This is a genomic window from Sphingobacterium sp. NGMCC 1.201703, from assembly GCF_047784615.1.
GTDB lineage: Bacteria > Bacteroidota > Bacteroidia > Sphingobacteriales > Sphingobacteriaceae > Sphingobacterium.
Map to the genome: position 1 here is coordinate 346,028 of NZ_JBLOHD010000004.1, position 57,671 is coordinate 403,698.

General features: G+C 41.8%; 45 protein-coding genes (2 of these 45 running past the window's edge). 23 read left to right on the plus strand and 22 right to left on the minus strand.

The window, feature by feature from the left end; all coding sequences use genetic code 11:
- Positions 1-627, plus strand: the 3' end of a protein-coding gene (locus tag ACK8HY_RS09855; RefSeq protein ID WP_416133526.1) for a hypothetical protein. The gene continues 1,878 nt to the left of window position 1, outside the view; only the last 627 of its 2,505 coding nucleotides appear in the window; the start codon falls outside the window, past its left edge; its stop codon occupies positions 625-627.
- A gap of 9 nt (positions 628-636) precedes the next feature.
- Here the strand turns inward: ACK8HY_RS09855 and ACK8HY_RS09860 are convergent, their stop codons facing one another.
- A complete protein-coding gene (locus ACK8HY_RS09860) occupies positions 637-1,062 on the minus strand; it encodes a hypothetical protein (RefSeq protein ID WP_077438633.1) in 426 nt (141 codons plus the stop codon).
- Positions 1,063-1,342: 280 nt separating this feature from the next.
- On the opposite strand from ACK8HY_RS09860, the gene ACK8HY_RS09865 reads away from it, so the two are divergent.
- The 6 genes from ACK8HY_RS09865 to ACK8HY_RS09890 all read left to right on the plus strand — a co-directional run bounded on the left by ACK8HY_RS09865 (position 1,343) and on the right by ACK8HY_RS09890 (position 9,505).
- A complete protein-coding gene (locus ACK8HY_RS09865) occupies positions 1,343-3,457 on the plus strand; it encodes a hypothetical protein (RefSeq protein ID WP_077438632.1) in 2,115 nt (704 codons plus the stop codon).
- The gene (locus ACK8HY_RS09870; RefSeq protein ID WP_416133527.1) at positions 3,454-6,855 is read left to right on the plus strand and encodes a hypothetical protein; all 3,402 of its coding nucleotides are present in this window, start codon (positions 3,454-3,456) and stop codon (positions 6,853-6,855) included. The genes ACK8HY_RS09865 and ACK8HY_RS09870 overlap by 4 nt, the downstream gene beginning before the upstream one ends.
- Positions 6,856-6,957: 102 nt before the next feature.
- Entirely contained in the window at positions 6,958-7,356 is a 399-nt protein-coding gene (locus ACK8HY_RS09875) for an SMI1/KNR4 family protein (protein ID WP_139351254.1), read from the plus strand.
- 236 nt (positions 7,357-7,592) lie between these two features.
- Entirely contained in the window at positions 7,593-8,078 is a 486-nt protein-coding gene (locus ACK8HY_RS09880; RefSeq protein ID WP_416133528.1) for an SMI1/KNR4 family protein, read from the plus strand.
- Between the two features lie 325 nt (positions 8,079-8,403).
- Positions 8,404-8,802 (plus strand): SMI1/KNR4 family protein, encoded by a 399-nt coding sequence (locus tag ACK8HY_RS09885; RefSeq protein WP_139351253.1) that lies wholly within the window; start codon positions 8,404-8,406, stop codon positions 8,800-8,802.
- A gap of 223 nt (positions 8,803-9,025) precedes the next feature.
- Positions 9,026-9,505, plus strand: coding sequence for an SMI1/KNR4 family protein (locus ACK8HY_RS09890; protein WP_416133529.1), 480 nt, complete (start codon positions 9,026-9,028; stop codon positions 9,503-9,505).
- A gap of 293 nt (positions 9,506-9,798) precedes the next feature.
- Here ACK8HY_RS09890 and ACK8HY_RS09895 read toward each other — a convergent pair whose 3' ends face one another.
- The 15 genes from ACK8HY_RS09895 to ACK8HY_RS09965 all read right to left on the minus strand — a co-directional run bounded on the left by ACK8HY_RS09895 (position 9,799) and on the right by ACK8HY_RS09965 (position 37,387).
- On the minus strand, positions 9,799-10,686 hold the full coding sequence (locus ACK8HY_RS09895) for a hypothetical protein (RefSeq protein ID WP_077438626.1): 888 nt from the start codon (positions 10,684-10,686) through the stop codon (positions 9,799-9,801).
- Positions 10,687-10,719: 33 nt separating this feature from the next.
- Positions 10,720-15,735: a hypothetical protein gene (locus ACK8HY_RS09900; protein WP_077438625.1), complete on the minus strand. Its 5,016-nt coding sequence runs from the start codon at positions 15,733-15,735 to the stop codon at positions 10,720-10,722.
- 11 nt (positions 15,736-15,746) lie between these two features.
- Positions 15,747-22,055, minus strand: a complete 6,309-nt coding sequence (locus ACK8HY_RS09905; protein ID WP_416133530.1) for a hypothetical protein — start codon at positions 22,053-22,055, stop codon at positions 15,747-15,749.
- A gap of 24 nt (positions 22,056-22,079) precedes the next feature.
- Complete coding sequence (locus tag ACK8HY_RS09910) at positions 22,080-23,261, minus strand: hypothetical protein (RefSeq protein WP_077438623.1); 1,182 nt, start codon at positions 23,259-23,261, stop codon at positions 22,080-22,082.
- Positions 23,262-23,286: 25 nt separating this feature from the next.
- Positions 23,287-23,472: a hypothetical protein gene (locus ACK8HY_RS09915; protein WP_077438622.1), complete on the minus strand. Its 186-nt coding sequence runs from the start codon at positions 23,470-23,472 to the stop codon at positions 23,287-23,289.
- Between the two features lie 422 nt (positions 23,473-23,894).
- A complete protein-coding gene (locus ACK8HY_RS09920) occupies positions 23,895-24,257 on the minus strand; it encodes a hypothetical protein (RefSeq protein WP_077438621.1) in 363 nt (120 codons plus the stop codon).
- Between the two features lie 420 nt (positions 24,258-24,677).
- Positions 24,678-25,604, minus strand: a complete 927-nt coding sequence (locus tag ACK8HY_RS09925) for a 2-hydroxyacid dehydrogenase (RefSeq protein WP_416133531.1) — start codon at positions 25,602-25,604, stop codon at positions 24,678-24,680.
- Positions 25,605-25,871: 267 nt separating this feature from the next.
- Positions 25,872-26,432: a dihydrofolate reductase family protein gene (locus tag ACK8HY_RS09930; RefSeq protein WP_416133532.1), complete on the minus strand. Its 561-nt coding sequence runs from the start codon at positions 26,430-26,432 to the stop codon at positions 25,872-25,874.
- Between the two features lie 167 nt (positions 26,433-26,599).
- Positions 26,600-27,784: a glycoside hydrolase family 76 protein gene (locus ACK8HY_RS09935; protein ID WP_416133533.1), complete on the minus strand. Its 1,185-nt coding sequence runs from the start codon at positions 27,782-27,784 to the stop codon at positions 26,600-26,602.
- A gap of 71 nt (positions 27,785-27,855) precedes the next feature.
- On the minus strand, positions 27,856-28,980 hold the full coding sequence (locus ACK8HY_RS09940) for a glycoside hydrolase family 76 protein (RefSeq protein WP_416133534.1): 1,125 nt from the start codon (positions 28,978-28,980) through the stop codon (positions 27,856-27,858).
- A 12-nt stretch (positions 28,981-28,992) separates the two neighbouring features.
- Positions 28,993-30,135, minus strand: coding sequence for a SusE domain-containing protein (locus tag ACK8HY_RS09945; protein WP_175992129.1), 1,143 nt, complete (start codon positions 30,133-30,135; stop codon positions 28,993-28,995).
- A 77-nt stretch (positions 30,136-30,212) separates the two neighbouring features.
- Complete coding sequence (locus ACK8HY_RS09950) at positions 30,213-31,838, minus strand: RagB/SusD family nutrient uptake outer membrane protein (RefSeq protein ID WP_416133535.1); 1,626 nt, start codon at positions 31,836-31,838, stop codon at positions 30,213-30,215.
- A gap of 11 nt (positions 31,839-31,849) precedes the next feature.
- A complete protein-coding gene (locus ACK8HY_RS09955; RefSeq protein ID WP_416133536.1) occupies positions 31,850-35,287 on the minus strand; it encodes a TonB-dependent receptor in 3,438 nt (1,145 codons plus the stop codon).
- A 214-nt stretch (positions 35,288-35,501) separates the two neighbouring features.
- Positions 35,502-36,677 carry a FecR family protein gene (locus ACK8HY_RS09960; RefSeq protein ID WP_416133537.1) on the minus strand — a complete coding sequence of 392 codons (1,176 nt, stop codon included), beginning with the start codon at positions 36,675-36,677 and terminating at the stop codon, positions 35,502-35,504.
- A 104-nt stretch (positions 36,678-36,781) separates the two neighbouring features.
- The gene (locus ACK8HY_RS09965; protein ID WP_077438614.1) at positions 36,782-37,387 is read right to left on the minus strand and encodes an RNA polymerase sigma factor; all 606 of its coding nucleotides are present in this window, start codon (positions 37,385-37,387) and stop codon (positions 36,782-36,784) included.
- A gap of 823 nt (positions 37,388-38,210) precedes the next feature.
- Here ACK8HY_RS09965 and ACK8HY_RS09970 point away from each other — a divergent pair.
- The 5 genes from ACK8HY_RS09970 (at position 38,211) to ACK8HY_RS09990 (ending at position 41,898) form a co-directional block, all read left to right on the plus strand.
- Complete coding sequence (locus tag ACK8HY_RS09970; RefSeq protein WP_077438613.1) at positions 38,211-39,002, plus strand: SDR family oxidoreductase; 792 nt, start codon at positions 38,211-38,213, stop codon at positions 39,000-39,002.
- 61 nt (positions 39,003-39,063) lie between these two features.
- Entirely contained in the window at positions 39,064-39,465 is a 402-nt protein-coding gene (locus ACK8HY_RS09975; RefSeq protein WP_077438612.1) for a GlcG/HbpS family heme-binding protein, read from the plus strand.
- Between the two features lie 18 nt (positions 39,466-39,483).
- A complete protein-coding gene (locus tag ACK8HY_RS09980; protein WP_077438611.1) occupies positions 39,484-40,287 on the plus strand; it encodes a helix-turn-helix domain-containing protein in 804 nt (267 codons plus the stop codon).
- A 279-nt stretch (positions 40,288-40,566) separates the two neighbouring features.
- The gene (locus tag ACK8HY_RS09985) at positions 40,567-41,082 is read left to right on the plus strand and encodes a GNAT family N-acetyltransferase (protein ID WP_416133538.1); all 516 of its coding nucleotides are present in this window, start codon (positions 40,567-40,569) and stop codon (positions 41,080-41,082) included.
- Positions 41,083-41,136: 54 nt separating this feature from the next.
- Positions 41,137-41,898, plus strand: coding sequence for a hypothetical protein (locus ACK8HY_RS09990; RefSeq protein ID WP_416133539.1), 762 nt, complete (start codon positions 41,137-41,139; stop codon positions 41,896-41,898).
- Between the two features lie 222 nt (positions 41,899-42,120).
- Here the strand turns inward: ACK8HY_RS09990 and ACK8HY_RS09995 are convergent, their stop codons facing one another.
- A complete protein-coding gene (locus ACK8HY_RS09995) occupies positions 42,121-42,567 on the minus strand; it encodes a nuclear transport factor 2 family protein (RefSeq protein ID WP_416133540.1) in 447 nt (148 codons plus the stop codon).
- Between the two features lie 150 nt (positions 42,568-42,717).
- Entirely contained in the window at positions 42,718-43,326 is a 609-nt protein-coding gene (locus tag ACK8HY_RS10000; protein ID WP_416133541.1) for a hypothetical protein, read from the minus strand.
- Between the two features lie 109 nt (positions 43,327-43,435).
- Here ACK8HY_RS10000 and ACK8HY_RS10005 point away from each other — a divergent pair, with 109 nt between their 5' ends.
- The 3 genes from ACK8HY_RS10005 to ACK8HY_RS10015 all read left to right on the plus strand — a co-directional run bounded on the left by ACK8HY_RS10005 (position 43,436) and on the right by ACK8HY_RS10015 (position 47,013).
- Positions 43,436-44,338 (plus strand): DUF6528 family protein, encoded by a 903-nt coding sequence (locus ACK8HY_RS10005; RefSeq protein WP_416133542.1) that lies wholly within the window; start codon positions 43,436-43,438, stop codon positions 44,336-44,338.
- A gap of 198 nt (positions 44,339-44,536) precedes the next feature.
- Positions 44,537-45,769, plus strand: coding sequence for a hypothetical protein (locus ACK8HY_RS10010; RefSeq protein ID WP_416133543.1), 1,233 nt, complete (start codon positions 44,537-44,539; stop codon positions 45,767-45,769).
- A gap of 476 nt (positions 45,770-46,245) precedes the next feature.
- A complete protein-coding gene (locus ACK8HY_RS10015; RefSeq protein ID WP_416133544.1) occupies positions 46,246-47,013 on the plus strand; it encodes a hypothetical protein in 768 nt (255 codons plus the stop codon).
- 4 nt (positions 47,014-47,017) lie between these two features.
- Here the strand turns inward: ACK8HY_RS10015 and ACK8HY_RS10020 are convergent, their stop codons facing one another.
- Complete coding sequence (locus ACK8HY_RS10020) at positions 47,018-47,584, minus strand: hypothetical protein (protein ID WP_416133545.1); 567 nt, start codon at positions 47,582-47,584, stop codon at positions 47,018-47,020.
- Positions 47,585-48,196: 612 nt separating this feature from the next.
- On the opposite strand from ACK8HY_RS10020, the gene ACK8HY_RS10025 reads away from it, so the two are divergent.
- The 3 genes from ACK8HY_RS10025 to ACK8HY_RS10035 all read left to right on the plus strand — a co-directional run bounded on the left by ACK8HY_RS10025 (position 48,197) and on the right by ACK8HY_RS10035 (position 51,711).
- On the plus strand, positions 48,197-49,363 hold the full coding sequence (locus ACK8HY_RS10025) for a metallophosphoesterase (protein ID WP_416133546.1): 1,167 nt from the start codon (positions 48,197-48,199) through the stop codon (positions 49,361-49,363).
- Between the two features lie 134 nt (positions 49,364-49,497).
- Positions 49,498-50,415, plus strand: coding sequence for a helix-turn-helix domain-containing protein (locus ACK8HY_RS10030; RefSeq protein ID WP_077438602.1), 918 nt, complete (start codon positions 49,498-49,500; stop codon positions 50,413-50,415).
- Between the two features lie 87 nt (positions 50,416-50,502).
- Complete coding sequence (locus tag ACK8HY_RS10035; RefSeq protein WP_416133547.1) at positions 50,503-51,711, plus strand: MFS transporter; 1,209 nt, start codon at positions 50,503-50,505, stop codon at positions 51,709-51,711.
- A gap of 44 nt (positions 51,712-51,755) precedes the next feature.
- Here ACK8HY_RS10035 and ACK8HY_RS10040 read toward each other — a convergent pair whose 3' ends face one another.
- Positions 51,756-51,977 carry a methyltransferase type 11 gene (locus ACK8HY_RS10040; RefSeq protein WP_416133548.1) on the minus strand — a complete coding sequence of 74 codons (222 nt, stop codon included), beginning with the start codon at positions 51,975-51,977 and terminating at the stop codon, positions 51,756-51,758.
- A gap of 62 nt (positions 51,978-52,039) precedes the next feature.
- Positions 52,040-52,255: a hypothetical protein gene (locus ACK8HY_RS10045; protein ID WP_416133549.1), complete on the minus strand. Its 216-nt coding sequence runs from the start codon at positions 52,253-52,255 to the stop codon at positions 52,040-52,042.
- Positions 52,256-52,508: 253 nt separating this feature from the next.
- Between ACK8HY_RS10045 and ACK8HY_RS10050 the strand changes: the two genes are divergently transcribed.
- Entirely contained in the window at positions 52,509-53,180 is a 672-nt protein-coding gene (locus tag ACK8HY_RS10050) for a hypothetical protein (protein WP_416133550.1), read from the plus strand.
- Between the two features lie 264 nt (positions 53,181-53,444).
- Here the strand turns inward: ACK8HY_RS10050 and ACK8HY_RS10055 are convergent, their stop codons facing one another.
- Positions 53,445-54,038, minus strand: a complete 594-nt coding sequence (locus ACK8HY_RS10055; RefSeq protein WP_416133551.1) for an HD domain-containing protein — start codon at positions 54,036-54,038, stop codon at positions 53,445-53,447.
- Positions 54,039-54,223: 185 nt separating this feature from the next.
- Between ACK8HY_RS10055 and ACK8HY_RS10060 the strand changes: the two genes are divergently transcribed.
- From ACK8HY_RS10060 to ACK8HY_RS10075, 4 genes are all read left to right on the plus strand, one after another.
- Positions 54,224-55,246 carry an LLM class flavin-dependent oxidoreductase gene (locus tag ACK8HY_RS10060; protein WP_416133552.1) on the plus strand — a complete coding sequence of 341 codons (1,023 nt, stop codon included), beginning with the start codon at positions 54,224-54,226 and terminating at the stop codon, positions 55,244-55,246.
- Between the two features lie 13 nt (positions 55,247-55,259).
- Positions 55,260-56,345, plus strand: coding sequence for an NAD(P)-binding domain-containing protein (locus tag ACK8HY_RS10065; protein ID WP_416133553.1), 1,086 nt, complete (start codon positions 55,260-55,262; stop codon positions 56,343-56,345).
- Between the two features lie 39 nt (positions 56,346-56,384).
- Complete coding sequence (locus ACK8HY_RS10070) at positions 56,385-57,194, plus strand: helix-turn-helix domain-containing protein (protein WP_416133554.1); 810 nt, start codon at positions 56,385-56,387, stop codon at positions 57,192-57,194.
- Between the two features lie 91 nt (positions 57,195-57,285).
- A protein-coding gene (locus tag ACK8HY_RS10075) for a DUF1772 domain-containing protein (protein ID WP_416133555.1) crosses the window boundary here: on the plus strand, positions 57,286-57,671 show its 5' portion. Its footprint extends 112 nt past the window's final position; the window shows 386 of its 498 coding nt (coding positions 1-386); the start codon lies at positions 57,286-57,288; its stop codon lies off the right edge, out of view.

The window sequence follows — 57,671 nt, forward strand, 5'->3', positions numbered from 1 at the left end:
CCAAAAGCTATGGATACCAAGTTTCACATCGCAGTGCAAGCTGGAGCTACTGCCGATGACATAGGCCTTTTTAGGCTGATCGATCCGAGTCTGCCAAATCAAAGAAGTTCGTGGGTAAAGGTATCCGATGATTGGGAGCCGAATGATCAACCCTCCTATTCGAACCTGAAGTTTAACAACTGGATCGGTGAAAAAGATTCGGGTAAGGGTTTCTCTTCAGACAAGTCGTCTTACGATGTCTATGAGGAATACCTGGCTTTACTAACCAAGACGGAGCACAATTATGCCGATGAGCAGTTTCATAAATGGACCATTAAATGGTTTAAGGATAAAACACAACTCTGGATTGACGATGTGCTGGTGAGGGAAAACCAGACCTTTGTACCTTATATTCCCGGCCGGCTAACCTTTGGAGCCTGGTTTCCGTCGGCATTTGCGCGGTCATCAGAAACACCATGGTTATACGATCCTAACCGAGCTTGGGCAGGGCATCCTGCAGATTTCTCCACCTTAAACCTGGAGATCTCAAGAATCAGTTACAGACCCTACACGACGGCGGAAGCAGGAGGTGACAATGAATATTATTCAGAAACAACACCTGAAGCAAACCTGAGGGAATTGCTATAACAGTCCTGCTCAAAAGCAGTTTATAAACCCGCAGCGATCCAAATTGGATCGCTGCTTTTTTATCTTTTCCTGATCATATTGCGAACTGGTCACATCACAGACCTCTTCCACTTGTTTCGCATAATTGTAACAGATAGATGCCAATCCGGCTGTGATCTCGACTGCCGAAACGACTCCCTGCGCCAACTCAAGCCGTAACAAAACCTCTCCCGGTCCCTCAACAATTGTTTTTCCTGCTATTGCACGCCCAAACTTTGTCAATCTGCTTATATGTTTCAATTTACTAAGATTGCCTATCGGCGCTAACGTCAGAGCAATATCGACACCGATCTGTATACCGGTCACCAGATTATCGGTCGCCTTTTTATCATCTATGTATTTTAGATAAAACAAGGGTATCGCCATTTCCTGCTGACCATTGATATTGACCTCCATAATCTGCTGGTTGCCCTAACAAATAGCACATATTAAACTGATATTCTCAAAATAATATAACCTAGGTAATCACGACTTTTCGGTAATTCTCAACTACCGAGAGAAAAGAACAATTTCCTTCCCTAGCCAGGTAGCACACTTGGGTACTTTTGTATATCCCAATTGACTTTGCACATCTGTCAAGCTATAATGAGATCTCTAGACAGTATCGCGCCGGATCAATTGAAAAATATCCATGGATTACAAATAGTAAAACAACGCGCACAAAAATTTTAGTATTATGTTTACACCAATATCACATTTTTTCACTGAGCCTCAAAGCATCGCTCAGTCTCCGGGACAGTCATTTGGTGCAATTGATGAAAACCGTTTTGCGGTAACTTCACGATTTACCAGTACAGGTGCCATGGCCTATGCTTTATGCAAAAGCATAGTTTTTATACAACCGCAATCTGGTAATGACCAGCTGGTCAATATCATTCTCCGACCCTATCAACAGCCTATCACAGGCTTCAATATCCGCTATATTGTCTATCGCGGATTACGGAAACAGGACTTTTTCCTAGGTGATCAGGTTCTGCCAGAAACGTCGGCACAAACCGATTTTATCCGTAAAATAAATCAGTCATTTAATAACTTTTATGATCAAAATCAAAGCAATAAACCTCCCTTTTCTGCAAAATTCATCGGATTCGATCCGATAAATCAGCCTGAAAACACCACAATCGATAATTACTTTTTCAAAGTAAGTGAGCTATCGGAAAATGATCTCGAAAAAAATGCCTTTGAACTTCCTTTAGTTCAGGCAGGTGACAGCTTAGGTTTCTTCAATGCAGGTTCCTGTGGAATTGACATCGTATTAGGAAATGGAGATTTTGCATCGGACAATATAACAGATCAGTTTGCCTTTGACCTGGCCTATGCAAGAAAAAATTATGCAACAATAGAACTAGACGCAGTGACAGACCAGGCGCAGCGGAAAAGAATCAAAGAACAGGCATCGCAGTTTCTGGATGTCGCAGCATTTTATGGATTCCACGTAACTAGCGGGCAAGTGAACACCAAAATTAATACCGTAAAGAGTAAATTAACCGGAACTAGCATCTACGATCAACTTGTTTCTAAGTTCGACTCCAAAAATAAGCTATATCTCTATATTCAATCTGATCGTGGCAGATCCTATAATTACTATGGGCACTACAATCTACAGTCACAGAATACCAATAATATCAAAATTGATGGTATAGAAACAAATTACGGTACCCTAGGGTGGCCAATACATATCATTACCTCAGGTCAGCAGCACAATCAGCTCAACAGCCAAACTAAAATACAACTCGTCACTGACAATAACCCGCAAGCAATGCTCTATGTAAGGTGCGGTCATCTGGTAAATGCCGTTAAAAACAATTTCATGGACGCAAAGGCGCTACAGGCTCTGCCGACAAACGACAGTCAAACCGGGACAACCTATTCGGCTGATTTATTACTGGAGAATCCCGCTACGGGAAACAATAATAAGCAATTGATAGCCTCATTCAACATACTTGTTTATCAGGGGATCTCTTTTAATTATATGGTGAAAGATAGTTCCAACCCTCAATTGATCGTCGATAAATTTTACTTTAGGGATTTTTTTGATGACACATTTGACCAGCTGCAAGCAAAGTCACTGTTTGCTGATCAAACGCAATCTGAATTTGAAATCTTATCATCACAACAGATCAAGTTGTTTAGATACGAGATCAACAGCAGCAAAAATGGAATCCTTGCCGTACAGACATTGCGGGTGAAAGACAGCATTAATGATGATATAAGTGGGGAGACACAACGCCGTGTTACCTATTTGACCGAGCAGGTCGACCTCTTGCATAGTGTAGTTGAATACGCTGACAATTTAACTGTTGAAGGTGTAGGTAGCTCCGCGTCAGCAACCAGTACACAGTCATCAACGGTATATCAATTACCTGACCCATATTTTTATTCTATCGATAATTTTACCGATGGAATTGAAAAAATCAAGGGCTTGAGACTGCACGCTACAAATGACAGTCTGCCCCTAAAAATTATTCTGGGTATATCGGACGAAGAAAATCAGCGCTTATTGGCAACTATAAACCAGTACCAGCTCATTCAGCCAAGGATTTTCATGACAGAATTCAATCCACTCAACAATACGGTTGTATCGCCACAAAATGTCAGTTATCGAAAATATAAATTGGCTATAACAGGCGAAGATGCCGCCGGCAATTTACAGCTAATCTTTCCGGAGCAGGATATCATTATGTATTCATTGGACAATAATTATCATTTTTCACAGGCCTATAGCCAACATATGACTGAGCCGAAGCGAACATTTATTGATCAGATTCAAACCACTAAAAATTTATTATGAAACTAGCAATATTATACAATGGCATTCCGATACAATTGCCGGATGACCAATTTCCGTCCCAAGAACTTCTCTTCGATGTCAATGGCTTTCTGGAAGGATTTACTTATAGAACAACCTCCGAAAATGGAGAGAAAAAAACAGCTTATAGGTATTTTGCCAATGACCTTTTTAGAGAGAAAGACAGACATGCAGTCTCAAATGGTATGGGGTATTTCAATGTCGCAGATTATATGGAATACATAGCTTCAACACGGGCAGTTACCGAAATCCGTCGTTTCGATCATAGTGCTTTTATCGCTTCACCGGGACTGGAGATTGAAATTGAAATCTTGGATAAGGGCGAACCTTATAAAGACTACTACAATGTTGCAAACTACAAATTCACATTGGAGGCCGCGCCATCGGGCACCGGAACAGCAAATTACCTGAAAGAATCTTTTACCAAAAATGCATTAGTCAGGGAAATACGAATTCCCACGGTACATCAAAAGACATTAAAAAGTTATACGGCAGAAAATAAAACACAGCCCGACGGCTATTTCTATGCCCATAATTTTGGCGACAAAATCAGTGCAGATAACGCATTTGGTTCCAATTACTGGGCTAGGCGCAAAGAGCTTATGACAGGTATATGTTTAAAGATCTATGCGATCAATAAAGATATCTTTTCCAGATTAGAAGGTCTGACCAATCTCTCCGCATGGGAACAATTTTTGGAAACCGCGGAATCCCAGCAGGCATTTGAAACGATTGCAGCACCGGGTATCGCCAAGTTGGTCTTTTTAATGAAGCATTCATGGTGTCATTATTACGATTTAAATGCTGATCCGAAGTATATATTTAAATCAAAGCCGGAGGCAATACTGCATACGCGTTCCAACGATGAGCTGTCAGCTTATTTAATTGCACTCGACCGGTTCTATACGACACTCTACGGCTTCGACCTAAGCAATTATCACCGTTACAATACCGCTGTATTGCTTATGGATATACTTTACTTTCTGCCTGATACAGCCTATCTATTTTTAGATTATGACTTACTCCTGAATGTGGTAAAGGATTTTTTAAGCCTAAAAAAGATCGATCAACAGCAACAGCAGGTGCTGGTCAAGGTTATTATTGCCATTGCCGAATCCTATGGACATGAAACAGAATTTATGGAATTCCTGCTCACGGTGGACAATATCGGTAAGGTTAATATAACTTATTTCGAACAGCTCTATTCTTTACTGACAGACGCCCGAAAAGAACGCTATCCGATCGTTAACTGGTTTGTGGAAGAAAAAGAAAATAAACGATACTTCAGCTATGCCATTTTCAAGATCTGGAAATACTCCAAATACAATTGGGACTTTTATCCACCTCCGATGCAGCAACCCGTGACTGATGAGGACTTTCTCTCGTTATATTGGTTGAGTGATGGGGAAAAATACTTAAATAAGAATAATACGATAAACTTTATCCGCTCGCAACAGTTCCAGTCCAAAGACGATGCGGGTAAGCAGAGGCAGCAGGCCTATGATTACAAAAGTAACCTCGAGGGGATCTATATTGATCTAAAATTACAGAGAACGGAAACGGTTTATGCGGTGATCAAGCCTACGGATGAGTTTCCCGTCAAGGTACCTCCGGAACTGGTAGATCTTGGGAAGTTCCACCTTTTCCAGCCAGTGATTCTCACAAATTATGAAGGCAATCTTAATCTGGACATCCCGCAGACACTGACCTGTCCGGCCTTTATCATGCATTTTATCAAAGAGTATGATGAAATTGCTGATTACGATGCGCTGATAGCGTTGGGGATCAATGTTGGAGCAGATCTCGTTTTATTTTTTGCCTTTGGCGGATTGGGATCCTTACGTTATTTGAACTATTTGAGGTATACCACACAGCTTGGAAGAGCTCTACGAGGTGAGCTCATCGCGACGGAGGCTGTAAAAGTCTGGGCTGGTCTCGGTGCAGGAAGTGAGGCCGTGTCTGTGTCCGCTGGACTGCTGGCGGGTATCGGCGAATATCTGGCAACCACAGATAATGATATTATACTATCGCAGACCTGGAAAAAGATGCAGCATTTCTTTTCGTTTCTAACGCTAGCCTCTGCTGGTGCCAGTTTCTTTTCACAGTGGCGTATGTACAGTCTATCTGAAGATCTATTGAATATACTGTCCATAGCACCAACAGGAATAAATGAAGTCGACGCAGGCACGACGGATCTCATCAATGCCATTGTAGGGCAAGGACCTGCCCGTATTGCCAACTTCGAAGGGAAGTTGTCCGGTATGGGCAATGAAGCAAGCGAACTGCTCAACTGGTTCAGAAGTACAAGTCTACAAAAGGAAAAACAGCGCTGGTTTCTCGACACCTTTGAATCGGCAACAACCTCGGAAATCCAACTGCTCAATCAACATGTTACGACATTGGACAGTCTGATCGATATGAGCGCCTACCGTATTGCGGGCAATATAAAACTTGTCACAGCAATAGGTGCTGATCCTCAACTGTTAAATCAAGTAGCTGGCTTTTATGCGACGACAGGTTCAAAACAGGCTTTTGAAAAAATAGACCCTGCGATGTGGACCAGGCTCTTCGAGGCTTTTAACATAAATAAATACGACATAAAGGGGATAGATAGAGATACCATACTGGCCAATATAGCCTCGTCACCACAGGTGTATATAGATCTGATGGAATCCCATTTTTGGAAGTACAAAGCAGGCAATGCTCCAGATAAATATTCTGTGGAAGAAATATTTAATATTATACGGGTTAACTTTGAGCCTTATGTGGTAGAACTGCTTACCGATAAAAACAGACGTAGTATTGATGAAGCTATCGCTTTATTTGATCGAAATTCCAGGCACACCTTGATTTCTGATGAAATGCTGATTTCATTATTTGATTCTACCCATCCTGATTTTATATCCATTGCCAGCAAATTAAAGGATACCAGTACAGCCCGAAGGGAGCTTAGAACAGCAAATAAGAATATTACGGAAGTAGAAGCTGTTGGTTCCGGCCTACCTATTCAGAAGCAATTATTTTTGGGAAAAAGTAAGGATTTAAAAAAATATTTTGAAGGAGGAGTTTTACCAATTGAACTGACCGAAGTAAGAGGGCTAACACTTTTTGAGATTTTCAACAAAAAAGCTTATGGCGATGGACGCCAAAGAAAATACGACAGTGAACTGAAGTTTATTTTTGATTTCTTATTAAACAACTGGAATAAAAGCGATTTTTTTCGGGTCAAAATCACCTCGACCTTGACGGTCTGTTCAAGCTGTAAAACCTATCTTTGGTATTTAAAGAAAATCGCCAGAAAATATGGCAAAGAAATTGAATATGAAATTATATCGAATCCCAATATGATTAGGGTCGGGGATATTAAAAATTTGAAATAAAAATATGATTACAAGATGGAAATACAATATTTAAAACATTTACAGGATAACCCAATGCGGAATCCGCACGCAGAAAGCAAATATCAATTCAGAATTAAACCTATGAGTTTAGAAGAAATTGAGTCATTAGAACAAAAATATAATAACGGTAAACAATTCCCTAAAGCACTACGAGAGTTGCTTTACCTGGCGGGTAAGGATTGCTATGTATTCGATTATAATGCGTTAGATTCGATGGACGAAATGCAGGAATATGTGCGGGAAAGTTTAGCCGAATTTAATCGCGATATTGGCCGACCGTTTTTCGCGATCGACTTATATGGAGGAATTCAGGCCTTTTATGTCTGTCTGGATGAAGGTGATGACCCTGCCGTATATGGCGGAGTATACGAAGGAACAGATGGAGCCTATCCAGATTGGAATTTTAAAGTAGCAGAAACATTATCCTCACATATCTATAGCCGTATAGAACGGTCTAAGAAAGGTGAGAATATTTTCTAAGTAATTTGAGCTTCCCCAACAGTACCATGTTGGGGATTTTTTTATTTTAATCTATTTATAGAAATAGCCCCTTTTCTTTATTCCATAAAAACAATAATTTTATTTGCAGTTCGATCAGCAGAGCTTGTTGACAGCCGAAAAGCAGCGTTAATAATATTGAACATGAAATCATAACAAACCCGAATAGGATTATAGTCAGCGATATTAAAAATTTGAAATAAAAATATGATTACAACATGGAAATACAACATTTAAAACATTTACAGGATAACCCAATGCGGAATCCACACGCGGAAATCAAATATAAATTTGAAAATGAGCCTATGCCATTAGCAGAAATCGAAGCTTTAGAACAAAAATATAATAATAGCAAACCATTCCCCAAAGCTTTACGCGAGTTACTTTATTTAGCGGGGAGGTATTGTTATGTATTCGATTATAATGCGTTAGATTCGATGGACGAAGTGCAGGAGTATGTGCGGGAAAGTTTAGCCGAATTTAATCGCGATATTGGCCGACCGTTTTTCGCGATCGACTTGTATGGAGGAATTCAGGCCTTTTATGTCTGCCTGGATGAAGGTGATGACCCTGCCGTATATGGAGGAGTATACGAAGGAACAGATGGAGCCTATCCCGACTGGAATTTTAAAGTGGCTGAAACATTATCCTCACATATCTTTAGTCGTATAGAACGATCTAAAAAAGGTGAGAATATTTTCTAGGAATATTTAAAACTTCCCCAACGGTACCATGTTGGGGATTTTTTTATTTCAATCAATTTTACGTTTCCCCTTGTCCTTTTCTTTATTCCATAAAAACAATAATTTTATTTGCAGTTCGATCAGTATAGCTTGTTGATAGCCGAAAAGCAGCGTTAATATTGAATATGAAATCATAGCAAATCCTAATATGATTACAGTTGAAGACATTAAAAAATTAAAATAAAAATACGATTACAACATGGAAATACAATATTTAAAACATTTACAGGATAACCCAATGCGGAATCCGCACGCAGAAAGCAAATATCAATTCAGAATTAAACCTATGAGTTTAGAAGAAATTGAGTCATTAGAGCAAAAATATAATAATGGTAAACAATTCCCTAAAGCATTACGAGAGTTGCTTTATCTGGCGGGTAAGGATTGCTATGTGTTCGATTATAGTGTTTTTGATTCTATGGACGAAATGCAGGAGTATGTGCGGGAGAAACTTGTTGATTATAATCGCAATATTGGCCGACCGTTTTTCGCGATCGACTTGTATGGAGGAATTCAGGCCTTTTATGTCTGCCTGGATGAAGGTGATGACCCTGCCGTATACGGCGGAGTATACCACGGAACACGTGGAGCATATCCCGACTGGAATTTTAAAGTGGCTGAAACGTTATCCGCTCATATCTATAGCCGTATAGAACGATCTAAAAAAGGTGAGAATATTTTCTAAGTAATTTGAGCTTCCCCAACGGTACCATGTTGGGAATTTTTTATTTCAATCAATTTACATTCCCTCTTTCCTTCTTTATTCCAAAAAACAATAATTTTATTTGCAGTTCGTTCTGTATAATCTGTTTGTAACCGGAACAAGCTGTGTTAAAATTGAATATGAAATTATATCGAATCCGAAAGCTATAAATATGGATTTTTAGAAGACTTAAAAAAATAAAAACATGGAAATACAATATTTGCAACATTTAAGGGATAATCCGGAGGCTTATCCTAATAGTAAGTTTAAATATGAAATTAGGCCTTTAAGTTTGGAAGAAATCGAAACTTTAGAACAAAAGTATAACAACAGTAAGCCATTTCCTAAAGTGCTACGCGAGTTGCTCTATTTGGCAGGTGAGTCTTGCTATGTGTTCGATTATAGTGTTTTTGATTCGATGGATGAAATGCAGGAGTATGTGCGGGAGAAACTTGCCGATTATAATCGCGATATTGGCCGACCGTTTTTCGCGATCGACTTGTATGGAGGAATTCAGGCCTTTTATGTCTGCCTGGATGAAGGTGATGACCCTGCCGTATATGGAGGAGTATACGAAGGAACAGATGGAGCCTATCCCGACTGGAATTTTAAAGTAGCAGAAACGTTATCCGGTCATATTTATAGCCGTATCGAAAGGCATAAAGCCGGTGAGAATATTTTCTAAGTAATTTGAGCTTCCCCATCAGTAATTTTTTTTTGCATCAATCCTGTCTCTTATGAGAAAGAAGCTGCTCAAAAATCGGCTCAAAAACAACGAAGCCCCAGATATCGTACCTGGAGCTCCGAAGAATATGACAATCAAAATTTAAAACTTAATGAGTTCCCGCAATTTTCCCCATCTGTCTTATTGAGATTGGGATTGTATAATATGATTGGATTTAATGACATCCTGGATGTATTGATCCGTTATTTGATTATTTTTCACCTAATTTTTATTATGTATTTTATCAAAAATGATTAGTTCGTCAGACTTGCAATTTCCACGGTCAAGCCTGAGATCGTCACATCTGCACGACCTGTACCCGCGGAGCTTGAGAACATCATATAGTCAATTCGTTTTGGAAAATCTGCCCACTCTATTTCCACCGTACCGTCATCAGTCGTCGAATGCTGATCCAAAATTTGTTGGGCGTCCCTTAAAACAAATATTTCAGTACCATCTATCCCCCTTTTCACCAAAAGTTCCATGAGATATTCTTTTTTCTGAAATGCTAACATCATCTCTGATACAATCCCAAAACCACGTGCACCATTTCCAAAGAAATTTGTCTTAACATTCACAATGCCATTCTCTTTAGGTACTATTTTTAGGAAAAATTTAAGGCGTACAAATCCCTTTCCATTCAAGTCGGAATAGAATTCTGCAGGTATGTTTATCTGATAAGCCTGGGCTCCGTTTGATCCCTCATAACGGAGATAAGCAAATTCATTTACGCTTTGATTATTGAATAATTTACCAAAAGGAGCGTCCAAGAGTTTAACGATACCATTGGTAGTAGTGTTAAGATTGTCAATACTACTCTGTAGTGGTGCAATCTTAAGATCGACATAATTTTTCGACGCAATATCATCGGACCAATTGTTAAAATTGTCGATGGTATCTTTATCCGCCTGTGTAAAGTCTAATGTCGACAATCCCTTGCCTGCTACAGCGTCCACTTTGCCAGTAATAGCCGCATTGCTTTTTTCTACCTCTGTCTCAAGCCGGTCACGAAGGTCTTTCACTAATTGCCTAAGCTGTACACCCTGGGTATTCGCCGAATTTTCATCAAGGATTTCATTTGCCTTGATAACCCGATCCACATATTCATTGCTAATGGGATCTTTGCTAATAATATCTGCCATAATTGTAATTTTTAAATTGTTCTTAAAATTTATTTACACTGTTAATTCACTTTCTTGTATACTATACTCACCCAAGGTGTTGGCGGCAGTGAGCTTAAATCGGTAGTACAATGGACTGCCATCTCCATCCTGTTTTGGATAATCACTGGTCCTAAGATGATAACTCATCTCCTGATTGGATTCGGGTGCTTCAAATCCAGCGACTTTGATCCAATTTCCCTGATTGTTCAGTCGGAAAAGGTAATAACCGTAATCAGTACCTATGGGCTGCCAGGTCAATTTGGATGCTGTCTGATCATAGTTCAATACAGGTGATGCCACCTTCCTCACATCAGGAATCGTTACCGCAATAATTTCGGATGGAACTGTCAACACCTCTTCCAATCCCCCCTGTTCATTGACAATTGTACGCACGCCAACAGCACGGTAATAGTAGGTCGTTCCGGAAAAAGCCGCTCCGTCTACAGCTGAAAATGTATCGACAACACTGTAAACCTGCTGGCTTGTCCCCTCCACGAGCTCTTCAATCTCCGCCTGATAGCCCGAAAGTCGTCCCGCTTGTTCGGATGTTGCAAAGCGATAGAGACGGATCTTCGCGATTTTATCAACCTCCGAAAAACCACCAATGGTAAGACTAATGCCCCGCAACCTGGACTCCATGGTTTCATTGCGCAGTAACTCATACCCTTTGATCTTGGGCGCCTCTGTTGCTACTGTCTGCATCACCACAACAGGACCCGCAAAAGGACTTAGGTTGCCTGGTTGCAGTTTAGCATTGATCTCTACCGCAGCATAGAAATAGAGTTTCTGTGAATTGCTATTCAGGTTGTAATCCGTAAAACGTAGGAACCAGGTATCCGGCAACTGCGGATCGGTAAATTTGCGTACCATGGGAAACGGATTGAACGTCGCATCATTGGGATCCAATAGCTGTCCATCTATATTTCGGATAACAGGAACTGTATGCTCTGTACGCTGCCCCTCCTTAACGTAATTAAAAATCACAGGTTGTTCGGTTATCGGCATCAGCACAGACTGGATTGCTCCGATATATTTAAGCTTTTTGACTGCCAGCGGATCTGAACTTAAATTCAAGCCCGATTTATCAGGGACAGGGAAACCATAGGGCTGTGGTGTTGCCTCAAACACATTGTAGGCTGCCGCATCTGCAGACGGAAAAATCTGGTTGGCCAGCTCATGGAACCGCTGATAATAATAGGGATCGGCGGTCAGCGCGGAAAGCGAGGTCCGAATCGCCTGTACCGTCTCCGGTTTATACAAGGCCTCCAGCAGTTCGTCCTCATCTGTACGATAGAAAACATGGCCAAAAGGATTGCGCGCCTTTCCACTTGTGTCGGGGGCAATTTTTAGATCAAATGTAAAGGCTCCCATACCAGTCGAATCCGGACGAACTTTCTGCGCCCCCATCGGTTGTGCGAAAGCACGACTGAATCTTGCCCGCCCTTGTGCTGCGGCACCACCCTCACCCAATGCAACCGGAGGTTCAAGATCCTGCGGCTCATCATGCCGCAAAGCCAATAGCACTGCTGGGGTAGCAATTCCTGATGTAAAACCTTCATGTACCGTATCCTGACTGTACAAGGTCAGGAGCGTCTTGCGGTCATTGGCTCCTTCAGCGGGTTCAATAGTGGCTTTATGAAACTCTCCCGGCATTGGCTCATTAAAGAAGTAAGCCCGATATCCCGGGTGAAAGTTGACCTTCACAGTATCCCCAGGAACAGCTGGCACCGCGATCGGTCTATCTGCAAAACCGGGATCGACCACATACAGCAATAAAGGATCCTGCGATTCAATCCGCACAACCTGCAGTTCTTTGTATTTTTGGTCCGTATCCCCGGCCAACGGCATACGGATAATCCCCCGGTACCATTCCACGTGGGCCGGATTGACCTGATCTGGAGAATTACCTGTAGGCTGACCGGCCTGATAAGGGATATTCACCTGCGGGTGGGCCTGTAAGGTATAATGTGGTATGCTGACCTCGTAATAACCGAGCAGCTGCTCGTCAGTCCCCACCTGTGGCCCAAATAATGGTCTGACCTGAGCTTCCTCGGTAATGCCTCCTACCCAGACCTGACTGCGATTGCCTTCAATGTCCACTGTAGTTTCAATTACCGGCTGCTGGGGGTTTGCAAAATCGACCAATGATACCGTGGCTTGTACCGGTGTCCAGTTGCTGTGCTGCCCCAAATTTTCGACCGTGGTAAACTTATCGCCACTTTTTGGCAACTGCCATTGTACTGCTGTACCGTAAGCCGGAATCTCCTCCTCATCGGAAACAATGCTCTCTGACCTTCTTTTATAAAGTATAATATCTACCCCTTGCTGTCCACTCAAGAGGGAATGTATCCTGAAATTGCCATCAGCAGTTGTAAGAATACTATCCCGAAAGCGATCAAAGTCTGCTGCAGGAAGCTGGGGCACAACTTGGCTACCATCAATCAGGATATGTGGTGCCGTGGTCATGCGCGACAATGTGGGCTCCCCTTCGACTTCTTCTACTGACTTGATCTGGCCAATTAGCTGTAGCGGCATGCGATCCAAAAAAAGCGGCTGTGCTTTATCTGCTTTGATGATACTGCCCAGTTCATCCGTCGTAGTTGAGGAGAGATCCGAAACATCGACCATATCCAACCAATCAAAGGTGACACGCGTGATCCCGATGTCGCCTCCAGGGAAAGCCTGCTTACGACCCCGTAACCAATCTTGCTCGGTTTGTGTCGTGAAAATAAGGGGGTCTTCTTCCTGTAGGTACTGTACTGCAACATTGCTCGGTGGCTGCAGCTTATTGATCGCAGGAAAAACAGTCTCATCTGACGATACTTCTGTACTGACTTCTGACACCCGGCCAAACCAGTCTATCCCATAAATAGCGTAGACATGCTTTCCATTCGCTGTGATAAAGTGGGTATATAGACTTTCGGCATTGTCCAAAACGGGAACAGTCTCCAATACGCCCTCCGAATGGCTGTCATCATAGTCATAATAATCTTTACCCCCCAATTCAAGCGAATAGGTAATCTCTGGTTTGACATAGTGCTCGTCAGTCCATTTACGGTATTCGATACCGTAATAAACGGGCTTTGGCTGCAAAGCTGGATTGTGATTGACCCGGGCATGGAGGTCTGCAAAGAAGTTATGCCCTTGCTCCTCCGCATAATATTTTTCACGGCCGATATTGATTACCCGCATACGCTCGGTTTTATGGTAACCTTGGGTATCCAGCATATCGTTGAGTGTCCCCATGCTATTGGGGAAGGTATAGGTCAATGGGCGCATCAGCGGCTTTTCGGGTTTACGGTCGTCAAGCCGGGATGCAGGAATACTGGTATACCGATACTCCTGTATGACACCTGTCTCAGCCACTTTGTTGCTGTAGCGTGCCTGATAGATGTATTTTTTACCTAAATCTGTCTCCAGATCCTGATCAATATGCCCCAAACCCAACATCCTTGCGAAATGATAATCCATAGCGATCAGATTGATGACATCGAGGTAGCTCACCCGCACTGTCTCCACTTCTTCGGTTACGGATTCATCACGTTGCAGTTCTTCCATGGCACGCGGATCTGTCTCCGACAGCGTTAGAAATTTGCTTACAAGATTGCGCAGGGCGGGATCGTCGGCATCGCCATATTGCCATTTATCGACATAATTGGCCGCACGGAGCCGGGTTCCTTCGTTAAAATGTGGCCAGAGATTGTCGATAGGCTTTTGGGGGCTTTCCAGCCGGGCAAGTACTTCCACATCATCCAATGACAATGCAAAGCCCTCGCCCACCTCAGTCCAGTCCTCCGGTTGACGATCTGCCAACAGTCCTTCGTAAGTGTCCACCTGTAGTCCCTTTAGGATAATCTGCTGCGCCTTTCTGATCCGTACATATTTGAGGTTTTCTGCCATAAACAGCACCGTACGGCTTCGCTCAGCATCAATGATTTCGGTCGCATAGCTGCTTAGGTCTCCAGTTGCTGCCATATTCCCAGTGGTAAGCCCCGAAATGCCTTCCAATTTAATGGGCTGCGCAGCATCACTGCTATTGGAAACCGCTAATCCAAGCTGGAAATAAGATTTACCATAGACATCAACGCGCAAGACTCCTTGATACTGATCGATAAATCCCTGCGGATCCCCAACAGGGTCGTAAGGTCCCAAAAGCTGATCATAATTTTCCTCATCTTCAAAAACAATACGTAGGTGACTTGTCCTTAATTGATTACCTATTGTTTCGTTGATGGTATAGATCCAGGTCCTTTCTGCTGCGAGCACCACAGGACGATGGATAAGAAAATCCACAAACAGTGTGTTGTCCGCCGAATAGGGGGTACGATAGATATGGACAAAGTCATCGGCCTGATTGTATCCCTGTAGGGGAACGTTCCTGTGGTCAAAATAATTGCCCTTGGGCAGATGCTGATGTCCAAGATCGCCCGTAAAGCTCCAACGTAGGTGTACCCCTGGGACGATCCCTTGGGTTCCATCTGCACCTGACGTTTGGAGCATCAGCCCGACAGCATTGTTAAAGGGACTACTTTCCCCGTCAATACAGACAGCTATTCCCATTGCCTTTATACTCGCCTGAATCTGCCAAAAAGCGGTCAGAAAAGCAACAAGATCGGCATCCACCAAAGGCAGTTGGGTCTCTTCGTCAAGTTTAAACCCACGGTTTTTTATTTCTTGAAAAATAAGCAGGATCGTACGGAAAAGCACATGGTATGAAGTACTGTCAAAATCCACATAACCTACGTAAAAGTCGTCAAAGAGAAAATCCTCCTGGTCAAAATCGCCGTGAAAATAATCGTCTGGCAATGGTGAGGACTCGGGAGCCACTCCAGAAAGCTCGGCATAAAGATAGATTGCCCGGGTGTACAATTTTTTCAGTACTTCACTTTCCAACCGGCGCAGTTGCTGCAACAATGCACCATTGTTGTCAAATTTACCAGCTCCTTCGAGCTGGTAAATGGCATCCAGGCAGTCAGCGATAGCGCTATAATCTGCATGGTAAGCATGGTAATTTATTACTTTGGTCATTTTTATTTTATCTAAAGATTGATTCTTGAATTATAACTTGATGTAGTCCCATTATCGATCTGATCGGTCAAGCTCAGCGGCAGGATAACTTCCGCTGAAGCCACATAATCCTGTCCATCAAATTCCTTGAAAACAAAGCGCAAATGGATGTCCGCCGGGACGATCGACAGATCCGTATTGCTGAGCAAGGCAGCGGAAAGGTTGCCGGAATGAAGGGCTTTGATAGCGTCATTGGCTTCAAACTGGCCATCCTCCCGTAGCTGACCCCATTGCAAGGTATCCAACAGCTGCTCTTTAGGCAGATTGGGGTGATTGAACGGTTCTGGATTACGCACCAGCACCGCAATAATCTTTTGCATCTTGGTAGCCGGATCCTGCTGTACGATTGGCTGAACAACAGTATGTTGATACTGCTGTAACTGTCTGATCTGCAAACCTCCGTAGACCACCCGCTCAAAACTGTCGGTATACCGGAGAATATGGGCATCATCGCCCTGATAATTTCCATTCCAAAGATCTTTGAGCAGACCATTCACCTCCGTGTCGGCCATTTCAAGCACAATTGGATCGACAGACCACCCTTTGCTAACCTGATCGTGAAAATTTGCATAACGCGAGGTCATGACGCCAAAGCGGTGTACCTCAGCCTGCTGGGCAGGACGGCCGTCGGGCTTGTAAACAGATTCAAACAATGCTGTATACAATCGATTGGGCAGTAAATGTGGAAATTGATATTCTCCTCGCTTACGCTTGCGAACAATAGCGATGTCACTCGCATTGCAAGCATCCTGAAATGCGGCACGGTTAAGAAGGTAAATCCGCTGTTGGTCAGGGGGCAAATTGCGGAAGTTGCTATCATCAATGGATTGCTCCGGCAGCTCTTCCCAGACCAGTTGCTGCTGATAAATCTGTCCATACGGATCTACCAGCTTGACATCCAAACGGCTCTGAACAGCGGGTCGTCCCTGATAATTGTCCCAATCACTATACATCGCATTGAGATAGGCTTTGTTAAAGAGCAATCGAACTTTGGCCTCTTCATAAAAGAGGGGTTTGCTCCGGTCTTGTCTTCCCATCGCATCCGGGAATGAGCGCTCGTAGTCGATGTAATGTCTCAGATTAGCCAGCTTGAACGATGCTGTTTGATCCTGACTTGCCAATGTTTCATATACCGCACTCTCTTTGTGGAAATGTCCGATCGGGCCAGCTGTCTTAAAACCATAAATAAAAGCCTGTTCTGCAGCACCTGCGACATCGTCATTCACAACATCCTTGGTTTTTACAACGATAGCATACATTGTATCTGGTCGCCATACAGGTTGAATGGTCTGATTCAAATTGGCGCTAATGGCCCTGTTTTCTTCAATGAACCCTTCACGTGTCATCTCACTTTCCTCAACACGGCGATGTACTGCTTCGGTCATGTAAATCAATTCGGCAATATCAGTTGCAAAATTACGCGGCGGATCGAGCTGTAACTCCGCGGGAATGGGAGCTGTTGCCTTGAGTTCTTTATCCACATAGATCTTGACCTGATTTTGAGCTCTCGATACGGTGACGACCACCTGTGCATACTGTGTCACCGGAATAATGCCACTACTGCAATCCATTGTCATCTCAGCGCTTGCAACAATACTGCCGGCCTGCTGGTCATGATAACTTGTAAAAACAACATCGTAAACTGGCAAGGCCTGATCACCCCGATAATCATGATCGGACACAATCCGTTCCTGACGTACCAAATGAATGGCATAACCTTTTTTATCGCCACTTTCAGGATGTGTAAATACTTTGGATACCAACGTACTGACGCCTGTTTCCAGGGCACTGAACATCGCTGTTACTGCGATCGAAAAATCACCTTCCTCTACGTTCAAATCTGGAGAAGCCATCACTTGCAGACTATCTGCATTAGCGAGATAGGTAAAGTTGCGCGAAAGCTTCATCAATGAATCAGAAGCAGGCTTCAGCCATAGGGTATCCATGAGGATCGGTGCATTGCTGAGAACAGCATGATGACCACCAATATGATCCAAACGTTCGTAACCGTTCCAATTACCCACTGCACCGGGCAATATCTCCAGATCGGATGTAAGTAGTTCCGCTGGTTCAAGCGCCCGATTCAAAAGGACAACATCTGCAATGGTTTTCTTGGTTTCGTATTGATGCACTGTGGTTATACCTGCTGATAATGGCAATCTTTCGTAACCACCGATCTTTAGGTTACCTTCAAACCCAAGTACACGTTTAGCATGGAGCTTAATAATAACCTCATGAATCGGTTGTCCCAGATTTTCGTAAACAAGTTCTTGCACATCATCAGTCCGCTCCAGTGTTATCGTTTGAACCACAATTGGCTCAACAATTGTCTCACCGAATGTTGTCGGCATAGGCTGATGGCTTACAAATTGAACCTCTCCTGTATTCTCACTTTTTGCAACCCGTAACTGAAAGTAAGTCAGCGGTTCTGGTAGCCGAATGATCAGGCTTCCCCCATTTTCGCGCAAACGGAAATTGTTGTTCACCGTGCTGATATCAGAAGCAATAACAGCGGAAATACCCTGGAGCGAAAATTTAAATCCCTCACGTTCGAAAGTGCGACCTGAACTGTAAATAAGCCCGGATGGCAAATATTTCCAATCAACCTGGTATTTCTTTACCGCATCTTCAAAGCAGAACAGGTCTTTGCGTTTGAAATTCAGTGCGTCCATATCCCGAGCTACTGATACCTCCTCTTTAGCCATTGAAAACATATGCTGGGAGAGTAGACGGATCTTCTTATACTTATTAGGTTCCTCAAATTGCCAATAACCATCTTTTAGTGTCCCCAGGTCAACGACACCATTGTTGGCTTCGACAATTGCGGTAACAGCATCGTAGACCCGATAAGGCTTCCAGCTATTGTCGGCCCAGCAGAAAATATCAAAGCCTGTCAGCAACAGTTCATGTTTCACCTGGTCACTCAGTCCACGTTCGGGCGGTACCATCTGCAGGTAACCCTCGGGGAGCTGATTCATTGCCCCTCCAAGACGCGCCGCCGCATATGGCTTTACGGGACTCAACAAATCGATATCAATAAAACTATCCAATGGAATGGTCACCTTCTTGGCCTCCTGCTCGGAAGTAAAATTGTAGCGCCAACCTGAAGCTCCCGGTGCCGGAATTTCGGCAATCACACCGCTTGTAATCCGGTCGACAAAGTTGATCGGAAAGCTCTCCTCGGATAACATATTAATCGCCGCAGCTGGCATATAGTTTTCCGTTTCACTTGGCAACCTAAGGATCTCAATAGGCTCTTCTAAGGGTTGTCTATTATTATTGAATGTCCACTCAACAGCGAGTTTAAACTTGATATCTGGGATCGGCCAAGGCAGATTGAGCTTGACACCCAAGGCGCCATAAATTCGGAATGGATTGGGCGCATCTATACCCAGCACAATATCCACAGATAGTCCGAACTTAAACTTCCAGACCTTCAGGTATGCATAGCCGCCAAACCTAGCCTGCGCCCCTAATTGGATCGGGCGGAAACTGACTGAGCCTGCCAGGTCAATATAAGCACCCAAGCCTACGGCCACTGGGCCAAACTTTTTCTGAAAATCAAATCTGGCACCCGCGCCCACCTTAAAGCCTTTGGCTGAGAGCATCATATAGGAATGTCCCTCAAACAGCGTGAGCACCTTTGCCCGCACACGTTCAGACTCGGGTTGGTCCTTACCGAGGTTGATGTACCAACCTGAGGCATTGTTGAAGAAAAACGCCATATCCATCTTACCCTGTACACTGAGGATTTTTCCATCCAGTGGTCCACCTTCAGGTAATCTATAGTTTACACCCAAGCTGGCCATGACAGATTTGCTATCAATGGAAATCATGGCGCTAAATGGTGGATCAACATCCTGATTAAGTCCAAGACGCTTGCGCAGTATACCTGCCTGTCCCTGCAATAAAAATACATCGGGCAGTCCCAGCATCAGAAATAACTTGGAAGAGAACGTATAACCACCATCGAAGGTCGTCGCTATACTCGCCCCAGCCCCAACCGAGAAGCCCGGTTCGTTAGCAAACTTATCGATTTCAATGCCCTCGCGGCCTGTAATCTTACTTTTAGCTTTGTAATAATCCCACCAGGTTGCTTCCTCCGACAGCGCCGGCGTAACAGCCTTTTTCGATGGCATATAATGCTGCCCGATCAAACCGCGGAAGCCATAGATCCCCAAACCGGTTGGCCCCAGCGGAATTGGAGAAGGAAGATCCAATCCAATATCAACAATAAATGCAGGGACTTTGGGATTAAGACGCATAGCGGCGGAACCACTCAGCCGCAACTTCGGTAAAGCAAAGCTCACAGCCCCGGTATATTCTGTCCCCGCATTGGATGCCTCAATATTCGGATCGGGATTGTTCATGCTCAGATACCCGTTCAGGATAAATGCAGCATTCTCCTTGCTCACATTGCCCGGAATAGTCAGATCAATACCGATACCGTCAACGCTTGTAAAGCTGTCAAATGGCTTATCTGTATCATTGTGATCGACAGTAAAATAATATTTAATCCCATCTCCAGTGGCCTTCACTCCAGCACGGCCGGTATTGATCATCCCATCAAACCCAAAATACCGATACCTGCGTTCAATACCGCGATGCTGCCTTGCGTAGGACCCCAAGCTGATCTCTTTGATCTCCATGTTTACAGGGCCTACTTTGAGGGAAATAGCCTGAGGAACCATAAAGCTTCCGCCTTCAAATTCAAGATCACCATCTTGCCAAATACGGAATCGCTGGACCTCAATATTTCTGGGCAACACTTTGCCCAATCCGGGAACATCGGCCAAAAAATCCAAAGTGCCGGCTAGTTCCACATAGAAACCGCGATCCTCCCGGCCTAACTTCAAGCTGCGGATCTTAATTTCAAGCACATTGGGCATCGTAATTTTTATTGGCTCTTCCGCTGTTCTCGCCAGCACCCTAAAGTTGCCGTCATCTTCAATCTGAGCGTCAACAGCAATGACAAATGCATCCGAACCTTGTCGAAATTTATCTATGGTCAAGGTACCCGAGATAGCTGATTGCCGTATTTTGCCTCTATTGAAATCTACGGCAAAACGATCCAATGCAAGGGAGAAGCTACCAAACTTGCGCCTGAGAACACCATCTGATTCAAGTGCGATACGACCGGAAAGACCTCCCGAACCGATAAAGAGTTCATCCCCTACAATGGCCAGGGATCCAGCATCGCCCTCTCCAAGCCCCATATATTTGATACCCGCCCGTCTGATGTATAAACCGTTAAAATCAGGGCCATAGCCAGCCAAATCCGCCTCGGGAATATTTCGCTGTTTGCTGAGATCCAATTTAGCACGGTCAAATTCAACAATAAATCCAGTATTGCCGATCATACATGGACCGGGCTCCAACGAACCTACCAATTCGATATCCGAACCAATACCAGCTTCGGTATCGGCATAGAAAGTTGCTTCGGCAAATTTAAAAAGCGCCCGTCGATCCGGTAGCTCCACACCGCGAGCATCTACAGGTTTAAGAATGTTATTCGGGAATTCAATTCCTGCAGCAAGCTTTACCGTTGCCCTTACCTTGGGTATCATCAAACCGCGGATATACTCCTCTATACCCACTGGTATAATATCCTGATAAAACCTATCCAGGTTTTCCTTGGCACGGCTTGGATCAGCACTGATGTAAGTATCAAACAGAACAGCTGATACAGATTGATCGATATGACTATTGCTATTAATCAGTTCGGCGAGGCTTGCCGCTGTAGGTTCCTCATCTGCAGGTAAGACCAAATTAGCTTCAGGGAAAGCGATATTAATTACGTTCACGAGCTGAACAAATTTGTTCTGAATACCAGTGTCCGACACGATAAAATTGTTGATGATATGCGCGATTGCCTCGTCTTCATTGATCTTAAAAATCTGGAGTCCCAGATCGAAAAATGCCTGTGGCGTAAAGGCAAACTGCTGCGTACTGAAAGACCTGAGATAAGCGAGCATCTCCCATTGATACTGCAGCGACACAGGAAAAGAGGAGATGCTACTGTTGCCATCTTCATCTGGATTCAGGACAAGCCGCATACCGAATGGCAAGCCAAGCCCAATATTATTGGCGATGACATCCAGGCTATAATAAGCTGAATCGCCCCGCGGTGATCTCGAATACTGCAGATTTTTATAATGGATGCGATCCAGCAAACCACCCAGCCCCTCCTCTGCAAATTGCAAGAACTCAGGCAAGTCATCTACAGTAATTACTTCCGCTAGCGACGGATAGTAACGTTTGTTTATGCTATTTGTTGACATATAATATTTGCTATTCGTTTAAAATTAATTAGAGACCCCATCATAGAGTTCGATGGTTGACCGTTTAGTAGCTTTATTGAAGCGAAGCTTACCAAGACGATAATATGCGTCGAGCTGATTGCTATTTGTTCTTTTTGTGGAGAAGGTATACTCATCATTGTAAAGCATTACCCCGGTTTGATTCACAAATTGCGATCCCTGTAGCTGCATAGTACCCCCCTTATAGGTCGTCACCTGTACTTTAAAAAGCTCCGATTGCCCCGATTTGCCCCGCCAAATAGCGTATAGTCCTATATCGCCGAGATTTTTGACATCATCCACACTAAAATCTGACCTTGCAAAATCAATGTAGGAGAAATCTCCTTTTATGTCATTTGCGGCAAAATCTTGTGTAAATTTTTTCAAATTGATCAGTACAGATTCTTCACCAGAATCCTTTGTATTATCATTTGGCCAATACAGATAGGCATCTTGCAGATTCCGCCCGAAAGGAACAGAGGCACCCAATTGACCATAGCCAACATATTGGTTATTGACGTCGGAATCGGTATTTTCAAACCCCACCGCAACATCCAGCCCCAAGGTGGTACCATGCTGCCAGCTATAGCGAACGACCATGTAATCAAAGTCTTCAATGAAAATCACAGGTTTATCAATATTTGTAATAGCAACCTGCTTCGGTCCAAGCACTTCACCGTCAGCAGTGTGAGCTGTAACCTCGACCATTTTTACCGGGGCCAAACTTGGGCTATAATCGACGTGGAGGATATTGCCTTCAAAATATCCACCGTCGCTAACGGTGAAGGTACAGGAAGCCGAAATATCAAACTTAGTCCCATCGGTAAAAGTCCTAAACACGTTGAATGGTGACGAACTCCCTTCCTTTAAAGATGTGGGCCAGTCAATCTGTGAAGCCAATATGGATTTACAATTAGCAAAAGCCATTGTCTTAAGCCCAGACCATCCATCCGCAGTCAATATTCGCACGGCGACAATATGATCACCACAGTACCCTTGTCCAGTGAATTCCAAGCTATTGATACTATCAACCAGTATACCATCGAGAAACCATTCACAGGCAAGTACGTCAGAAGCCATTAATTCAGGACTGGCAAATTGAATTTCAAATTGAAAAGCTGTGCCCGGGAAAAGAGTTTCACCACCAATGCCAAACCTGCTGGTCTGTATACATGTATTTTGTGACATAACGTTATTCTTTAGTTTATAAATTTTAATCCATCAATTGCTGAACGGCGTTATCTTTAATCTTTGCTTTCTGCTTGTAATCTCTCGTAAAGCTTCTTCGTCTCCCAGCGGGATCATCTGGATTCACCTTGTTTACTACAGGTTTTATTTTTGCTGCAAATCCAATTCCTGCAACTTTATGGTTTATATTATTTTCGTTTATTCTTTTCATTTTTCATCTTCTTTTTATTGTAATACGACATCTATCTTTTCACGGTGTTCGAACCCGTTGTTCTCTTAATTAGCCTTTGCCAAGCAGCCTCCAAAAACCTTAAAAAAAGGGCTTAAAACTGCTGTGGCACATATATTTCAAAAGGGAACAAGACAAAATTACATTTGGAAAGCATGGGTTTTGGTGAGAAAAAAGCCCTTTTCTCTCGGTATCTATGATCTACCGAAAAGTCTCAAGAAACTTATGTAGGAAGGGAAACGTAAGGCTAATAAATAAAAAGAGTCCAGTATAAAAATACTGGACTCTTTGAGTCAATTTGTTTATTTTACGGCAGGAATCTTTTGATAATTAGTACCAAGAAAAAACCTCAATGGGAATAATAAGGCTTCCTGACTTCATATAACCATCATTGGCGAACAATATTATCCTATCCATTTTTTATGTTGCCTGCCTTTGAGTTCCTGAAGTTCGAGCAGTAATTCATTATAGAGTTGCATTAAATCATGATACTTAGTCTTCAATTTGGCCAAGGTTTTCTCACAAGCTAGTCGTTCGTTATTGGCAAGTTGGAGCGCATCGTTCAAATCTTCTATGACAATACCGAATTGTTCTATAGTTTTCTCCAGTCTTTCAGCATAGGCTGCCCACTTATCGATCACCTTTCCAGCATTTTCAACATTGGTCGCCTCAACTTCCGCCTTCTGTTTAGGTCTCCCAACAAAATAACCACCAATCCCCGTGACAACGGGAATAACTAATTTTTCTAAAATATCTAATCGTTCCATGTTGATCCATTTTTTTAAACAACTATTTTGAAAACACCTATTTTTGATCGTCTATTTTTATGCGGGCCGTTCTATGAAAGCATTAACCACTGAGTTTTCTTATATCGTATTCTCTACATCTGATACAGCAACAAGCAGAAGGCTTTTCAAAATTTATAAACATTCACTTTTACTTCATAACCTGCTTAATTAGGCTGATGAGAAAGTTCCTGGAACAAATTTATCTGATAAAGCGATAAAGGAATTGCATTAAAATATTTAAATAGGCGGTAAGAAAGGAATACCGAAAATCGCAATAATTTGTTTACCGTTGATAACATCATAGAGATTTAGGCCCAACTAAATACAGGGAAAACAATGCGATTTACTAAGCCCTAAGATGTTTCTTTCTGGCACATAATTCTCCCCCAGCACAGATTTCTAATACCCTTTTTCCAAAGAAACTTCGTTAAGTAATGGCCGGCCCGCAGCCATTCTGCTATAATTGTCCACCACCTGCATCACTGAAGAACCAATGTTTGTCCTACTGGCAACATGGGGTGTTATAAAAATAGCGCTGCAATTCCAGAATAGGTGATCTACGGGCAACGGCTCCTGATGGAATACATCGAGGTAGGCATGAGCAATTTGTTTTCTAGCGATCGCTGCCAACAGATGCTCTTCGACGAGATGTTCACCTCGCCCCACATTGAGCAAAACAGTTCCCTTCGCGCACAGATTGAAAAGCTCATGGTTTAGAATTCCTCTCGTCGAATCTGTCAATGGTAAAACATTCACTATAAAGTCCGTGTTTTCAACTGCTGAACCAAGTCCTCCAATTCCCGTAAAAGCGTTTACGCCTTGAAGACTTTTGGGCGAACTGGACCAGCCGTTTACCTTGAATCCCAACTGCACCAATCGCTCGGCCACATAACCGCCAATTTCACCTAATCCCAAAATCGTGACACTGGTCTGGGCAATGGATTTATAGACGAGCGGCTCCCAATGTTTTTTCGCTTTGTCGGTTGCATAAGCTGAAAAATTCTTCATTGAATGCATCAGACAGGTCAAAACATGCTCAAACATATCGCTTTTAAGCATGGGATCCACGATCCTGCAGGTACGGATATGTGCTGGTATGGATTTGGGAAATAAATGATCTATCCCTGCACCTGCAGACTGGATAACTTTTAAATTGGGGAAATGGGCATAATAATCTTCCTCAGGTTTCCAACAAAGTGCAAACTCTATCTCATCATAATTTTCAATCTGCGGGTAGACCTCGACCTTAATTTCCGGCAAATGTTTATTGATTTCGGCTTTCCACTCCTCCGCCCGACCACTATTCAGTATCAATGCTATACTCATGCTTTTCTCCTTTATACGAAAATAACAATTATCCCCAAACGATGGTTGTGCATATTGTATTTTCCACTTCAATAAGATGTCCTTCGAACACAAATTAAAAAGCATTTCCTGCGAACACAAAGACCGAAAATCAGTAGCCTTCATAAATGGTTACCTCATTCTATACTGCAAGATACATTGCAACCCTAAAAAATTAGGAGTCTTGGACTGAATGTAATAGCGGAATTACAAAACAATATTAGCTGTAAACGATAAGCTTGTTCAAAATTAGTTCTCCGGAGAATAGGTATGCAGCATACTTCCACAGGAAAATAGTCTGCTGCTTATCAAATTGAGTTTGATCCTTTCTGAAATATTGGGAAACAAAGGTTTGCCGGAACCAAGAACAATAGGATAAAGCATCAAGGCATATTCATCGATTAATTTTAATTCGGAGAATTGAGAAACAATAGTCCCACTGCCATAGATAAGAAGATCCTTACCCGGGGAATGCTTCCACCGTTCCACCTCAGATCTGTCAATCGCGTTGACAATACGGCTATTGTTCCAGTCGGCCTTTACAAGTGATGTTGAAAAAACAATCTTTGTCGCATTATTCATGAAATCAATAATTCCGGGTCGGTCAGATATGGTCAGGGTTGGATCAGGCCAGTATTGGGACATTACCTCATAAGTCTCCCTACCAAAAATAGCAGTATCAGCCCTATCCTGCCGCTCTTCGTAATAATCTTCAATCTCGCTATCCCAGGGAAACCAATCTGTTTCCCCCTGATTACCTGCAATAAAACCATCCAGTGAAACCCAGTTTAAGACAATGATCTTTCTCATAACATACTCCCTATAATGTACAACCTTTGGATAAGAGTGAGCACGCCTATCCCCCAGTAATTCGATGAAAATAAAATTATGGATTAATCATGTTTTGGCAATTGCCATAGGACAAGAAAAGTTAAGCGCCATCCCTGTTATTGCATTGCTGATCAAGCTAAGAACATTTAATATCCAAATTTTGCCAAGCGCGCATACATCTCCACAAAAGCACATTGGTCCAGTAACCACTTGGATTTTTTAGGTTTCTCCAATGTCCAATCTGCATCAAACAGTCCATCCTGATCACGCATTTTGTGCCATGCCCATTCAAGGTTCTTCGCAAAAATGTCCATATATCTTTTATCGCCATTTTGTTCGAACAGGCTGAGATAGCCCCGCATCATCACAGCGTGAAACCATACATTACTATTCTTTAATAGCGGAAAATCTATTCCCTCCCTGCGCTGAAAAAAATAGCCTAGGCAGGCTTCCGCCAGCTGCTCCGCATCTACCAGATACTTTTTTTCTTTCGTCAGTTTATAAAGCAATACCGCAGCTTGCAGCATCTGCCCCGAATTATAGGAATATTTGGCTTTGCCTATCCCGCCATTTAACTGTATATTATCCCAGTACAGCTTGTCATCCGGATCTTGCAGGCCTGCTTTTGTCCATTCATATAAACGCCGGCCTTCATTGAGGTAATGCTGCTGCTTGGTCGCTTCAAACAGTTTTAAGGCAAACACGGCTGCCGGAGCATTGGAACAGGTATTCTTGGATTCTTTTTTCTGCTCACACCAATAGATTCCACCGCCAAGCTTATCGTCTTCACCGCTCTTCACAAAATCCCAGATCTCCTTTGCATGTCGTAAATAATCGGCTTTTTTTGTCTGCAAATAGCTGTCGGTAAAATCAATACCCAACCATATATTATCGTCGTAAAAACGGTCTGACGCCGGTGCTGAATTGATATAAGAGGCGTAGCCCACCGGTGAGCGTCTGTCGTCCCTATAGGCCTGTAGTCCTACTAGCACCTGTTGATCCAATACCTTCTGTTGTCCGGTTTTATCCGCTGACAGTTCCATCAACGCATTTACTGCGGAGAAGCTGCCCGAGAAAGGCCAGAGATAGGCATATTTTTTCTGCTGTGCCGCTTGCTCGTTATTATTCAGATAGTCTGCTTTAAAATTTTCGTCAAAGGGGTATTTTTCTATTAATAATTTGTTCTCAGTGGATCCATATTTTTCATAGATCACATCTAGGCTCTTTTGCGCCCGATCAGAAAACGTTTCTTTTTTAACCTGTGCCTGTACCGTCAGACAATATAATCCTGTCAATAGAGATATCGTCCGTATCCAATTTATTTGTTTCATCTGCATCTATTATTTTATAGGAAGCCATCGGATACAAATGCGCGTCCAATGGCTTCAGGATTTCCAATGTATTATTTTGATTTAGGTTGATAGCGCGCCAGTCCTTCAAAAAGCATCGCTGCACTGGCGTAGGCTGAAATCTCACTATTACCGATCGGTGGCTGTGCCCAGGAAGAACCGAACAATAGCGTCGGAAGGCGGGTTCCCTTGGTCCAGGCAATTTTGCCATTATTGACCAAAAACTTCTCAAACTTGGCGCGATAAGCTGCATCGATCCCTTCCAGGTTGAGATATTCAATAAAATACCGGATAAATATGCCCTTAAACAGTGCGCCATCGCCATTTCCCTCATCGCGCAGAATATTATTCCCTACATCGATACAGCGGGTAATGGTGTAGTAACTGATTTTCTGGGCATCAACCAGATAAATCTGATCATTGGTAATCTTAAAAAGCTCTACGGCTGTGCCAAGAAAGGTTCCCTGATTATAGGTCAACGTGGTGAGGTCCACCGCATCTGTCTCCCCATTAACATTATCGTACACAGCACCCGATGAGGGGTTATATAAGGTTGCTTTCTGCCATTCATAGATCTTTTTGGCCCAGGTCAGATAATTTTCATTTTTTGTTAAATTATAAAGCCTAGCTGCGAGGATACTGGCGGGTCCGTTAGAGCAGGCATTCTTGCTGTATAACATGTCTTTGCGCCAAGCCAGCCCTCCACCAGCATATTGCTCATTCCAGGCTTTGGTGATATCGGTCCATAAAAGCAGTACGGCATCGAGATATTTCTGTTCCTTAGTGGTCTCGTATAACCGCAGCATGGTCAGTGCATTCCACTCCATATCATCGTAGAACACATTGTAGTAGCTGTTGCCATTTTTCACTTTGACACCTTCAAACCATTTGCTGAAATAGGCACTGTATTTGGCGTCCTTCGTCCGTAGGTAGGCATCGATAACGACGTCCATCGCATGGGCGTTGGGCCAGTATTGAAATCCCTGATCTGACTGATTGATAGCGTTGTTGAAATACCCCGCATCATTCCAGAAACCGGAGATCATTTTATCGGATACCTGCGTAGCCACTTCCGCCCAGGATTCCTGAATCGTATCATCGTAGAGATAGGTATCTTCTACTTTTGTACACCCAAACAGTAAAAACAGCATGGATGAGATCATCACTATTTTCTTCATTATTTCTTCCCTTTAATTTGGAACAACGGTATGTGTATAATCTTTGTCTCCCTGCAAAATCATGGAGATTTTGGTCGGACGTCCATCTACAGCATCCACAAATTTCCATTTGTCATCCCATTGCGAAAGATTTGGTAATATACGCACAAAGTAATACGATGGAGCTGATGAACCGTTTGGTGGGCTATCGGTACCATTTTGGGTTCCCAATTGTATGGTCTCTGCCTTTCCTGCCCTGACCGTTTCCATCTGGAACTTATACCGTTGGTCGCGCCCCCAGCTTTCCTGCTTAAAATTGATGACACCCGTCGCTGACCAAATACCCTTACCCTGATAAGGGAGATCCAGTACTACTGCTCCGGAAGGTGAGAAATAAACACCCATGCTTTTGATTTCCGTATAGGTAACTGTCGCCACATTAAAATCAATGCGGATTCGGTATACCGCTGTCTTGGCAACGGTATTGCTGCCGCTCTCGCCCTCTTTTATCTTGGTCTGATCTTCGGAATAGAATACACGTCCATCTGCCGATTTGCGATCCGTAAAGATATATTTTTTACCGGCCTCCAGTTTTGTAAAAACCTCATATTCACCATTGCCAACAAGCTTAAACGGAATGGCCTGCGCAATAGCTGCAGCGTTCTCAGCTCCTTCACCGGTCACAAACAATTCGTCCGGAATATCAGCAAAACCTTCAAGCGTTTTGATGTTGAGCTTCTTTTTGACTTTACTCAGCACACGTTTCATACCTCGTATGGAGTACACAGACCAACTGATGTCGCCACTTGTACCCGGTTCGATTCCAGCTTTGGAGGCCACCTGGTTCAATATTTTGTGACTGATATTCGCTCCGTTTGAATTTCCGTTATTGTCCGAAGTAACCGTATACAGTGGCTGGCTGAAGTCGCCGTTCACCTTGTCAAAAACAACTTCATACTGTGCCGCTCCCCCATCTGCGACCAGAGCAGACTCCCATTCAAAATACAGGGCCGCAGAACTCGAACTCAATAATTTGACGGCTTTCCCATCTGCAGGGGCATATAAATTTTCCACCGCAGAGACGTCCGCGTCCGAATATTTCATATCATCTTTTTTGCAGGAAACGATGCCCCCAGCAAATGCGAGCATTGCCATAACTTTAAAATACCATTTCATGTCTTTATCTTTAATTTTGTGGTTCAAAACGTACATTGTTCTCTGTATCGTTTGTAACGGTTTGTTTCAATTAAATTTTAGTTTGAATACCCCTGATTATTGGGCAACAGATTTTTATTCAGGTCAATCTGTGTCCTTGGCACCGACCATAGATAATCCCTGCTCTCGTCAAATCGCCGAATATCCAATTTGATATAGCTATTGTTGCTGCCATATTTGGCACCGTTTACCTGTCCGTCCAGATAGGTTTTACCGGCTTTCCAGCGCAGGATATCGTAGTACCGTAGCCCCTCTAAAGCGAGCTCGCTCCGACGCTCATTTCGCACGACCGTTTTCAGATTACCTGTACCAGGAAAATCCAGCGCTTTACTGGCTACAAAGCCCGCTCTTTTGCGGATAGGTTTGATCGTCATATCCCATATAGCTGCATCGAGTTGCCCCAGTGCCTCTTTCGCTTCGGCATACATGAGCAGGATATCGGCATATCTGAACATAATCATATTGAGTCCCGCATCGTATTTTACGGTTGCAGTCACATCGTAATATTTCTTGACATAATAGCCGGTTGCAGATGCATTGGAGCTCGCCCCCTGATACTCGTCCAGGCGCTCTTTGTCTGTCCCTCCAGACCCCGGTTTGATGAAAATCTTGCGGACTGTGCCATCAAAATCCGTCCATTGACCACCGTGAAAAACAATTGTTGCCGCCATACGCGGATCTCGGTTGACATAAGGATTATCACTGTTGTAATTGGGGTCTGTGGCTATGGTATTTCCGTCTAGGGTGATATAGTTGTCAACAAGACTTTGCAAAGGAGCATAACCATTCAGACGTGCCTGGGCAGATATCGGCGCGGCATCATACAGTTTATTCCAGGTTTTCAGTTGGGGTACATAGGCATAATCCAGAATGACCTCCGAATTATATTCGTTCGCTGCGGCAAACAGTCCCGGATAACTTTCGAAAAGGGCGTATGTTCCAAATTCAGCTTGTTTCTTGATCAGATTCTCGCAGTACTGCACGACTTTGTTCCAGTTGCCCTCGTAGAGAAAAGCCCGTGCCTGAAAAGCCGAAGCCGCGCCTTTGGTAATTCGGCCCCTATCATCGGCAGGCAAGCCGTCTTTACTAGGCAGGTCGACCATACATTCGTCCAATTCCTGATGGATAAATGCCATAACGGTTGCCTTGGCAGTCCTCGGGATGACTTTGGACTCCTCCAGAGAGATATCTTTGGTAAAAAAAGGAACATCGCCGTAAAAATTGACCAGCCTAAAATAGAGAAATGCACGGATAAAACGTACTTCGGCAATACGGCGTTTTTTGAGCGCGGCATCCACGCCGGGTACACGGTCTATATTTTCAAGGTAGACATGGCAGGTCTTGATACCGCCATAGAGATCTGACCATTCCGAAGCAAAACGTTCCAGGGTAGGGTCTGCTGTTCCATTGCGGATAGCACGCTGGTCTGTATTGGAACGCCCCTCAAAAATATTATCGCTTAAAGCTTCATCATTCCATAAACGGTCGGCTGAAAAGAGCTGATTATAGGCCATATTGACCATTTTCTCTGCATTTTCTGGATAATTCCAGAAGTTTTCATCTGTAAACCGATCAGTTGGCAAGGTATCCAACTTATTGCAGGAAGTAAAATGGACAACAGCCATTAAACTCAAGCCTCCTATAAGTAAATTATATAGTTTCATCGCATAAATCGTTAGAATTGAATATTTAATCCCCCGCCATAATATTTCAATGTCGGATAATTGCGGGCGCTATTGGCAGATCCGCCCATGTTGGAATCAAATTCGGAGGACTCCGGGTCTATCCAGGAATTTTTGCTCAAAGTCAGCAAATTCTGGGCATTGACAAAAAAGCGTACACGTTGTAAGCCTAATCTGGAAATAACATGCTTTGGTAATGTATATCCTATTTGCAGATTTTTCAGACGAACATACTTCCCATTGAAAAGATAGAGATCGGAGTCCTTTCCAAAGTTGTTGGTGGATGCTGTAGATCCATTTGCAGTAAGTCTGGGCCATTGGCCATCAATATTTGTCGGTGTCCAGTAGTCAAGTTGATGCTGATAAATGGCATAAGAATAATTCTGGTGAAAGGGTTCGATCAATTCACCGCGGATCATCATATCCCGTTTACCAACCCCTTGCCAGAACATGCTAAAATCAAAATTCCGGTAGCTGAGGTTATAGGTCAGGCCAAATGTAAACCGGGGAAAACCATTCCCAAGCACAAACCTGTCCCGTGCATCGATTATTCCGTCGTTATTACGATCTACATATTTGACATCTCCAGGACGCAGATCTGCCGCTGTGATGCCACTTGGCAAAGCGGAAGTCTCTATATCCGAAATATTCTGGAAGAGTCCGGCCATCTTGTAGCCATAATAGGAATTGTATGGTAGACCGACGCGCGTCAGTTTGGTAATGTTATCTACGGTTGAAATCCGGTCATCTCCCGGCATCGAGACAATCTTATTGTGGCTGTCGCCCATATTAGCATTGATCTGATGCTGAAACTCGCCGGTCGCAATGCGGTAGGCCAGGTTAATTTCCCAGCCCTCATTGTTCATTTCGCCCAGATTTTGATTTTTCAATGTGGTTCCGAATGCAGATGGAATCTGTGGTGCCATTAGGATATCGACTGTACGCTTCTTAAAATAATCAAAACTTGCCGTCAGCTTATCCTGGAAAAAGGTAGCATCCAGGCCCACATTGAAATTATAGGTTTTCTCCCAGCGTAAATCCAAACTGGCGTATTTGAATCCCGCGGCGGCTACTGGTTTGTTGTTAAATCCATAGCTATTGGGATAGGATTCATACGTAAAGTAATACGAATAGTCGTCCACGGCCTGATTTCCCAGTACGCCATAGGTAGAGCGGATCTTGAGGCCACCGACATGTTCCTTATACCAGTTCATAAACTGTTCCTCCGATGCCCGCCATCCAAGTGATCCGGAAGGAAAGAATCCCCAACGGTTGGCTTTGGAGAACTTGGATGATCCATCATAGCGAAAGCTGAATTCGGCAAAATACTTGCTCTCAAAATCATATCCGGCACGACCGAAGATCGAATTGATACTATTCTGTAAAGTTCCATTAGGTGTAACCCGGGCACTGACGGGGTCGATAACTGTGCCCGTGGTCGGTGTCCCCAGTACAGGATCGGTAAACTTCATTTTAAGTTCGTTCTGCCTCCGTGTATAGGATTCATTGGATGCTCCGATCAAACCGGAAACATGATGGCTGCCGAAGGTCTTGTCGTAATCCAATAGCAACTGAAAATTCAGCAAAGAGGCTTTTTCGTTAAAATCCTCAGTATTGCGGTCCGAATTGACAAAGACCTGTGGCTGCAATGCATCCGGCGTAGCATATAGCGGTACCTGGATCCGTCTGATAAAGCGGTGGTCGGCATAAATATCTGCACCAAAAATACCACGCAGTTTCAAACCGTCGAACAGTTTTGCCTCGAGATTCAGATTGATGTTAAAATAGTCATTATCATGTTTAATATATCCACCTTCATTGAGTTCAGCCAGTGGATTTTGATCTGTCAGGGCATTATTGACCAGATATTTTCCATTATCGGCCTGCATGCGATAGTAATAATAAGAAGGGAGGCGGGAAGCATTAATAATGGCACTTCCGGCGGTATTGCTCATATTGTTGTTGCGTGTATAGGCTAAAATCGAAGTCAGTTTAAAACGTCCGATTTCGGTACTGAGGTTGGTCCGCAGATTATAACGTTTTATCCCAAAATTCTGTCCAACAAAATTGCTGGGCTGGTTATAAAAGCCTCCTGAAAATAAATAAGAACTTTTCTCACCTCCGCCCGTAACGCTGATATTATATTTTTGCTGAAACGAATTTTGCATGATTTCCGGCAGATTCCATTTCTCCATATCCTGATGGGCATACAGATCAGCAATTGCTGCCGGCGAAAATTGTGGATCCATGCCCGAATTGGTGAGCGCGAGGTTACGTAAGGTCGCATTTTCATAGCCCGCAACGGGAGAAAATAAAATTTTGGGTTGTTGCACTCCCCACTGTGTCCCAAGCGCAATCGAGGGTTTCTGATTTTGACGCCCCTTTTTGGTAGTTACTAGGATTACCCCATTTGCCGACCGCGAACCATAAATGGCGGTGGATCCCGCATCTTTGAGCACTGATACTGTTTCGATATCGTCGGGATTGATCTTGTTGAGCGTTCCGCCTTCGGTGATGATTCCGTCGATCACCACCAAAGGGGCATTGCTATTTACCGTAGATATTCCCCGGATATTGATGTTCATTGCGTTATCGTTTGGATCCATGCTTTTTTGTTGAATGGTCAAACTTGGAGAAGCCCCCTGAAGAGCCTGTGTGACGTTGCCGACGGGTCGGTCCTCAAAGGTCTTTGCGCCGATCTGGTCCACAGCACCAACAACACGCTGCCGGGTGGTGGTACCATATCCGATCACGATCACTTCCTCCAGCTGGCTATTGCTGCCTTTCATCTGTATATGCAACTGTCCCAGCTGTTCCGTAGACATCGCTGCAAGCTCCACTTGCTGCAAGTCATATCCGACAGAGGAAAAAATCAATGTGGATTTTGGAGAAAGGTTGCTGATCGTAAAACTACCATCAGCAGCGGTGGAGGTTCCAGAAGATGCATTTCCTTTGACGCGAACAGAAACGTTGGCCAACGGTTCACCTCGTTCATTGGTCACCCGCCCCTTGATCGCTGTCTGAACCGTAACCGCCAGAGGCTGTTCTGACGAGCTTGGAACCGCAGACCGGGGTTTGTCACGAATGACGACAGTCTTGTTATCCAGCTGATAGGACAGCGGCTGATCGGCAAAAATCTGGACCAATACATCGGACAACAGACGGTCTTTTACTTTTATATGGACAGGTTTGGCTGCAGACATCTGCCGTTCTGTATAAAGAAAATTGTAGCCTGTCTGTGACTTGAGCTCCTTAAATATTCTTTTAAGGCTCATATTGGAGTATTCCAATGTTACCTTTTGTGCAAAAGTCGAAGCGCTAACCTGCATAAAAGTAACCAAGATAATTATGGTCGTCAATCGCATAATAAGCCATAGTTTACGGAATAGCAAATACGCTATTACCTTTTTTCTGATATAATTTTGATACATTTGCAAGGTTTGATTTGCACTATATTCGAGTCGTCCAAAACAGAAATATAGTGCATATTGGATAGTTAAAATTTAATTGTCCCAAACAGCAACCAGATCCCCCGGGATCCTGGTTGCTCTCTTGTAGTCCACCATTGTGACTATTCGTTTTGTATAGTTCTATTCATCGGTTTATCTTCTTTAGGTGTTTATAATTCAATTATTTACAATATAATTAAGGAAGAACATACAGGGTTTTCCCTTCAATCCGAAAATGGACTGCCCCCGTATTTTCAAGCATTTTCAAGACTTGCTTTACATCATCAAAACGGGAGATCCCGCCCCCGAATTTTTCGCTTGTCTTTTTTCCCTGATAGACGACATCCACTTTATACCAGCGTGCTATTTTGCGCATTACACTTTCGATATCATCCTGATCAAACATAAATTCATGATTGGTCCAGGCAATAATCGGAGCTGTATCCACCTGTTGTATCTGAAGTATACCTTTGGCATTGAGACTGGACTGTTGTCCGGGGAGCAAGCGCAATTTTTGGTTGCTGGAAGATACTTCGACACGACCTTCCAAGAGGGTCGTCCGTAAGGCCGGTTCATCGGTATAACTATTTACATTAAAATGGGTACCCAATACCTTGATCTGCTGACCGGAAGCCTTGACAATAAAAGGGTGTTTGGGATCTTTTGCTACCTCAAAATAGGCCTCTCCGGTCAATTCCACTTCCCTTTTCCCCTGAAGCGCAAACCGAATCGGATACTTAAGGGATGAAGCGGCATTGAGCCACACCTGCGTGCCATCCGGCAGTTTAATCCGATAGGTTTCTCCTTTGGTAGTCGATAAGATATGATTGCCGGCTCCCTCGCCCGCATTTTTGTCCACTTCGTAAATCAACAGTCCATCGCTACTTTTAGAGATCTTGATCCCCATTTCAGCTGCAATCTGTCCATCCATGATTTCCTGTAGACGAACCTGTTTGCCATTTGCAAGGGTTAAAGTCGCAGATTGCATGCCAGGTGATATCAATTTCTCATGCTGCGTTTGCTGGGATACGGTATTGTCAGTTCCGTCAAAAAACCACCAGCCAGCAAAGGATATCCCAATAACGGTAGCTGCAACAGCAGCAATACGTTTCCATGACCAGAAAGATTTCACTTGAGGTTTATTCATCTGCGCATGGAGCTGTTCCCATGTATTATCCAATACCAACAGGACCTCGGGATCCTGAAGCAGGTTCTGATCAACCGGATCATCCAGCACTTCCTGGATCAGCTCCTGTAGCAGCATTCGGTCCTCGCCAGATTTTATATAAGACAGAAAGGCGCGGGAATCTTCCTCACTGAGCTCCCCATGTATATACTGTCTTAAAGTATATTGAAGTATTTCTTTTTCCACAATTGGTTATCCTCTTTTTAGCTAATACACTTCAGAAGCAAGGATCATCTGCTCCCGTCGCAATTTTATTTTATATTTTTTCAGCTTAAAGAAAATAACAAGGCTTAATGATGCTGGAGTAGGATAAAAGAGGCTATCAACAGCGTAGGCTTATCCAAAATCGCGTGTCTTTCTTTGATATACTTCGTCGCTTTTACGATGTGGTCATTGATTGTAGAAGTCGATATTCTTAACAAAGTGCTTACCTCAGCATAGCTTTTGCCTTCGATCTTACATAGCCTGTAGATCAGTCTCCGTTGGGGCGGAAGCTGCTCTATCGTTTGGGACAGCCACTGCTCGTCCTGCTTTTCGTCTAATTGTTCCTCCACATGGCTGTATAACTGTGTATTGTGGAGACTAAGGTAGGCTTGAACCTGCTTCTCCAGGTTATTTTTACGGATAAAATTATATACGGTGTATTTAGCAATCTGAAACAGGTAGGATCGAAAAGACTGTTCGGGATCAATCAGTTCCCGCTTATCCCATACTTTTATAAAAACTTCCTGTAAAAGCTCAGCGGCATCCTGTTCGGATTTAACCATTTTACGAATGTTGAGAAAGATCCGACCGCTATACAAGGTATAAATCTGGCGAAAAGCCGTTTGGCAGCCCGAACGCAAGGCCAACAGCATCTCCTTTTCTTCAATATGATCATATCTCGGTTTATACATTGTCACTCCGGTGAAAATAAAAAAAATGAATCACCAAATCCCAGACCTTTCTATCATCGTTATGACAAAACAGCAAGAACTATCCCCTTCGTTGAAAAGTAAAAAACGCTATAGCTTTATCGTATTTGGTTATCCATTATCCGTCTGAGGTCACACTCAATAAATAAATTAATTATCGACATAAAACCCGATAATAAAATCGTGTTGGCATGCCGATAAATTAAGTTTCCAACAGGTCTCCTGCTTTTATTGATATTCCATAAGATCGGATAAAACAAATATAAAAAAACTAAAACGGTTTTGCTTATTCCAAAAGAAAATAAAAAAATGATGGGACATTTGCTTTTTTCTACTCTTTCAAATAGATATTACGGATTAACCTTTGACTGAAGATATGGAGGGAACACCTTGTGAATTGGTTCATATTATCTGGTACTTTAATAGGGAGCTTATAGGGACTTTATAGGGACCTCATTCGGACCTTATCCGGATAAAAGCGTATAAAGTCCGATTTAAGTTCGAATAATATACCTGTTAAATAGGTATTATTTAGAAAGAAATATTCAACTTGTTCCCTTAATAAACAGAAAAAGCCAGGTCTCGTGAAGTAGCCTTAAACGAACACATTAACAGCTTCCGTTTCTGAAAACTCGGTAAATAGTGGAAACTGGGAAATTAAATCAGGACAAATATGAAGAATCAAGGAAATGAAAGATAGTTAATCTCATTGATGGGCCATTGGGCAATATAAAATTGAACCGTACAGAAATACTTACGAGCTGTAAACTCCTGTAATTTTAGACTAAACCATTTAGATAAAAAAATGAGCAAAACAATTTTAATTACAGGAGCCGCGAGCGGTTTTGGAAAAATTACCGCTTTTGACCTGGCAAGCAAAGGCTACGAAGTAATTGCCACGGCACAAGTTTATCCCCAGGTTAGCGACTTGATACGCGAGGCCAATGAAAGAGGAATCCAGCTTATCGTTGATAAATTGGATGTGACCAACTCGCGGGATCTAGCCTATATTCACAAAAAATATGATATAGACATTCTCATCAGCAATGCTGGTATCATGGAGGGTGGCCCTATCGCTGAACAGCCCATAGATCTGATCCGCAGTATGTTTGATGTCAATGTATTCGGGGGTCTTACACTTGCACAGGGATTTATCAAAAAATTTATTGAACAGAAAAAACCCGGCAAGATCGTATTCACCACCTCTATGGGCGGTCTTTGGACGGTGCCCTATGTTGCGGCTTATTGTGCATCAAAACATGCGATGGAATCAATTGCAGAAGGATTGAAAACCGAGCTGGCGGACTTTGACATCAAGATCGCAACATGTAACCCCGGCATATTTGACACAGGATTCAATGATCGTGGCGTAGAAAGTATATTCCGCTGGTACGATCCCGAGATCAATTTTACACCAGCCTCCGTATTTGATGGTATTGCGGATTCGTTGAGTAATCAGTTGGATCCACAAGGGATGGCCGACTGTATCGTAAATGTGGCACTGGACGAGAATTCCAATTTTAGAAATGTTTATCCGAAGGAAACCGAAGATTTTGTAAAACAGCTTCAGATGGAAGCATGGGCAGCAAAAAGTTAATTAATCAACAATACTCCATGAGCACAGCTAGCTGCTGTGCTCTTCTCAAAAAAGACAGAATATGAATATAATCTATAGTCAGGCAACCCAAATATTGAATGCATCTATTGCAAAAGCAAACGAAATAGGGATTCCGGTTAGCATAGCAATTGTAGATAAGGGCGGACATCTCATGGCCCTCGCAAGGCTAGACAGTGTCTTTGGTGTAATCGATTTCGCACTAAAAAAGGCTAAGACTGCAATCATGTTTGGCGTAGACAGCGACGTAATGGGCAGTATTATTGCAGGAGCGGAAATACACTTCTATGGAATGATCAACTCCAACGAGGGCTTGTTGACGATACCCGGTGGAATAGTCATAAGAGATGCAGAAGGTAATCCTATTGGAGCTATCGGCTGCTCCGGCGGAACTCCCGAACAGGATAAGGAAATTGCAAGCGCCGGTAGTCAGATAATTCTTTAATTTAATGATATTTGTATCATGGCTGCAACCCGCGAAATAATATTCGATAGATTGGTATATTCCTGTGCGTTTGAAAAACATAGAGGATCCGAGGAATTCTATCCGGATCATTTCTTGGGCTTTCAACTTGCAGGTGAAACACATGCTTTTCATGAGCAGGGATTTACTATTATCCGTGAAAACATGGTTGTACTGGTCAGGAAAAATCAGCTTGTCCGCACAATAAAATACCCCTCAAAATCAGGAAAGTATAATTTCATTGCAATAACATTGGACAAAGAATGCTTAAGGCGCTACGCTTTTGAGAATAAAATTGTCATAGAAAGTCCATATGGAGGAAAACAAAAATTATTCTTTGAGCCCAATGAGTTCCTCTCCAGTTATTTTATTTCGCTTGCTCCATATATAAATAAAACAAAGCAAGCTACGCCGAGGCTTGCGGATATCAAAGTCAGGGAGGCCATCGAGCTCCTACTTGATAGTAACCCTGACTTAAAATATATCCTATTTGATTTCACTGAAGCATATAAAATTGATCTGGAAGAATTTATGAATAACAATTATATGTTCAATGTTCCAATAGAATCATTTGCAAAACTTACTGGACGCAGTATATCGGCATTCAAGCGTGATTTTGCCGAACTTTTTCACTGCAGTCCGAAATTATGGCTCAAGAATAGACGTTTGGAAGAAGCTTATTATCTGATCAAATACAAACAACAAAAACCAACAAGCTTCTATTTGGACATCGGTTTTGAAAACCTCAGCCATTTCTATTCGTCATTCAAAGAAAAATATGGCTTGACAACTTCAGAAATCTAGTATTCTTTTTGGCTTATAGTATCTCATAGGCCTATGTTTTTTCTGAAAGTGTCTGTTTTCTATTGGTCAGAAAGAACCTTCAGTTGACTTTCATGGCTGTTGGCGCTTATAAGAACATGAAGGCTCTTCCGATCCGAGTAACTTCTCTTACTGCAATTTTATCAACAGTTCAGATATGATTGTTGACTATCCGTAGCAGACTCCCTGGAATAAAATTAATTTGGATTAGCATTTGTCATACTATTTATACTAACTTTATTCGTTATAAACCGACTTGACATGGAAACTAAGATATTAACTGACAGACTATTACTGAAGCCCATCGAACTATCCGACCTTCAAGATCTATATCATCTCAGAACCAATCCGCAAGTTGCTAAGTATATTCAGAGAGATGTCAATAAAAATCTCGACGACATCAGACAGTTTATAGCGCTCGTCATAAAAAATAATTTTTACTTCACGATCCGTACCCTTGAGCGGAATGAATTTATTGGAACGATCACCTTATGGAATATCGACCGAAGTATAAATTATGCAGAAATAGGCTATGAGCTGCTGCCTGACTTTCAGGGTAAAGGATTGATGAGCGAAGCTGTAAAAGCCATGCTAGATTACGCTTTTAATAAAGCAGGCTTTGAAATTATTGAAGCACATACACATCGCGAAAATACAGCATCCCGGAGACTTCTGGAACGAGTGGGTTTTAAACTGGTACCAGATAAAATCGATCGGGATAATTTGGATATTGCTGTTTATGGAATAAATAAAACGGAGCCGGAAAATGCTTTTTGATCAACTACTATAATTCAGTAAATTCATAACGTCATTACATACGGGAAACAAAGGATGAAATTCAGCTTTTTAATTATATTGCTACTGACTTATAGCATTGGCTACGCACAGCACACTGAAATTAACGTGTCAAAAAAAGCCAGGATCAGCCATATTATCTCGCTATTTAAGCAAAAGAACTTTGATGATATTTCAACGATCATAAAATACCCATTGAAGCGGGAAAATCCTATTCCGGACATCAAAAACCCAAGGGAATTTGAACAACGGTCTCATGAGATTTTTGATCAAACACTTATTGATCTGATCGCCGGTTCAACAACCGAGCAATGGACTGAAGTTGGATGGCGGGGTATCATGCTTGATCATGGTACTGTATGGATCGATAGCGATTTAGGAGAAATAACGGCTATAAACTATCAGAGTCCTGTTGAAAAGCAATTAAAACAAACATTGATCCAACAACAGAAGGATCATATCCACCATTCTTTAAAGGAATTTAAAAATCCGGTATATACGATACGAACTAAAAAGTACCGCATCAGAATAGATGAACTTACCAACGGTAAATACAGATATGCTTCATGGAAAATCGGGAGCAAAGAAAACGCGCAACCTGATATCATCCTGAATAATGGCGAACTGGATTTTAATGGAAGTGGCGGTAACCATGTCATTACCTTTACAAACAGGAATTATAACTACAAAGTATACCGGAATATTCTTGCCGAAAAAAATGCCGCTGCTATCACCCTGGATGTGGAAAAAGATAAGCGAAAGATTTTGAGCCAACGCGGCACATTAATAGCAGATTAAAAAGACTGTTTGCTAACTTAGCAGCCATTAACAAGCGATATTACCAGATCAATATCCTTTTAATAGAAACTGCTGTTGATCACCCAAACATTAGAAAACGCATAGAGCAATTCAATTATTGTAAAAAAACACTAGTTCGTGGAAAAAAGAGAACTATCTTAAACATAAAAAGCCAGATCTCGCGATATGGCTTTCCAACATATATTATTTTAAACAACCTGCTTATTTATACGAATTAATAGATTTGGCCACTTTCCAGCTATCACCCTCACGGACCAAAGTTACGAGGTCAGTCATGGTGAAATTCTCAAATTTCATGGTTACTTTTGCAACCATGTAATCTGCTGACTTTTCAATGATTTGCGCGCTCACATTACAGTTCAACTTCTCTCCTCTTTGTTTGTTGAAGAATTTGATTACCTCACTACGGCTATTTGTTAGTGCAGTTTTAGATTGAATCTTCTGATTAAAATCGTCGGTAAATAATTGCTCTATTCCTGCTGATTCGCCCTTTGTAGTCACTGCCACATAATGATCAAGTGCAAATTCTGGCGTAGAAAGGTTTACTAAAGCTTTTTCTGATTTGCTGGTTATTTTTTCAGTTGCCATAATCAAAGTAGTTACCGCGATTAAGGCGATTGTGGCGAATGTTTTTACTAGCGTTTTCATATTGTGTTTATTGGATCTGTTTATCTATTTTTATTTGTTGATTCAAAACTACGACACAATACTTCTCTAGCCTACGGACTTTAGACAAATGAACTGGAAAACTCGGTGAGTGGCAAAAATGGGAAGGTGAATAACGTAGAGATAGGTGATTCAGCTTAAGTTGTCAATCTCCCCTTGAATATTTTTACGTGCTTGATGTTCATATTTATCAAAAAATAAATCCGTTTTAAAGATCCTTTCCATATTGAGAAAATGTTGCAGAATCTGTTTCCGTCCACGATCAAAATAAATGGAATCTCCATATTCTTTACGAATGCCAGCGGCATATTTTGCATAAGATCCCTTATCAGCCCCCAATATTGACATATCAGCATCTATAAAGTAATTTATATCAGAAGAACTATTGCCGGCATGAGTCTTTGTGGCTAATATCATCTCGCTGCACAAGCTAATCAAATCTGCCGGATAATGCAATCTATTTAGATGGCCTGCAGCTACGATTGCGCTCTTTTCTTCATTCGTACCATCCATCGTAAAATAGACGATGTCATGATAGATCATTGCCAAATATGCTGTGGGATAATCTGACAATTGATCTTTGCAAAGATTCAACTGATCACTAAAATGCTGTAGATGTATTAACGTATGATAGCTCCTTCGCTGATCAGAATATGATGCAATAATTTCGTTCCAACAAGATTCCATTAACAAAATATCACTTGTATATGGCTTCAGACACAAAAAATAAGTCTCTTTCATATTTAGCATCTCAATGATTATAAATAAAGCTAACTATTTTTATGATCATATTCGTTTTCAAACAACTTATGTGGTTAACTTTAAATACGAATTTAAAACTGAGCGAAAAATGAAAGCGGTTAAAACACTTTATACCTTCCTGTTATGGGCGATCATAATCTTACCTAGACTGACCAATGGCCAACAATTGCCCCAGATTCCCAAAGGATACTGGATCGCCTGCGGCGATGACAAGGTGATTATTATTAATCCGTCAATCCGCTCAGATAGTTCAGCAGTGATCTGGAAATGGCAGTTCAAGGAGAGCGCGGATCAGATACCGGAGGAATATGGCAACTATTTTAAGTCAATAGATGAATGCAAACCAGTGTTTGCGAATAAAAAGATCCTGATTACATCATCCACTGGAGCAACCTGCTTATTAAATATCGCCGATAAGAAAATTGAGTTCTATGCGAAGACACCTATGGCTCATTCAGCAGACCTATTGCCGGGCAATCTTGTGGCTGTGGCAAACTCAACTCATCCCAAAGGAAACTCCTTGGAGCTTTATCGATTGGAGCAGCCGGAAAAACCAATCTACAAAGACAGCCTCTATTCGGGGCATGGCGTAGTCTGGAACAACAAATTAAAGCAATTATTTGTGCTTGGTTATGACGATCTGCGAACGTATACATTGACGGAGGCTAAAAACAGTTTAACTCTTGTCCATACAATAAAAATCCCTGGACTGGGCGGACACGATCTTTCCTTAATAGACGACGATCGTCTTCTGGTTTCCTCTACAGATGCTGTGGCTATTTTTTCCATAAATGAACGGAAATTTGATCCATTCATTCCTTTGGCCGATACACATCATATAAAATCTGTCAACTGGAATGCAAAAACAAACCGTCTCGTATACACCAAAGCGGAAGAAAGCTGGTGGACATTTAATATATATGCAACCAGTCCGAATCAAAAAGTACATATACCGACATTGAAGCTTTATAAAGTACGCGTTTGCTATTAAGGGCACTGAGCTTTTGTTCAATAAATAAGAATGACAACCGCCCCCCTACAGACTTCTTTTCAAAAACTAATTCTCGGCGTCCTTTTTTGCTAAAAGAATTCATGGGTTTGTCTTGAGTTGAATAGGTAAAATAGCAGCATGGTTTTGAAATCCAGTTTATAACTAATATCTTAGTTATATAAAACTAAAACATTAGTTATGAAAATTTATCTGGTTTTATTATTCATTATAACTGGTCAGTGGAGCTATGGACAGCTCACAATAAATAAATTATTTGCATTACATGATCAGATCGCCAATAATCATCCCGAGAACTACCAGTTTGTCGTACAGGAACTCAATAAACTTGCCGTGGACAGTATGGAAGATAGGGCCAAGCCTCTTTTCTATCAGCTATTGTCCTCACACCATGCTGCTCTCGGAGATTATGAAAGATCACGGTTCTATTGGGATCAACAATATGCCCAATGGATCTCCGAATATAAGATCACCTATGATACTATTTTTTACAAACAGCATCAATTTGTTGACGCCAAAAACTACATTTTGCAACGATCAAAAAGAGAGCAGGTTGTCATGATCAATGAAGCGCACAATATTCCATATCACCGCGCTTTTGTCTTACAATTATTAAAGGGATATCGTCAACTAGGCTTTAAATATCTCGCTATTGAAACACTATTGGATGATAGCATAAATACAACTCAACAGGTAACGGACACAACAGGGTTCTATAGTCGCGAGCCACTGTTTGCAGAAATGATCCGTGAAGCACTACAGCAGCACTTTGTATTAATAAAATATGAAGCCGACGAAAATACGGCAACTCCGCGAATGCGGGATTCGTTGCAAGCGGCCAACTTAGCCAGCGTTCTAAAAAACGATCCTGACGCTAAAATACTTGTTTACGCGGGCTATGATCACATACAGGAAGAGACTCAGAACAAATGGAAAAAAATGGCACATTTTTTTAGAGAAATGACCAATATTGATCCTTTAACGATCTCACAAAGCAAACATATCGAACAATATCATCCTGAGCTAGAAACTGCTGAATTTCGGACAGTACATAAATTTGGTTCGTTCAATGATCCCGTTGTTGCCTTGAAAAATGATACCGCATGGCATGATAAATTTGTTGATATTTCTATATTTTACCCTCGCTATTTGGTGCCGGATAAACGACCAACTTATTTAACGGTCGGCGGACTGCGAAAAGCTGTCACATTGCGGACCAGAAAAAAAGAGCAAGGACTTTTTGTACAGGCCTTCTATGCAAACGAAAAAACGGGGCACCGCATACCAGCCGATCAGATTTTTATAAAAAAACCAGCGGAACAACTTTATTTAAGACCGGGAAAGTATATGCTCGAATTCAAAAATTCGAATGATAAAATTGTAAAAAAAGAACCTATCCAGGTTGTCGATTAAAAACCTACAAAAAAGCCACATCTCACGACGTGGCTTCTAAACTAAACTTATAAACTTATGATTCACTAGTAGTCAGGCTATGAGCTAACTTGACTCACCACTAGTTTTTAACTTTTTGTCTTATTTGCATGCATTTACAGATCTGGACACTTTCCAATTTTGCCGTTATCGACTAAGGACACGAGATCTGTCTTGGTAAAACCGTAAATTAAATCCTGGTCAATTTTTCATATTAATCTTGTGAGATTCACTTCACATCTAAATAATTTTCCTTTATTTGCGATGAAGTTATCTCCAGTACCGTTATCTATATCTATACTAACGACGGTTCGTTCTTCTAATCTGTTGAATCAAAATTATAACAAAAAAGCTCTCTGGCCGATGGACTTTAGGTCAACAGCTCTAAAAACTCGGTGAATGCAGGAAATAGGGAGGTAAACATTGAAAATCTTTTTAGAAATCTGAAAAAAATATTTATGGCTGAGCATATCTCCTATATCCAAGTAATTAAAGTACCCATCACCGCGGATCTGGTACTGAGTCCCACTGTTTTATACGATGAAAATGGAACTTCTATCTGCTTTGAAACGGAGGATGAACAGTTTGGTAGAATCACCATACAAAAGATGGATGGAATCAAAATCTGCCGTGGGGAAATTCCTCCATATCATGACCCCAGAAAAAACTGGGAAGACTTTGAGCCCGGTACCTGGGTTTATAGGGTTGAAAACTCCAAATGGCTGATGGAAAGATATCATTATGAAAAAAAGCACTATGGTCAGTCGTATGACTGGGGCAATTCAGTGGAAGAAATGCTGACAGACTATAGCCATTATTATTTTTCCTTTCATGACGAATTTGTAGAAGTCATTGCCAAAGGTTTCTGGTGGGAAAAAGCTGAACAGAGCTTACAGGGGAAACCATTGTCAGACGGTCACCCATTTCTCAAATTGCAAACTGATTTTACAGCAGAACTCAAGATCAACGATGGAAGATTTTATATAAAAATAAACCCTAAATCACATCAAGAGCTCAATAAAGATGTGCGTTTTTGTCATCAAACTATTATGGAAGTATGGGCAAGGATTAAGGGCGAATATTATCAGGAAGGAACAGTAAAAATAAAAGAAAATAAAGGGGGTATTTTATCTTATTATCAACCACAGTTTGGAAAAGAAATCATTGTAAAAAAAGGCATTGCGAATCTAGCTGATCTGGAAGACATCTTACTGTCTAGATCTTAATACGCTAGGGCATCGCTTCCAATCGTAATACGGAATGTAATTTGTCATAATCAGACCAATCACCAAAACCATTAAACGGGGTTCCTTCCACCCAAGGAACGATCGCTTTGCAATCAAAACAAATCTTAGCTAGCCCAACACATTTTTTATTCCTATAAAAAACCAGAACATCTCGAAATTCATGTATACATGAACTATCTATATCCTCTTGTCTAGTCTTGCGAAAAAATAATGAATCTATAACTTCATAATGAGATCTATCAATCAGCGTTTTCACATAACCAACTTCTTCCAACCTGTTGAGAATAACCGTGTCAACCTGATTATCCCCTAGCACAGACAACAAAAACTCATCCTGTTGGGATTTAGTTTTCTGGTCTTGCAATGCTCCAATTTGGTAAAGATCAATCGATTTTGAATAGTGTACAAGCGAGTCGAACTGAGCAGAACCAGCAATAGTATTATTGTAGTACCCACCTTTACCCGTGCCATCATCATTTATACAGCCCTGCAGGCAAACAAAGATGGTGACAATAAAAATTCCAGCAGATTTAAACACCCTTATTTTCATTTTAATAAGCTCCCTCTTATTATAAATTCAACCCGTTTATAAATTCAATCCGTCGCGATGAACAAAGAATCAATGCCCGCACAAAATTTAGAAGTCACCCCGATGGATTGCAATGTAATAGATGAAGTTAAATTACAAAAAAGTATTTGTATGCGCTCAATCTGCTGAATGAAATGGGGTGCCCTTACCCGTTTCTAAATATAGTTTTAGACTCGCAATGAACTGTCTCCATCCATCGGTACACACCGCATAGCATTCGATGGTCGGTAGCAAGCCCTTAGCGTCTTACGAATTTATCAATACATATTTCATTTTCGCTTTGCATAAGGCAAGTTTTTAGATAATTTACTGGGAATAGTCTCTTTTTTTAAAAAGGCATATTTGGATTTTATTCTCCTTCTGGAAGATAACAATATGTACTACAAACAGTTGTCGTCTTAAATATTTGATTGTTAAGCTGCAGCTTATCTATTTAAAAGACTTCTAAAGAGTTTCTCTCCGTTTGGAACATAATTGTTGCGAAAAGATCCCAAGCTTTTTCCTGATTTTTATCTATTTTACGTGATGATTTAAAATAGAATAATTTATCCACTTAAACCTTAAGATATTCATATGAAACGATGGCATCTACTCCTCACACTATTTCTGTTCAACAGCTTCTTTGCGATCGGACAGGAGGATATCAAAATAACCCACTTTCCTTTTATACAAGGGTTGACCGAACAGGAGGTTTCCATCATCTGGACAACAGACAAGCCAGCAACGGGATGGGTGGAATTAGCACCGGATGATTCAAGTCACTTTTATTTCAAAGAAAGAACCAAGTACTTTGCTTCGGCCTACGGTTTCAAAAAAGTGGGTACCTTGCATCAGGTAAGGTTGAACAATCTGAAACCGGGGACAAGGTATCGTTACCGTGTGTATAGTCAGCAGGTGTTAAAACATGAGGGAGTCAATGTACAATATGGAAAAGTGGCCGCAAGCAATGTCTACCGCCAAGCGCCTTTGTCTTTTCAAACGCTGGGCAATGCTGCGTCAACGCATTTCACCGTTGTCAACGATATCCATGAGCGTAATGAGATACTGGATAAGCTACTGGATATCGGTGATTTAAAGACCAGCGATTTTGTAATTTTCAATGGTGATATGGTAAATAATCTATTGAGCGAAAAACAAATGTACGAGGGATTTATGGACACCGCCATCAAAAGATTTGCAAGTGAAAAACCGATGTTCTACTCACGCGGCAACCACGAAACCCGTGGACCTTTTGCGATTGAATACCCCAAATATTTCCCTACCCCAACCGGTAAACTATATTATCAATTCCGACATGGTAACACCGGCTTTATCGTGCTGGACTGCGGCGAAGATAAACCCGATACCGATATAGAATACAGTGGTATCGTGGAGATGGACAATTATAGATCCGAACAGGCGGCATGGCTCGCCCGTGCAGTTGAAGATCCGTCTTTCAAAGATGCCAAGTACAAAGTAGTGATCTGTCATATGCCCCCTTTCGGTGGCTGGCATGGCGAACAGGAAATCCTTGAAAAATTTGTTCCCATTTTGAATAAAGCAGGAACACAAATCATGTTATCGGGCCATCTGCATAAACATATAATCCAAAATGCAACAAATGCTATCCATTTCCCAATTATTGTCAACTCCAACAATAATGTACTTCGGGTGGATCTAAACAATGAAAAAGGAGTATTTAAAGTACTTGATCAGCAAGGAAAAATAGTAGATCAGGTCCTGATCAAACCGCTAAATTAATACTGATTAACCTGGGGGTTAAAATAGCCATAATTCATTTGGATTATGGCTATTTTATGGAATGCAATTTCACATAGGGGCGACTTATCAAAGAAAGTGCATATTACATTTGATTTTTGTAACTTTGCATAATCATGAGTGAAACACTGGAAACCTTACAGGATTACTATAAAAGATTAAGTCATCTACATACCAACAATGGAGATATACTTGATGTCGAGCTCGGAAAATCACATTTCAATATCTCGCCACGCAAATATTGCGATTTTAAAACTCCGTACAATAGGCGCGATTTTTACAAAATCAGTCTCATCTTAGGAAAAGGGTGGTTCAAATATGGGCAGCATGAACTATATATCGACCGACCTGCCCTATTTTTACCCGCACTAAATATTCCCTATACCTGGGTATGCGATACAAATCAACAAGAAGGATACTTTTGCCTTTTCAATCAAGAATTTTTTTCAGGAAGTCAGACATTCGAACCATTTAAAAAGACCTCACTATTCAAAGAGTGGAGCAAACCCATTATTTTTTTAGACGAAGCACAGCTGAATTTAATTACAACAATTTTTGACAATATGTACCGGTTGAATAATTCCAGTTATCCGCTCCGTTGCAGCGCGATCAAAAGCAATCTGGCAGCAATACTTCATCTAGCCCTGGAATGGAGAGTGGAAGATGTTGAGTTACAAGATCAATCGGGCAGTGTGCGGATGTACCGTCTGTTTGATGAATTACTTCACAAACAGTTTCCCCTGGATTCCCCCGCCTACCCACTTGCATTACATACCGCAGCCGATTTCGCAGCAAAGTTAAATGTACATGTCAATCATCTCAATGCTTCCGTCAAATCGGTTACAAATCAGACAACAACACAGATCATCAAACAAAAAATCTATGAAGAGGCCAAGAATTTATTGATCTATACGGACTGGAATGTCGCTGAGATCGGTTATACACTTGGCTTTGAAGAACCAACCCATTTTAATAATTTCTTTAAGAAATATGCAGAGACCTCTCCGCTCAAGTTTAGACAAAGACATAAATAATATTTGATTTTCGTAATTTTTACTTTGTTAGGCAATATAGCTATTGATTAAAAAGTCGCTAGTTTTGTTTAACAAAAAAGAGTAAAAATGTTAAAGGAAGCTTCTGCGCAACGCGTCAGGTTAGTAACAGTCATGGCCTTTGTATCCATGCCACTTTCAGGATTTGTAACCGATATCTATCTGCCTTCGTTTCCAGCGATGGCCAAGAGTCTACTTGTTCAGGAACGAGATATTCAATTAACATTGACCAGTTACCTATTGAGCTATGGCATTTCCCAGTTATTTGTAGGAAATATTCTGGACAGTATAGGTCGATATCGACCTAAGCTCCTGGCATTAACTCTTTTGATACTTAGCAGCTTAATAATAACCCAAACACAGAGTATCCTGTTTATTTGTTTGTTGAGAATAGTGCAAGGTATAGCTATATCCATTTTGGTGGTAGCTACTCGCGCCCTTTTCGTCGACCTATATGCAGGCGATCGGTTAAAAAATTACTTAAGCTATTTTACCATCGTTTGGTCATGTGGTCCGATACTTGCACCATTTTTAGGAGGTTATCTGGAGAAATTATTCAGTTGGCAGGCCAATTTTTATTTCCTTGCGTTCTACGCTGGTTTGTTATTGTTGTTTGAACTGTTGTACAGTGGAGAAAGTATTGCCGAAAAGAAAAAGATTGATCTAAAGGACAATCTCAATCTGTATAAAATGATGTTGCAAAATAAGCTTTTTATATTGGGCATTCTGGTACTAGGTCTTAGTTACTCCATTGTAATGCTCTTCAATATGACAGGGCCATTTATTATTGAAAATACATTTCACTTTTCATCGGTCACAATTGGTTATTGTACATTGATATTGGGATTTTCATGGATGATCGGCGGGTTTATTACCAAAAAGCGCATGCATCTTGACTTCGTGCCCCGGGTCGTCGCTCCTGCTTTATTCCAGGCAGCCCTTATCGTTGTTTTAATACTTATCGGCATGTACTGGCAGAATCTGTATATAATGGTCGGCTTTGCATTTTTTATCCATACGATTTCAGGGGTTTTATTTACAAGCTTTTTTACCAATAGCATGTTATTTTTTCCAAAACATGCGGGAACCGCCGGTGGGTTAATGGGCGGAATGGTCTATATCGTGACATCCCTTTCCAATTTTATGGTGTCCATTAGTGGCAAAGTGACCGCACAAAACGGATTAGCCTGGCGCTACTTTATTTTTTCTATATTGCTGACCTTGATCATCTTATATATGTGGAAACTACAAAAAAATAATAGCGGACAGCATAGTTAGTTGGCCAGGGAGCTCGAAAAAGCCACTGTGTCCGAATCTCATCGTTATTTTATATGTTCACATTGATAGCCCCAGTCAAGCATCTGCTTGATAATACCCTTTGTTTCAATATCCGTTTGAGTAGATTCTATCCTTAAAATCCGCTCTTCGTCGTCAAGATCAAAGTTAACTTTATAAGAGGAGAACAATTGCAGCAGGGTCATAACGATCTGTTGTGCCTCTCTATATTTATTGACATTTGTTTTAAATATTACAACTCGTTTCATTGGATTAGATATCACTTAAATTTATAGACTTTACTTCACTTCTTTACCCGAAGCATTCTCCTCTAGTGTTGTGTACATAAACCGCAGCTACTGCTATGGACTATAAAATGTGGCGAGGCAACCGGTTCTTCCTTGTCTGATATACTCAATGAATCGGTATGAGAGCGCTGTAAAGCATCGGCAAAAACTTCGTCATGTTTCCTCGCCTCACTATTGGAAAAAAGGGTCAGAACCATAAAAAACAATAAGATGATCAACGCATTAAAGAAATGTACCATATTATAACCGTTAAATTATTATGCCCCAATTTCCCAAATAAGGATATTTTATTCCATATATTTTCGGTAAAAAGCGGATTTATGTCGGTAAACAATCCTTTTTTCTCTTTTAATACACCTCAAGTATTTATATATTTGACAACATTCGTTCGGAATAGAATCTGATAAGTGCCTTATAAAGTCCGAAGAAAAATATCTCGTCATTTCATTGGGATAGAATAAATTAAAATCAGAATCTAAATTAGAATTAGTCGTGACCAATAAAAAATTAGTTCTGGAAAACCTTTTGAGAGACCCACTATTCTGGAGTGCCTTATTGCTTAATCTACTGATTGTCTATTTATATGGTAACGACGCAATCTATAACTATAACATCATTGTCGCCCAGTCAATTCAGACATTTGCATATGCTGTTGCACATTATCTACTCCTCAAAAATACACCGATCAACTATGCGGTAAAAAAAGTAAGACTGAATCGTAAGCGAAAAAAATCAGATAAAAACAGAAAATCATTTGGAAACTATATTGAAAAGGACGAGACTGGCAATTGGGTTTATACAACAATCTTCTTTATTCTTCTTTGCTTTTTCACGGTATTTTTAGCCGTAATTGTCCTTACGGTCAACTGGAACGTCCATCGCAACAGCTTCGTGTTTCAATCCTCAGATTTCTACCCGGCAATTTGGGCGTTGTCGAATGCAATTTTCTACTATAAAAATAACAAAGCACGTTTGACTTATTCGAATGCCAGTCCAAGTGAGTTGGTCGCAGTTCCCTTTTTTAAACTTTATATTCCAATGTTTATGATGATCTGGGGTTATATCTTGCCTATGAAAGTCATTGGCGACATTATTGGTTTCATACTTTCCAATCCTAAATATTGGAATTCACCCGCTGATAACGAATCAAAAAAAACTGTATAAATAAAAAAAGCCACATAAGAAAAATGTGGCTTAGTTAGTATATTGATTTAAATGGCTTCTTAAGAAAACTGCTCAGTGAGTATAATTTCAAAATAAATGTATATAAAATACTCCTGACCATAATCTCACATTTACAATTCGTCCATGTTGATTTAATATTCGTCTGAATAGGAAAAAACAAGCAAAACTTCGGGAGAGACTTGCTTCTTATGGAGATGTGCATGTATTGGCTAGCTAGGGTATAAACAAATTTGGGTATACAGATCAACTTTTCTTCAAGATCCCTTTCCTCACGCCTTCATCAATCAAGCTTTCGGCATATTCCCATAATACCGACGAGCCATCCCTGATCACACTTTTTTTTGCGTATACCTTACTATAATTTACGCCAGGTTCATTCCAGGTGCCGCCATTGTTGGAACTATTCTGTAACAGGGGTTCTAACCGGTCCATTGCACGGGCAAACTGCGCTTCGCGGGTCTCTCCGGCTTCAAACTCCTCCCAGATAGCTATCAGTTCTTCTGCCTGAGGTTCCGGTAAAAGCCCGAATATTCTATTGGCAGCCAAACGTTCCGCCTCGGTATTACAGTGTGCTTTTTGGGTATCATAGATAAAGGTATCGCCAGCATCGATTTCAACAATATCATGAATCAAAACCATTTTAATAACTTTTAATAAATCTACCGATTCGTCAGCATGTTCAAATAAGACAATAGCCATTAATGCCAAATGCCAGCTATGTTCAGCATCATTTTCACATCGGTCACTATGGAAAAGCTTCGTCTTTCGCTGAATGTATTTCAGTTTGTCGATCTCCTTGATAAAATCAATCTGTTTCAACAATTTTTCGGGTGTCATAGTGAATATATTTTAGTAACGATAGTACACAAAGGTAGTGCTTTTTGAATCTCCTTCCCTTATTAAATACCGTTGAAAGTACGGCAACTTCTATCGCCTATTTTATTGACATCCCCCGGACAAATCCCTAGCCACAGATCAGCCTTGATTTATTAAATTTGATAAACATCAAATCTCGGCGACGAATGAAGAAAATAGGTTTTTTATCTTTTGGACATTGGTCCAAACATCCAGCTTACAGTACCCAAACGGCAAGTGATACGTTACTACAGTCAATAGATCTAGCTGTGGCGGCAGAAGAAATAGGCATTGACGGAGCATATTTTCGTGTACATCATTTTGCCAATCAATTAGCCTCGCCCTTTCCTTTATTGTCGGCCATTGGAGCGAAGACGAAGACAATTGAAATAGGTACCGGCGTCATTGATATGCGTTATGAGAATCCACTCTATATGGTGGAGGATGCCGGAGCGGCCGATTTAATTTCGGGAGGCCGCCTACAACTGGGGATCAGTAGAGGATCGCCCGAACAGGTAATCGATGGTTGGCGTTATTTCGGTTACGACCTCGCTGAGGGTGAAACCGATGCTGATATGGGCCGTAGGAAAGCATTGGAATTTTTGGACAAACTCAAAGGAGTAGGTTTTGCCGAACCCAACCCCTACCCGATGTTTCCAAATCCTCCAGGTCTACTGAGGCTAGAACCACATGCCGAAGGGTTGCGCGAGCGCATCTGGTGGGGTGCAGCATCGAATGCGACAGCGGTATGGGCTGCGCAAAACAGAATGCACTTACAAAGTTCTACCCTAAAATACGATGAAAACGGAAAACCTTTTCATATCCAACAGGCTGAACAGATACGTTTATATAAAGATGCCTGGAAAGAAGCAGGCCATCCCGGGGAGCCCAGGGTATCAGTCAGTAGGTCAATCTTTGCATTGGTCAATGATCTAGACAGGTATTATTTTGGACAGGAAGCGGATCGGGCTGACAAGATCGGGTTTATTGAAGCCGACAAACGTGCTATTTTTGGCCGGAGTTATGCAGCAGAACCTGATCAGCTCATCAAAGAACTGGCCATGGACGAAGCTATACAGGAAGCTGATACAGTACTCCTGACAATTCCAAATACGTTAGGTGTAGATTACAACGTGCATGTACTTTCTGCTATTTTGGAACATGTCGCACCTGAATTAGGCTGGCGCTAGATATCCCCTATTGATGATAAACAATATTCGTTACAAAACCAAGATTGCAATAATTGGTGCGGGGCAAGCCGGACTCTCTTCTGCCTATCATTTAAAAAGATTGGGGCTAGAGATCAATCAGGATTTCATTATTCTGGACGAAGCCCCTGCCCCAGGGGGAGCCTGGCAATTTCGCTGGTCTTCGCTGACACTAAGTACGGTCAACAAAATCCATGACCTGCCAGGTATGTCCTTTGAAGAGACGTTAGCAAATGATGAAACGGAGGTACAGGCAAATATAGCTGTTCCCCATTATTTTGACCTCTATGAGAAAAGATATGGGTTACAGGTCTATCGCCCGCTCAAAGTAGACAAGGTGTCCTTGCATGATCAACGTTTTCACATAGATACCGCTAAAACGTTATTTTCTGCTGCCGGCATCATCAACGCAACAGGAACCTGGGATAACCCTTATATTCCATTTTATCCTGGGGCATCATTATTTCAAGGTGAGCAACTCCATACAAAAGATTTTAAAACAGCGGATTATTTCAGGGGGAAACACGTTATTATAGTCGGTGGCGGCATATCTGCCATCCAGTTGTTGGACCAGATCTCAGAAGTGACGACGACAACATGGGTCACACGACGTCCCCCGCTATTCCGTGAAGGGCCTTTTGATGATATGGCAGGCCACAATGCTGTGGCGATGGTGGAAGAGCGCGTGAGACAGGGTTTACCACCACGCTCAGTAGTTTCTGTCACAGGACTACCTTATTCATCAGAAATCCGGGCAATGGAAAAAAGAGGGGTACTCACGCGATTTCCGATGTTCAGTGAGATCACTAAAACTGGTGTAAAGTGGGAAGACGGCCGGGAGGAAAAGGCAGATATCATCCTTTGGAACACGGGATTCAAAAGCGCTCTGGCGCACTTAGATCCTGTACTACCCAAAGAGGAAAATGGAGGGATATTAATGGATGGCAGACTGGCCACGATGGTCGCCAAGGATCCTCGAATTCATCTGGTTGGTTATGGTCCCTCCGCTTCTACAATTGGGGCCAACCGCGCGGGCGGTGCGGCAGCCAGGGAGCTTGTAAAAACGTTAAACCTGCTGTAATGTTATAGGGCATACTAATGATAACCATGTTATAAAAGAATGAATAAAAGAGACGAGGACAAGATAATGGGATCAACACCGATGCAGGTGCAAAACATTATTCCGGATCAATCTATTGCATTATTTGTTAAGAATATTATGGTATTCGAAAACAAAGACGATGTAGAGACGGTCATCCCATTTTTTGCGGACGGATATCCCGGACTGATGTTCCATCAAACCGAAAGAGGCCTTACCATTCAACCCTATGGTAAAAAAATGCCCATTATCTTTTTATATGGCCAAACAATAAAACCTATTACCATTGAAGTCGATGGCCCTTTCAAAATCGTCATTTTCCAATTCTATCCTTTCGTATTGCGAGCTTTCTGGGGAATAAATCCCGAAGATATCAATGACGGCTGCTATGACCTAAATGAAAAGAAAGAAATAGATGAGCTCATTAAAGAAATATTGTCGTCCCCTACCATCCAAGAAAAGATAACCGTCATATCCAGGTTACTTATCGGTTATTTTGAGCAAAAAAGAAACAAGCTGGATTTTTCAATAAGAGAAATAATCCAATGTATTATAGATAAAAAAGGTGCTGTACCCATCCATGAGATCGCCAAAAACGAAAATCTTCACATCCGGACACTCGAAAGAAGATTCCTCAGAGAAACTGGAATCTCTGCAAAACAATTTGCGAAAATAGTTCAATTTCAAAATTCACTCACCCAATTGACCACTCATGATTTTGGCAATATAAATGAAATTGTCTATGCAAATGGATTCTCCGACCAGTCACATTTTATCCGCGTTTTCAAAGCTTTCACAGGACTGACACCCAACACATTCTGCAAACGTTAAAATTGTCGCTTTTATTCTATTTTGGAATATCCGCAATCGCGAATTTTAATCGAAGAAAATTACAGCAATTATAACATTTAAATTCATATCGATGAAACTACAAGAAATTACTTTAACCGCCGCTGTGATAACATCGGCATTAATATCAGGGCTCTTTTTTGCGTATACATTTTCGGTCAATCTTGGCCTTCATAAACTAGATGACAAGGGTTACTTGCAAGCGATGCAACATATCAACAGAGAGATTTTAAATCCGGTATTTTATTGTTGTTTTCTAGGAGCACCTTTATTATTAATTACATCCTCAGTGATGTATTTCGATCTATCTTCGCCAAAGTTCTATTTGATCGCAGCTGCATGTGCAAGTTATATTATTGGCGTATTTGTCATTACCGCAGCAAAGAATGTCCCGCTGAACAATCAATTGGACAATCTTAATATCACAGCTGCAACCTCCGAAACAATACATCGGATGCG

Coding starts and splice junctions, on each gene's coding strand:
- ACK8HY_RS10030 (WP_077438602.1), top strand. CDS start 49,498: ATGAGTGAAACACTGGAAACCTTACAGGATTACTATAAAAGATTAAGT.
- ACK8HY_RS09880 (WP_416133528.1), top strand. CDS start 7,593: ATGGAAATACAACATTTAAAACATTTACAGGATAACCCAATGCGGAAT.
- ACK8HY_RS10060 (WP_416133552.1), top strand. CDS start 54,224: ATGAAGAAAATAGGTTTTTTATCTTTTGGACATTGGTCCAAACATCCA.
- ACK8HY_RS09860 (WP_077438633.1), bottom strand. CDS start 1,062: ATGGAGGTCAATATCAATGGTCAGCAGGAAATGGCGATACCCTTGTTT.
- ACK8HY_RS09990 (WP_416133539.1), top strand. CDS start 41,137: ATGAAATTCAGCTTTTTAATTATATTGCTACTGACTTATAGCATTGGC.
- ACK8HY_RS10035 (WP_416133547.1), top strand. CDS start 50,503: ATGTTAAAGGAAGCTTCTGCGCAACGCGTCAGGTTAGTAACAGTCATG.
- ACK8HY_RS09995 (WP_416133540.1), bottom strand. CDS start 42,567: ATGAAAACGCTAGTAAAAACATTCGCCACAATCGCCTTAATCGCGGTA.
- ACK8HY_RS10010 (WP_416133543.1), top strand. CDS start 44,537: ATGAAAATTTATCTGGTTTTATTATTCATTATAACTGGTCAGTGGAGC.
- ACK8HY_RS09930 (WP_416133532.1), bottom strand. CDS start 26,432: ATGAGAAAGATCATTGTCTTAAACTGGGTTTCACTGGATGGTTTTATT.
- ACK8HY_RS09865 (WP_077438632.1), top strand. CDS start 1,343: ATGTTTACACCAATATCACATTTTTTCACTGAGCCTCAAAGCATCGCT.
- ACK8HY_RS09915 (WP_077438622.1), bottom strand. CDS start 23,472: ATGAAAAGAATAAACGAAAATAATATAAACCATAAAGTTGCAGGAATT.
- ACK8HY_RS09970 (WP_077438613.1), top strand. CDS start 38,211: ATGAGCAAAACAATTTTAATTACAGGAGCCGCGAGCGGTTTTGGAAAA.
- ACK8HY_RS09975 (WP_077438612.1), top strand. CDS start 39,064: ATGAATATAATCTATAGTCAGGCAACCCAAATATTGAATGCATCTATT.
- ACK8HY_RS10045 (WP_416133549.1), bottom strand. CDS start 52,255: ATGGTACATTTCTTTAATGCGTTGATCATCTTATTGTTTTTTATGGTT.
- ACK8HY_RS10020 (WP_416133545.1), bottom strand. CDS start 47,584: ATGAAAATAAGGGTGTTTAAATCTGCTGGAATTTTTATTGTCACCATC.
- ACK8HY_RS09885 (WP_139351253.1), top strand. CDS start 8,404: ATGAGTTTAGAAGAAATTGAGTCATTAGAGCAAAAATATAATAATGGT.
- ACK8HY_RS09890 (WP_416133529.1), top strand. CDS start 9,026: ATGGAAATACAATATTTGCAACATTTAAGGGATAATCCGGAGGCTTAT.
- ACK8HY_RS10065 (WP_416133553.1), top strand. CDS start 55,260: ATGATAAACAATATTCGTTACAAAACCAAGATTGCAATAATTGGTGCG.
- ACK8HY_RS10005 (WP_416133542.1), top strand. CDS start 43,436: ATGAAAGCGGTTAAAACACTTTATACCTTCCTGTTATGGGCGATCATA.
- ACK8HY_RS09870 (WP_416133527.1), top strand. CDS start 3,454: ATGAAACTAGCAATATTATACAATGGCATTCCGATACAATTGCCGGAT.
- ACK8HY_RS09950 (WP_416133535.1), bottom strand. CDS start 31,838: ATGAAACTATATAATTTACTTATAGGAGGCTTGAGTTTAATGGCTGTT.
- ACK8HY_RS10055 (WP_416133551.1), bottom strand. CDS start 54,038: ATGACACCCGAAAAATTGTTGAAACAGATTGATTTTATCAAGGAGATC.
- ACK8HY_RS09965 (WP_077438614.1), bottom strand. CDS start 37,387: ATGTATAAACCGAGATATGATCATATTGAAGAAAAGGAGATGCTGTTG.
- ACK8HY_RS10025 (WP_416133546.1), top strand. CDS start 48,197: ATGAAACGATGGCATCTACTCCTCACACTATTTCTGTTCAACAGCTTC.
- ACK8HY_RS09905 (WP_416133530.1), bottom strand. CDS start 22,055: ATGTCAACAAATAGCATAAACAAACGTTACTATCCGTCGCTAGCGGAA.
- ACK8HY_RS10040 (WP_416133548.1), bottom strand. CDS start 51,977: ATGAAACGAGTTGTAATATTTAAAACAAATGTCAATAAATATAGAGAG.
- ACK8HY_RS09925 (WP_416133531.1), bottom strand. CDS start 25,604: ATGAGTATAGCATTGATACTGAATAGTGGTCGGGCGGAGGAGTGGAAA.
- ACK8HY_RS09875 (WP_139351254.1), top strand. CDS start 6,958: ATGAGTTTAGAAGAAATTGAGTCATTAGAACAAAAATATAATAACGGT.
- ACK8HY_RS09985 (WP_416133538.1), top strand. CDS start 40,567: ATGGAAACTAAGATATTAACTGACAGACTATTACTGAAGCCCATCGAA.
- ACK8HY_RS10070 (WP_416133554.1), top strand. CDS start 56,385: ATGAATAAAAGAGACGAGGACAAGATAATGGGATCAACACCGATGCAG.
- ACK8HY_RS09940 (WP_416133534.1), bottom strand. CDS start 28,980: ATGAAGAAAATAGTGATGATCTCATCCATGCTGTTTTTACTGTTTGGG.
- ACK8HY_RS09980 (WP_077438611.1), top strand. CDS start 39,484: ATGGCTGCAACCCGCGAAATAATATTCGATAGATTGGTATATTCCTGT.
- ACK8HY_RS10015 (WP_416133544.1), top strand. CDS start 46,246: ATGGCTGAGCATATCTCCTATATCCAAGTAATTAAAGTACCCATCACC.
- ACK8HY_RS09955 (WP_416133536.1), bottom strand. CDS start 35,287: ATGTATCAAAATTATATCAGAAAAAAGGTAATAGCGTATTTGCTATTC.
- ACK8HY_RS09945 (WP_175992129.1), bottom strand. CDS start 30,135: ATGAAATGGTATTTTAAAGTTATGGCAATGCTCGCATTTGCTGGGGGC.
- ACK8HY_RS09900 (WP_077438625.1), bottom strand. CDS start 15,735: ATGACCAAAGTAATAAATTACCATGCTTACCATGCAGATTATAGCGCT.
- ACK8HY_RS09910 (WP_077438623.1), bottom strand. CDS start 23,261: ATGTCACAAAATACATGTATACAGACCAGCAGGTTTGGCATTGGTGGT.
- ACK8HY_RS10000 (WP_416133541.1), bottom strand. CDS start 43,326: ATGAAAGAGACTTATTTTTTGTGTCTGAAGCCATATACAAGTGATATT.
- ACK8HY_RS09935 (WP_416133533.1), bottom strand. CDS start 27,784: ATGAAACAAATAAATTGGATACGGACGATATCTCTATTGACAGGATTA.
- ACK8HY_RS09895 (WP_077438626.1), bottom strand. CDS start 10,686: ATGGCAGATATTATTAGCAAAGATCCCATTAGCAATGAATATGTGGAT.
- ACK8HY_RS09920 (WP_077438621.1), bottom strand. CDS start 24,257: ATGGAACGATTAGATATTTTAGAAAAATTAGTTATTCCCGTTGTCACG.